General features: G+C 58.6%; 46 protein-coding genes and 1 tRNA gene (1 of these 47 cut by a window edge). 21 read left to right on the forward strand and 26 right to left on the reverse strand.

Annotation, left to right across the window (positions count from 1 at the left end; genetic code table 11):
- Positions 1-155 precede the first annotated feature (155 nt).
- Together ACP7AJ_RS12950 and ACP7AJ_RS12955 are read left to right on the forward strand one after the other, a co-directional pair.
- Positions 156-611 (forward strand): hypothetical protein, encoded by a 456-nt coding sequence (locus ACP7AJ_RS12950; protein WP_426060631.1) that lies wholly within the window; start codon positions 156-158, stop codon positions 609-611.
- Positions 598-1,524: a bestrophin family protein gene (locus ACP7AJ_RS12955; RefSeq protein ID WP_426060632.1), complete on the forward strand. Its 927-nt coding sequence runs from the start codon at positions 598-600 to the stop codon at positions 1,522-1,524. Before ACP7AJ_RS12950 ends, ACP7AJ_RS12955 begins: the two co-directional genes overlap by 14 nt.
- Before the next feature lie 23 nt (positions 1,525-1,547).
- On the opposite strand, the gene ACP7AJ_RS12960 is transcribed toward ACP7AJ_RS12955, so the two are convergent.
- Positions 1,548-2,474 carry an AraC family transcriptional regulator gene (locus ACP7AJ_RS12960; RefSeq protein WP_426060633.1) on the reverse strand — a complete coding sequence of 309 codons (927 nt, stop codon included), beginning with the start codon at positions 2,472-2,474 and terminating at the stop codon, positions 1,548-1,550.
- 208 nt (positions 2,475-2,682) lie between these two features.
- On the opposite strand from ACP7AJ_RS12960, the gene ACP7AJ_RS12965 reads away from it, so the two are divergent.
- Positions 2,683-4,212, forward strand: coding sequence for an aldehyde dehydrogenase family protein (locus ACP7AJ_RS12965; protein ID WP_426060634.1), 1,530 nt, complete (start codon positions 2,683-2,685; stop codon positions 4,210-4,212).
- 179 nt (positions 4,213-4,391) lie between these two features.
- On the forward strand, positions 4,392-4,787 hold the full coding sequence (locus tag ACP7AJ_RS12970) for a DUF779 domain-containing protein (protein WP_426060635.1): 396 nt from the start codon (positions 4,392-4,394) through the stop codon (positions 4,785-4,787).
- Positions 4,788-4,958: 171 nt separating this feature from the next.
- On the opposite strand, the gene ACP7AJ_RS12975 is transcribed toward ACP7AJ_RS12970, so the two are convergent.
- The 3 genes from ACP7AJ_RS12975 to ACP7AJ_RS12985 form a co-directional block, all read right to left on the reverse strand.
- On the reverse strand, positions 4,959-7,007 hold the full coding sequence (locus ACP7AJ_RS12975) for a S9 family peptidase (RefSeq protein WP_426060636.1): 2,049 nt from the start codon (positions 7,005-7,007) through the stop codon (positions 4,959-4,961).
- 121 nt (positions 7,008-7,128) lie between these two features.
- On the reverse strand, positions 7,129-7,596 hold the full coding sequence (locus tag ACP7AJ_RS12980) for a MaoC family dehydratase (protein WP_426060637.1): 468 nt from the start codon (positions 7,594-7,596) through the stop codon (positions 7,129-7,131).
- A gap of 148 nt (positions 7,597-7,744) precedes the next feature.
- Positions 7,745-8,509: a DUF4197 domain-containing protein gene (locus ACP7AJ_RS12985; RefSeq protein ID WP_426060638.1), complete on the reverse strand. Its 765-nt coding sequence runs from the start codon at positions 8,507-8,509 to the stop codon at positions 7,745-7,747.
- Between the two features lie 450 nt (positions 8,510-8,959).
- Here ACP7AJ_RS12985 and ACP7AJ_RS12990 point away from each other — a divergent pair, with 450 nt between their 5' ends.
- The gene (locus tag ACP7AJ_RS12990) at positions 8,960-10,129 is read left to right on the forward strand and encodes an aminopeptidase (RefSeq protein WP_426060639.1); all 1,170 of its coding nucleotides are present in this window, start codon (positions 8,960-8,962) and stop codon (positions 10,127-10,129) included.
- A gap of 147 nt (positions 10,130-10,276) precedes the next feature.
- On the opposite strand, the gene pbpC is transcribed toward ACP7AJ_RS12990, so the two are convergent.
- Complete coding sequence (gene pbpC, locus ACP7AJ_RS12995) at positions 10,277-12,496, reverse strand: penicillin-binding protein 1C (RefSeq protein ID WP_426060640.1); 2,220 nt, start codon at positions 12,494-12,496, stop codon at positions 10,277-10,279.
- Between the two features lie 623 nt (positions 12,497-13,119).
- On the opposite strand from pbpC, the gene ACP7AJ_RS13000 reads away from it, so the two are divergent.
- A complete protein-coding gene (locus ACP7AJ_RS13000) occupies positions 13,120-15,846 on the forward strand; it encodes a S8/S53 family peptidase (protein WP_426060641.1) in 2,727 nt (908 codons plus the stop codon).
- 180 nt (positions 15,847-16,026) lie between these two features.
- Here the strand turns inward: ACP7AJ_RS13000 and ACP7AJ_RS13005 are convergent, their stop codons facing one another.
- A complete protein-coding gene (locus ACP7AJ_RS13005) occupies positions 16,027-21,699 on the reverse strand; it encodes an alpha-2-macroglobulin family protein (RefSeq protein WP_426060642.1) in 5,673 nt (1,890 codons plus the stop codon).
- Between the two features lie 139 nt (positions 21,700-21,838).
- On the opposite strand from ACP7AJ_RS13005, the gene ACP7AJ_RS13010 reads away from it, so the two are divergent.
- Positions 21,839-22,702 (forward strand): M28 family peptidase, encoded by an 864-nt coding sequence (locus ACP7AJ_RS13010; RefSeq protein ID WP_426060643.1) that lies wholly within the window; start codon positions 21,839-21,841, stop codon positions 22,700-22,702.
- A gap of 53 nt (positions 22,703-22,755) precedes the next feature.
- Here the strand turns inward: ACP7AJ_RS13010 and ACP7AJ_RS13015 are convergent, their stop codons facing one another.
- Complete coding sequence (locus tag ACP7AJ_RS13015; RefSeq protein WP_426060644.1) at positions 22,756-24,159, reverse strand: M64 family metallopeptidase; 1,404 nt, start codon at positions 24,157-24,159, stop codon at positions 22,756-22,758.
- Positions 24,156-24,554, reverse strand: coding sequence for a hypothetical protein (locus tag ACP7AJ_RS13020; RefSeq protein WP_426060645.1), 399 nt, complete (start codon positions 24,552-24,554; stop codon positions 24,156-24,158). The genes ACP7AJ_RS13015 and ACP7AJ_RS13020 overlap by 4 nt, the downstream gene beginning before the upstream one ends.
- 183 nt (positions 24,555-24,737) lie before the next feature.
- On the opposite strand from ACP7AJ_RS13020, the gene ACP7AJ_RS13025 reads away from it, so the two are divergent.
- The 3 genes from ACP7AJ_RS13025 to ACP7AJ_RS13035 all read left to right on the forward strand — a co-directional run bounded on the left by ACP7AJ_RS13025 (position 24,738) and on the right by ACP7AJ_RS13035 (position 28,845).
- Positions 24,738-25,643, forward strand: coding sequence for a LysR family transcriptional regulator (locus tag ACP7AJ_RS13025; RefSeq protein ID WP_426060646.1), 906 nt, complete (start codon positions 24,738-24,740; stop codon positions 25,641-25,643).
- A gap of 63 nt (positions 25,644-25,706) precedes the next feature.
- Positions 25,707-26,909 (forward strand): threonine synthase, encoded by a 1,203-nt coding sequence (locus tag ACP7AJ_RS13030; protein WP_426060647.1) that lies wholly within the window; start codon positions 25,707-25,709, stop codon positions 26,907-26,909.
- Positions 26,910-27,009: 100 nt separating this feature from the next.
- Positions 27,010-28,845 (forward strand): polysaccharide deacetylase family protein, encoded by a 1,836-nt coding sequence (locus ACP7AJ_RS13035; RefSeq protein ID WP_426060648.1) that lies wholly within the window; start codon positions 27,010-27,012, stop codon positions 28,843-28,845.
- Between the two features lie 49 nt (positions 28,846-28,894).
- Here the strand turns inward: ACP7AJ_RS13035 and ACP7AJ_RS13040 are convergent, their stop codons facing one another.
- The 5 genes from ACP7AJ_RS13040 to ACP7AJ_RS13060 form a co-directional block, all read right to left on the reverse strand.
- Complete coding sequence (locus ACP7AJ_RS13040) at positions 28,895-29,164, reverse strand: DUF167 domain-containing protein (RefSeq protein WP_426060649.1); 270 nt, start codon at positions 29,162-29,164, stop codon at positions 28,895-28,897.
- Between the two features lie 109 nt (positions 29,165-29,273).
- Entirely contained in the window at positions 29,274-30,017 is a 744-nt protein-coding gene (locus ACP7AJ_RS13045) for an endonuclease III domain-containing protein (protein WP_426060650.1), read from the reverse strand.
- A gap of 233 nt (positions 30,018-30,250) precedes the next feature.
- Complete coding sequence (locus ACP7AJ_RS13050; RefSeq protein WP_426060651.1) at positions 30,251-31,243, reverse strand: hypothetical protein; 993 nt, start codon at positions 31,241-31,243, stop codon at positions 30,251-30,253.
- A gap of 454 nt (positions 31,244-31,697) precedes the next feature.
- Positions 31,698-32,108, reverse strand: a complete 411-nt coding sequence (locus tag ACP7AJ_RS13055) for a response regulator (RefSeq protein ID WP_426060652.1) — start codon at positions 32,106-32,108, stop codon at positions 31,698-31,700.
- A 98-nt stretch (positions 32,109-32,206) separates the two neighbouring features.
- The gene (locus ACP7AJ_RS13060; RefSeq protein ID WP_426060653.1) at positions 32,207-33,697 is read right to left on the reverse strand and encodes a sensor histidine kinase; all 1,491 of its coding nucleotides are present in this window, start codon (positions 33,695-33,697) and stop codon (positions 32,207-32,209) included.
- Positions 33,698-33,774: 77 nt separating this feature from the next.
- Between ACP7AJ_RS13060 and ACP7AJ_RS13065 the strand changes: the two genes are divergently transcribed.
- On the forward strand, positions 33,775-34,596 hold the full coding sequence (locus ACP7AJ_RS13065) for a TrmH family RNA methyltransferase (RefSeq protein WP_426060654.1): 822 nt from the start codon (positions 33,775-33,777) through the stop codon (positions 34,594-34,596).
- A 9-nt stretch (positions 34,597-34,605) separates the two neighbouring features.
- Here ACP7AJ_RS13065 and ACP7AJ_RS13070 read toward each other — a convergent pair whose 3' ends face one another.
- Positions 34,606-35,121 (reverse strand): DUF6630 family protein, encoded by a 516-nt coding sequence (locus ACP7AJ_RS13070; protein WP_426060655.1) that lies wholly within the window; start codon positions 35,119-35,121, stop codon positions 34,606-34,608.
- A gap of 100 nt (positions 35,122-35,221) precedes the next feature.
- On the reverse strand, positions 35,222-37,033 hold the full coding sequence (gene typA / locus ACP7AJ_RS13075) for a translational GTPase TypA (RefSeq protein ID WP_426060656.1): 1,812 nt from the start codon (positions 37,031-37,033) through the stop codon (positions 35,222-35,224).
- 239 nt (positions 37,034-37,272) lie between these two features.
- On the opposite strand from typA, the gene msrB reads away from it, so the two are divergent.
- The 3 genes from msrB to ACP7AJ_RS13090 all read left to right on the forward strand — a co-directional run bounded on the left by msrB (position 37,273) and on the right by ACP7AJ_RS13090 (position 39,272).
- Complete coding sequence (gene msrB, locus ACP7AJ_RS13080; RefSeq protein ID WP_426060657.1) at positions 37,273-37,824, forward strand: peptide-methionine (R)-S-oxide reductase MsrB; 552 nt, start codon at positions 37,273-37,275, stop codon at positions 37,822-37,824.
- A 183-nt stretch (positions 37,825-38,007) separates the two neighbouring features.
- Entirely contained in the window at positions 38,008-38,799 is a 792-nt protein-coding gene (locus ACP7AJ_RS13085) for a DUF3050 domain-containing protein (protein WP_426060658.1), read from the forward strand.
- Positions 38,800-38,885: 86 nt separating this feature from the next.
- Positions 38,886-39,272, forward strand: a complete 387-nt coding sequence (locus ACP7AJ_RS13090) for a hypothetical protein (RefSeq protein WP_426060659.1) — start codon at positions 38,886-38,888, stop codon at positions 39,270-39,272.
- Between the two features lie 127 nt (positions 39,273-39,399).
- Here ACP7AJ_RS13090 and ACP7AJ_RS13095 read toward each other — a convergent pair whose 3' ends face one another.
- On the reverse strand, positions 39,400-40,155 hold the full coding sequence (locus ACP7AJ_RS13095; RefSeq protein WP_426060660.1) for a hypothetical protein: 756 nt from the start codon (positions 40,153-40,155) through the stop codon (positions 39,400-39,402).
- A gap of 231 nt (positions 40,156-40,386) precedes the next feature.
- Between ACP7AJ_RS13095 and metG the strand changes: the two genes are divergently transcribed.
- Entirely contained in the window at positions 40,387-42,429 is a 2,043-nt protein-coding gene (gene metG, locus ACP7AJ_RS13100) for a methionine--tRNA ligase (RefSeq protein WP_426060661.1), read from the forward strand.
- Positions 42,430-42,506: 77 nt separating this feature from the next.
- Here the strand turns inward: metG and pth are convergent, their stop codons facing one another.
- The 5 genes from pth to ACP7AJ_RS13125 all read right to left on the reverse strand — a co-directional run bounded on the left by pth (position 42,507) and on the right by ACP7AJ_RS13125 (position 46,337).
- On the reverse strand, positions 42,507-43,073 hold the full coding sequence (gene pth, locus ACP7AJ_RS13105; protein ID WP_426060662.1) for an aminoacyl-tRNA hydrolase: 567 nt from the start codon (positions 43,071-43,073) through the stop codon (positions 42,507-42,509).
- 135 nt (positions 43,074-43,208) lie between these two features.
- Positions 43,209-43,781, reverse strand: a complete 573-nt coding sequence (locus ACP7AJ_RS13110; RefSeq protein ID WP_426060663.1) for a 50S ribosomal protein L25/general stress protein Ctc — start codon at positions 43,779-43,781, stop codon at positions 43,209-43,211.
- A 103-nt stretch (positions 43,782-43,884) separates the two neighbouring features.
- A complete protein-coding gene (locus ACP7AJ_RS13115; RefSeq protein ID WP_426060664.1) occupies positions 43,885-44,946 on the reverse strand; it encodes a DUF6340 family protein in 1,062 nt (353 codons plus the stop codon).
- A gap of 245 nt (positions 44,947-45,191) precedes the next feature.
- A complete protein-coding gene (locus ACP7AJ_RS13120; protein ID WP_426060665.1) occupies positions 45,192-46,118 on the reverse strand; it encodes a ribose-phosphate pyrophosphokinase in 927 nt (308 codons plus the stop codon).
- Between the two features lie 146 nt (positions 46,119-46,264).
- Positions 46,265-46,337: transfer RNA gene (locus ACP7AJ_RS13125), tRNA-Gln, on the reverse strand.
- Between the two features lie 276 nt (positions 46,338-46,613).
- Here ACP7AJ_RS13125 and atpD point away from each other — a divergent pair.
- From atpD to ACP7AJ_RS13150, 5 genes are all read left to right on the forward strand, one after another.
- Entirely contained in the window at positions 46,614-48,119 is a 1,506-nt protein-coding gene (gene atpD / locus ACP7AJ_RS13130; protein ID WP_426060666.1) for a F0F1 ATP synthase subunit beta, read from the forward strand.
- Between the two features lie 87 nt (positions 48,120-48,206).
- A complete protein-coding gene (gene atpC / locus ACP7AJ_RS13135) occupies positions 48,207-48,452 on the forward strand; it encodes an ATP synthase F1 subunit epsilon (protein ID WP_426060667.1) in 246 nt (81 codons plus the stop codon).
- Positions 48,453-48,600: 148 nt separating this feature from the next.
- Positions 48,601-49,662: an AI-2E family transporter gene (locus ACP7AJ_RS13140; protein ID WP_426060668.1), complete on the forward strand. Its 1,062-nt coding sequence runs from the start codon at positions 48,601-48,603 to the stop codon at positions 49,660-49,662.
- Positions 49,663-49,715: 53 nt separating this feature from the next.
- Positions 49,716-50,846, forward strand: coding sequence for a trans-sulfuration enzyme family protein (locus ACP7AJ_RS13145; RefSeq protein ID WP_426060669.1), 1,131 nt, complete (start codon positions 49,716-49,718; stop codon positions 50,844-50,846).
- A 310-nt stretch (positions 50,847-51,156) separates the two neighbouring features.
- Positions 51,157-52,260 (forward strand): DUF3616 domain-containing protein, encoded by a 1,104-nt coding sequence (locus tag ACP7AJ_RS13150; protein ID WP_426060670.1) that lies wholly within the window; start codon positions 51,157-51,159, stop codon positions 52,258-52,260.
- A gap of 8 nt (positions 52,261-52,268) precedes the next feature.
- Here the strand turns inward: ACP7AJ_RS13150 and ACP7AJ_RS13155 are convergent, their stop codons facing one another.
- The 3 genes from ACP7AJ_RS13155 to ACP7AJ_RS13165 are packed head-to-tail and all read right to left on the reverse strand — an operon-like array spanning position 52,269 to position 54,767.
- Positions 52,269-53,432: a DegT/DnrJ/EryC1/StrS family aminotransferase gene (locus tag ACP7AJ_RS13155; RefSeq protein WP_426060671.1), complete on the reverse strand. Its 1,164-nt coding sequence runs from the start codon at positions 53,430-53,432 to the stop codon at positions 52,269-52,271.
- Positions 53,425-54,117, reverse strand: coding sequence for an acetyltransferase (locus tag ACP7AJ_RS13160; protein ID WP_426060672.1), 693 nt, complete (start codon positions 54,115-54,117; stop codon positions 53,425-53,427). Before ACP7AJ_RS13160 ends, ACP7AJ_RS13155 begins: the two co-directional genes overlap by 8 nt.
- 8 nt (positions 54,118-54,125) lie before the next feature.
- Positions 54,126-54,767, reverse strand: a complete 642-nt coding sequence (locus tag ACP7AJ_RS13165) for a sugar transferase (RefSeq protein WP_426060673.1) — start codon at positions 54,765-54,767, stop codon at positions 54,126-54,128.
- 47 nt (positions 54,768-54,814) lie between these two features.
- On the opposite strand from ACP7AJ_RS13165, the gene ispE reads away from it, so the two are divergent.
- Positions 54,815-55,639 (forward strand): 4-(cytidine 5'-diphospho)-2-C-methyl-D-erythritol kinase, encoded by an 825-nt coding sequence (gene ispE, locus ACP7AJ_RS13170; protein WP_426060674.1) that lies wholly within the window; start codon positions 54,815-54,817, stop codon positions 55,637-55,639.
- On the opposite strand, the gene ACP7AJ_RS13175 is transcribed toward ispE, so the two are convergent.
- On the reverse strand, positions 55,636-56,583 hold the full coding sequence (locus ACP7AJ_RS13175; protein ID WP_426060675.1) for a DMT family transporter: 948 nt from the start codon (positions 56,581-56,583) through the stop codon (positions 55,636-55,638). The genes ispE and ACP7AJ_RS13175 overlap by 4 nt on opposite strands.
- 107 nt (positions 56,584-56,690) lie before the next feature.
- A protein-coding gene (locus ACP7AJ_RS13180) for an LptF/LptG family permease (protein ID WP_426060676.1) crosses the window boundary here: on the reverse strand, positions 56,691-57,151 show its 3' end. Its footprint extends 619 nt past the window's final position; only the last 461 of its 1,080 coding nucleotides appear in the window; its start codon lies off the right edge, out of view — the gene reads right to left on this strand; its stop codon occupies positions 56,691-56,693.

Here is a 57,151-nt window from a genome sequence, read left to right on the forward strand (position 1 = left end):
ACAGCCAGCAGCTTTTTAGGCATGCTCCATTTCGTCTCTGCCTTGCTTTGGCTCCGTTAATTGTCCGTACAACCTAGTCTATGCAGCTAACTTCTCCTACTTCTTTAGTTAACCTTACTTATCGTTTCGATTTACATGTTTTAGTCGTGCGTTGGATGGGCATTACCACCGACGATGAAACCCGAAGTGTTTATCGCCAACTCGAAGCCGCCGACGTGAACCAGTGTCGGTTCTGGCTGCTGGATGCCCGCCGCCGGCCTAGCTCGGGCCCGGCTGTGACCCGCTGGATGCTCGATGAGTTTGCCCCGCTGGTATCGGCCCACTTCGGCGGTTTGCTGTACTTCAGTTACTTAATTTCGCCGGCTCACCTCAGCGCCGCCGAAGACTTCCAGCAGCAGGTAGCAGCCGTGTCCAATCCCTCGCTGCCATATCGGCTGCATTATGCCAGCGAGGAAAGCACGGCCATCAACTGGCTGATTCTGGCCCAAGAAGCCGAAAAAAAGCCGGGCACCGGGATTCCTTGGCTCATCGGCCACTCAGCAGCTAAACGGGGCAGGGCTAACTTGCGGACACTGACGGTATGCCCGCAGTTTTGCTATGATTGTTTATAAATCGACTGACTGGTGGGAGGCCCTGCGCCACCTGCGCTCCTCGGGCGTCATTCGCCTGCTGCTAAGAAGGGTGCTGTTTGTGGGCCTCTACGCCACGGCCATTACAGCCACGGAAGTGCTTTATGCGCACATCGACCTTTCCGTGGATAAGGAATTTTTCACCTTTCTGGGCATAATGCTCAGCCTGTTGCTGGTGTTCCGCACCAATACGGCCTACGACCGTTTTTACGAAGGGCGCCGCCTCTGGGGACACCTCGTAAACAACTGCCGCAACCTGGCCAGCCTGCTCCACGCCCGGTTGCCCGCCCACGACCACGCCAACCGCGCCTACCTGGCCGGCCTGCTGTCCAACTTTCCCATTGCTCTGGATGGCCACCTGCGTAAAGGCGTGGAATTCCACAAGCTCACGGAGGTGGAAGACGGCTTCATTTCGCACCTGCAGCGACTCGACCATGTGCCCTCGGGCATTGCCACGCAGCTGCAGGAGTTTTATGAGCGCCTACTGGACCAAGAACTGATTCTGCCCATGCACCTGCTCACCATTCAGCGCCACCACGAGGCCTTGCTCGACGTGGCCGGGGCCTGTGAGCGCATCAAGGCCACGCCCATTCCATTTTCCTACAGCTACTTCATCAAGGGGTTCATCACGGTTTTCATCGTCATCATGCCCTTCAACCTGCTCGATACCTACCAATACCTGACCATTCCGGTCACCATGTTCGGTGCCTACGCCTTGCTGGGGGTCGAAATGATTGGCGACGAAATAGAGGACCCTTTCGGCAAGGACAGCAACGACTTGCCCCTAACGCAGATATCGAACCGCATCCGGGCCAACGTGCACGAAATCCTGGGGGTTGACCTGCACGAGGATATTCGTGCCTTGGCCGATGCCCCTTATACGGTGGTGTTTTAGACTGAACCCGCCAAGGCGCGTTTTTACGCCACCATTTGCTTCTTGTAGGCCCCAGGCGTCACGCCCTCGTGTTTCTTAAATAGCGACTGGAAGTACGACAAGTTGTTGAACCCCGCCCGCAAGCACACCTCGGCCACGCTGGCCAGTGGGTGGCGCAGCAGCCGCTTCGCCTCACTCAGCCGCTCGCGGATGATGAACTCCACCGGCGTAATCCCAAACTCGCGCTTGAACACCCGGAAGAACGTGGCCTTGCTCATACAGGCCAGGGCGCTGAGCTTGTCGATGCTCAGGTTTTCGGATAAGTTCTGTTTGATGTAGTCGACCACAGCCGCGAAGCGGTGGGTGGTGAGGTAGCGGGCATAGTCGTGGAAAATGAGCTGGCGGGCCTGCGTCTGCATCAGGCGCACCAGTAATTCCTGAAGTGTGAAGCCCGCCAGCACGTCCTTGTTGGCGTCGGTGGCGCGCGACACGGCCACGAGGCGGCCCAGCGTGTCAGTGAGCTCGGGGGTGTTGGTGAGGTGGGCGTAGTCGGGCGCGCTGATACCCCAGGGCTGGTGCGCCTCGGCGCGGGGGTAGCGCTCGTTCAGCAGGTCCACGGTGTGGCGAATGGTATCGGGCGCGATGGCCACGGCCAGGCACTGCGTGGGCTGGCAGAGGCAGGCCTCGGGAAAGTCGATTTCCATCAGCTCGTCCTTGTCTACCACCACCGACTCGCCGGGTAGGTAGTCGAAGGCATCGCGTCCGGGCAGGTGCATTACTTTTTTGCCGTGCAGCATGGTGGTCAGGGCCAGTCCGTCGAGGCGTAGCGGCACGCGGTGCGCGGCCTGGTGGGTTTCGAATACGTTCAACTCAAAGCCATCGAGGGCATACACGGTGCGGTTTTCAACGAGGCTGTGCAGGCGCTCAACGGCGAGTGGAGCAACGGCGGGTAGGTGAACGCGCGTAGGCATGGGTGGGATTGAGTTAGCTCCGGCGCTCAGGACGCCAGCGGAGTGGACGGAGTAGCAAGAAGCAACCGTAGCCAATACTGGAAGTGGTTGCGCTGGCAAGTTGCGATTATTCCCGCACACTTTAAGACAATACCACAACCCGACAAAAGGTTATTCAAAGACCTTTACCATCTGTCTAACCCACTCAACCTTTACTTATTACAACGTCATGGCTGAAACCCTCGAAGCAACATCCACCGTGGTGGAACGTCCCAAGTTCAAGTCTCATTACGACAATTTTATCGGCGGAAAATGGGTAGCCCCGGTCAAAGGCCAGTACTTCGACAACCCGTCGCCCATCGATGGCAAGGCCTTCTGTAAGGTAGCTCGCTCCACCAAGGAAGACATTGAGCTGGCCCTCGACGCCGCGCACGAAGCCTTCGCCACCTGGAAGCACGCCTCGGCCACCACGCGCAGCAACATGCTGCTCAAAATTGCCGACATCATGGAAGCCAACCTGGCCCACCTCGCCGCCGTGGAATGCGTCGAGAACGGCAAGGCCATCCGTGAAACCATGGCCGCCGACCTACCCCTGGCCATCGACCACTTCCGCTATTTCGCCGGCGTCATTCGGGCCGAAGAAGGCTCCGCCACCGAGTTGAACCAGGACACTCTATCGCTAGTGATTCACGAGCCGCTGGGCGTAATCGGCCAGATTATTCCCTGGAACTTCCCGCTGCTGATGGCCACCTGGAAAATTGCCCCGGCCCTGGCCGCCGGCAACTGCGTGGTGGTGAAGCCTGCTGAGCAAACCCCCGCCAGCATCATGGTGCTCATGGAGCTGATTCAGGACGTGGTGCCCGCCGGCGTACTCAACGTGGTGAACGGCTTTGGCCTGGAAGCCGGCAAGCCCCTGGCCAGCAACAAGCGCGTGCAGAAAGTGGCCTTCACGGGCGAAACCACCACCGGCCGCCTCATCCTGCAGTACGCCGCCGAGAACATCATTCCCGTGACCATGGAACTGGGCGGCAAGTCGCCGAATATCTTCACCAAGTCGGTGATGGACCACGACGACGACTTCCTCGACAAAGCCATCGAAGGCGCCGTGATGTTTTGCCTCAACCAGGGCGAAATCTGCACCTGCCCCTCACGAATGCTGGTGCACGAAGACATTTACGACGAATTTATTGCCCGCGTGATTGAGCGCGTGAAGGCCGTGAAGCTCGGCAACCCCATGGACCCCAGCACCATGATGGGCGCCCAGGCCTCGAACGACCAGTTTGAAAAAATTCTTAGCTACCTCGAAATTGGCAAGGCCGAAGGAGCCGAAGTACTGGTGGGCGGCGATGCGTACCAGCAGGAAGACGGCGCGCTGGCAGAGGGCTACTACATCCAGCCCACCATCTTCCGCGGCCACAATAAAATGCGGATTTTCCAGGAGGAAATCTTCGGCCCGGTGTTGTCCGTGACTACCTTCAAGGACAACGACGAAGCTATTGAAATTGCGAACGACACCCTCTACGGCCTCGGCGCTGGCCTCTGGAGCCGCGATGCCCACGAGCTGTACCAGATGCCCCGCGCCATTCAGGCCGGCCGCGTGTGGGTGAACTGCTACCACGACTACCCGGCCGGTGCGCCCTTCGGCGGCTACAAGGCCTCGGGCTTCGGCCGCGAGAATCACAAGATGATGCTCAACCACTACCGCCAGAGCAAGAATATGCTCATCAACTACAGCCAGCAGAAACTGGGCTTCTTTTAGGCTAAGCGGAATTAAATAAGTCCGCTAACATAGAATGTCATGCTGAGCTTGCCGAAGCATCTCTACCGCGCAGCTAATTAGAGTTAGTGTTGCGATAGAGATGCTTCGGCAAGCTCAGCATGACGTTCTTTAAAAGAAGGGATGCTTGTCCAATTGATTCCCGCTTCATCTTACACGCCATGCCAACCCCTCGCGTCCTTGTTACCCCAGCTGCCGAAGCCACCATCGACCTCCTGCGCGACGAGCACGGCCCGCTCATGTTCCATCAAAGCGGTGGCTGCTGCGACGGCTCCTCGCCCATGTGCTTTGCCAAGGGCGAATTCCGCATCGGCGGCAACGACGTGTGGTTGGGCCAAATTCACGGGTGCGACTTTTTTATGAGTACCAGCCAGTTTGAGTACTGGCAGCATACCCAGCTCACCGTGGACGTAACCAAAGGCCGCGGCGCCAGCTTCTCGCTGGAAATCCCGATGGGGGTTCGTTTTCTGATTCGCTCGCGGCTGTTTACGGAGGAAGAATCCAAGGACATGGTGCCCGTGCAAGTAGGGGAGGAGTACCTCGAGCAACAAGCCTAAAACGGTGTAGAGACGCGACACTTGGCGTCTCGTCGTTGAACGATGACGTCGAATCGCTTCGAACGGCGCGGCCGCCGAGACGCGAAGTGTCGCGTCTCTACACCTTTCCGATAGCTAATAAAAAAGCCCTGCTTCATAGTAGGGCTTTTTTATTAGCATGAAGCCAGAGAATTACTTCACTGCCGTTTCCTTCACCAGCGTTACCGTTTTGGGGTCTACTGTGATTTCCTGCAGGCGCTTGGCCACGGCCGGAGTCATACTTTCCTGAAAGCGACCACCCAAGTGCGTAGAGAGAAATTTCTCGGAGGCCGCCAGCATGGCCATGTTGTTCACGGGGCGGGCAAAGCCGTGGCCCTCGTCGGGAGCCAGCAGGTACTGCACGGGGTAGTTGCGGTCGCGCAGGGCCACCACTATCTGGTCGGCTTCGGCCTTGTTCACGCGCGGGTCGTTGGCGCCCTGCACCACCAGCAGCGGCGTTTTTATTTTATCGGCGGCCGTGAGCGGCGACATGCGGGCCAACTCGGCCCGGCCGGCTTCGGTGCCGGGGTCGGCCATGCGGGCGTACATCTGCTTGCGGCCCGCTTCCCAGTAGGGCGGTATGGCGTTCAGCAGGGTCATCAGGTTGGAAGGCGCCACAATGGCCACACCCGCTGAGTACACATCAGGAGTGAAGGCCACACCCGCCAGCGTAGCGTAGCCGCCGTAGGAGCCGCCCATGATGCCCACCTTCTTAGGGTCGGCAATGCCTTCTTTAATCAGATATTTCACGCCCCAGGTCAGGTCGTCCTGCATTTTGCGGCCCCACTCTCCATTACCGGAATTGAGGAATTTCTTACCGTAGCCAGTGCTGGCGCGGAAGTTGGGCGAAAGCACCGCATAGCCCCGGTTGGCCAAGAACTGGTGCTGTGGGTTGAAGCCATAAGAGCTGCGGGCCCACGGACCGCCGTGCGGCATGATGATGACGGGCAGGTTCTTAGCCGGCACGCCCTTGGGCAGAGTCAGGTACGCTGGAATCTCCAGCCCGTCCGACGACTTGTAACGTACCACTTTCATCTCGGCCAGGTCAGCGGGTTTCAGCTGGGGGCGCAGCTCATATTGCTTGGTCAGCTGCTTGGTTTGGCGGTCGAACAAGTACACCACGCCGGGCTGGGTGGCCGAGTTGGCCGAGAGCAGCCACAGCCGCTCGTCGGTGGTGTTGGACACGGGGTACACGTCGAGGCCGGTGAGCTTGGCGCTGGCCGTTTTGAAATCCTTTTCGAACGCCTTGTCTTTCCATTCGCGGCGCATGCGGTCGTCTTCAAAGCTCACGTAGACGGGTTCGTGGGTTTTCTCCGACATGGCCAGGCTGCCTACATCCACACGCTTCAGGGGGTCGGCCTGGAAAGGCTCCTCCTTGCCGGTGGCAGGGTCGAGGAGAACGATTTCCGACAGGTTGCGACCGTCTCCTTTGTTGGTCAGCATGTACACCCGCTTGTTGTCCTTGGCAAAGGAAAAGACGTTGCTCTGCTCGTCAATCGAGGTTTTGTAGAATGGGGTCATCTTGTCGCCCTCCACGCGGAGCCACTCGGTGCTGCCGTCCGGATTGGAGCGCGAGGCCACCCGCAGCTGGTCGTTCCAGTCGAACTCCCACGCGCCGAGGCGGTCGGTGTTCTGGCGCACCAGGGTTTTTTCGCCATTGGTCAGGTTCAGCTTGTAAAGGTCGTGCCAGGCCTTGTCGCGGTCGTTGAGACCGATGAACAGCGTGTTGGGGTCGGTGAGGGGCACGTTGTAAATCTGCACCCGCACGCCCTTGAGGCCGGTGAGGTCGCGGGCGGTGGGCACGGCCTGGCCGGCGGGCAGGGTTTCGGCCGGGTTCACGGCGTAGATGTTGAAGTTTTCATCGCCGCCTTTGTCCTGGCTATAAAGCAGGTACTTGCCGTCGCGGCTCCAGAAGTAGCCGCGCACTGGCCGGGCCTGGTCGTTGGTCATGGGACGGGCCTTATCGAAGGGCTCATTCAGGCCCTTTACCCAGATGTTGCGGGTGCCGTTGTAGGGCTTGATAAAGGAGAGAAACTTGCCGTCAGGCGAGAGCTGGGCGCCCGAAATTTCGGGGTCACCAAACAGCAGTTCGCGGTCGATGAGCGGCGGCAGCTGGCTCGCTTTGGCAGCGGCTTGTGCGAAGCCGGATTGAGGGGTTGCCAGGGTCAGTAACAGCCCCAGGCACAGCAACAAATGTTTCATAATGAAGCAGAAAAAAAGTTGAACTATGGGGCTAATGTAAACAAAAAAATGACCGAGCAACCTAAGCGGCCCGGTCATTTTTTGGCAATACTGATTTAAGCTCAGGCGTTATATAATTATATTATTCCTGAAAATGATATAAAAACGTAACTACGCCAGTGTAAGCCGGTTTTTTGGAACCTTCAATCTCTAAAGTTACCCCAACCCGGGCTTTGGCAATGCCGCGCAAGTTGGCCACCGACAGCAGGCTGGCGCGGAGTTGTACGCGGCTGTTTACCGTTACGGCTTGGTTGAATCGCAGGCTCTCAACTTCGTAGTTGACCTGCATTTTCAGGTTCTCAATCACCACGATTTGTTGCCACAAGTAGGGCAGCAGCGACACCGTGAGGTAGCCGTGCGCAATGGTGGCCTTGAAGGGGGACTCGGTCTGCGCCCGCTCCGCATCCACGTGTATCCACTGGAAATCGAGGGTAGCAGCGGCAAATTGGTTGATTTGTTCCTGCGTGACGGTGTGAAGCTCGGAAACGCCCAGTTCCTGGCCCACGCAGCCTTCTAGCTCGGCAAGGCTGCGGATAGTTAGTTTACTCATGTACGGGAATTGGCATGCGGAGAAAGAGGCTCAAACATACGCTGCCAAAGCGCCACCGTTGCTGTTATTTGTTTCTTTAGGTATCCGTTGCCCGTTGCCGGGGATGAATCTAAGTAAGTGCAACAACCAATCAACCACTCAATAGCCGCTAGCTGTTGCGGCCAAACACCCGGCGCAGCAACTCGGTGGTGCGCGCCACGGGGTTTTCGCGGATGTTGGCCTCTTCCTGGGCAATGAGCGTGAACAGGCCATCCACGGCTTTGCCGGTAGCATACTGGTTGAGGTCGGTTTGCACGGGCGTCACCAGTGGAATCTGGTTGTACTGGGTGGCTAGGCTGGCGTAGTAGCGCGTGGCGCCCACTTTATCCAGACTCTGCTGCATGATGGGAGCAAAAGCAGTGGTGAGCTGCGTGCTGGTAGTGCGCTTCAGGTACTGCGTGGCGGCGTCTTTCTGGCCGGTCAGGATATTCCAGACGTCGGAAAAGGTGAGGCTTTTAATGGCGCTCAGGAAGATGGGCTTGGCGCTGCGAGCGGCATCCTCGGCCCCACGGTTCAGCGACAGCTCAAACTTATCGACCTGGCTGCCCATGCCGATGCTGCGCAAGGTGTTGGCCACCCGCTGGGCGTCGGGCGGAAAAGGGATGCGAATGAGGCGGTTGAGGTAGAAGCCATCCGTTTGCGAAGCCTGGTCGGCACCCTTGCCAATGCCCTGCATCAGGGCTTCCTTGAGGCCATTGGCAGCTTCCGTGTTGCTGATGCTGCCTTTGTTGCTGCTGCCTGAACTGCCCGAGGGTGCTTTCAGGATATTTGGCAGATTGATGCCTTTGATAGGAGGCAGTCTGAACACCTGCGCCGAAGCGCTGAATGAAATAGCCAGAAATAGGAAGGCAAGAGCAAGGGTGTGGTTTTTCATAAGAGATAGAGCCAAGCGAAATGTGCCAGCTATTGAAGCATTGCAACGCCCATGCCGAATTCTTGGGCGGTGCTGTCGGGAATGCTTGCTTGCGTGTTCGTCGCTTTCAGTATGCGCGCGAGTCAGCCGATGCGCACCATCTGTTTGAAGGCCTAATGGGCTTGATGAGCAAGCAAATACATGCCTGATAAGAGGTGTTGCCGATTTCTGCCCTATGTGTTGGCTGAAGGGTGCCTTAAAACCAGAAGCGCTTTTGGCTTGCGTAATGAGATTTATTTTTATTTTACAAATAAATATTTATTTAATGTAAAAAAATGGCATACCTTGGGTTATTGATAGGCGCTTCCACTGGTTTAGCAGCTTCGAAGCGTTGGTGCAGTTTTTAACCACTTAATCTTTGTTCCGATGTTGAAATAATGTTTACCAGTGGCTTGTATTTCAGGCCTGCTTTTGTTCACTGGCTCCGCCTTCGGCCAGAACTATGAACAGATTGCCAAACAGATTGTGAACACCTCAGCCGGAGTTAAGCCCGGCGATGCTGTCGTAATTACGGGCGGCCAGCACACGATGCCCCTCATGGAGGCCGTGGCAGTGGAAGTGGCCCGCGCTGGCGGGCAGCCCAATATGTGGGTGACAACCGACAAGGTGGTGCGCGCAGTCAACGTGGAAACACCAGAAGCGGCCATTCAGGCTAGCAAAGCCAATAACATGCTGCTGCTGGCGGACGTGCTTATTACCCTGCCTAGCGTTGAGGACAGCCGGGCGGTACTTGCTGACGTTAGTGCAGCCCGTCGAACTAAATTTGGGCAGGTAGCTGCCGCCTCCAACATGAATCAGCAGCTTGATGCCAGCAAGCTGCGGGGCGTGTTCGTGAGCTACCCGAGCAAGAGTTATGCGGCATCACAAGAACTCAACTATGCTGACTACGAAAAAATGATGTGGGGTGGCATAGGGGCCGACTATGCGGCCATTGCCGACCAGGCCGAGCAGCTAAAGAAGATGCTGGCTACTGGCAAAAAGATGCACATCACTTCGCCATCGGGCACCGACCTGACCCTGGACCTGGCGGGCCGCCCCGTATTCGCCGACGACGGGGTGTTGTCGGCCACTGACCAGCAGGATAAGCTCATCTACAACCGCACGGCGCGCTTGCCCGGCGGCCTTCTCTACGGCACCTGCCAGGAAACATCGGCCACGGGCCGTCTGGCAGTAGCCAACGATGCCATATCCGCAGGTAAGCCGTTGAAAGGCTTTAAAGCGGACTTGAAAAATGGCCAGGTTGAAAACGTGCGTGCCGACGTCGGGGCCGATGCTTTTCAACAGCAGATGGCCCCTTATGGGCCCTCGGGGCTTAAGGTAGGCCGCTTTTCCATTGGCCTGAACCCGGTAATGAAACAAGAGGAGGGCAAGGCGTACTACCCTAGCACCGCAGCCGGCATGGTGTACGTGGCTTCCGGCAACAATGCGCTGTATGGCGGCGAAAACAAAGAGCCGGGCAGCTATAGCTTCCCCATTGCCAACGCCACGGTAGACATAGACGGCAAGGTGGTGATACGTAACGGCCAACTTGTGTCGACGACTGCCAGCACAATGGCCGCACCAAAGAAACGTCGGAGGTAAGTGAAGCCGCACAAGTCGTTGTAATCGAAAGGCCAGCCAATTAATAATTGGCTGGCCTTAGTTTTTACATCTCTACAGACTAGGTGGCGGGGCACCATCTCCGAAATCGCTCTAGATAACGCGGGTTGTGGCATCCATCCGTGCCCCTCACATATCTGCCACCTGCAGCTGAATATCCACGTTGCGGCCGTGGTCGTCGGCGCAGGAGATTTTCACGCTTCCACTTGGGGGCTGGAAAAACACCCGCTCCGTGGCCGCAGCTGCCCGCAGAAACTGGTCGTTTACGTACCAAAACACCTGGCGCACCTCGCTGCCCGCCGCGCAGCTTAGCAGCAGTTGTTGCTTTTCGGAGCGGTTGAGTAGGTATTCGGCATTGGCTAGGGGCGAGGTGATGGCTAGGGCCGTACCGGTTTCGTCGGAATTGCGCACAAGGCGGCAGTCGCTGTTGTGGGCAGGCAGGCGGGTGGCGGGCAGGCCCTCCGATTCGCGAAATGCCAGCACCTCGGGCAAGGGGTTGGGAAACAGCTGGCGCCGAAAGCCAGTAGCCGGCACGCACGCCCGGCAGTACGATACTGCCCCATCGGCCGAAACCAGAGCCTCACGTTGGTGCTCGCAGCGCCGGGCGCTGGAGGTGCCGGGCAGGTAGTAGTCTATGAGCTGGTTGGGGCAATGCTCGCCGGGCACCAGCCCGCTTTCGGCACACACCAGCCGGAAATCGAGGCTGGCGGGGGTCATGGCCCAGTTATTCGGTGAGTTGTAAGCCAGGGCGTTGAACAGGTCGAAGAGCAGAGGAGTGGCAATGTCGGTGCCGGTGAGGGCCGGGCTGCCTGCGCCGCTGAAGTTGCCTACCCACACGCCCACGGTGTAGTCTTGGTTGTAGCCGATGCTCCAGGCATCGCGGCGGCCGTAGCTGGTGCCGGTTTTCCAGGCGATTTTGGGCAGGCGCGTGCTGCCCTGGTAGCCCAGAGGCAGGTCGGGGCGGGTGTGCTGGGCGAGGATGTCGGTGATGAGGAAGGCGGCGGCGGGGGAGATGAGTGAGACGCCTGCCGCACGAACCTCACCCCCTGACCCCTGCCGGGTAAAGGGGTAAGTCAATTGCACCGCCCGGTACTGCCCCTTATCCGCTAGGGCCGCATAGAGTGCCGTAAGCTCCTCCAGCGTGGCTCCGCAACCGCCCAGAGTGGTGCTTAGTCCCAGCCGGGGCGCATCGTGCGCCACTCTCTTGAAGCCAGCATCGTGCAGCTTCTCGGTGAACGTGCCCACGCCCATCTCACTCAGCACGCGCACTGCTGGGATATTGAGCGAATAAGTAAGCGCCCGCTCTACTGTCACTTCGCCGCTGAAGTTCTTATCGAAGTTCTCGGGCCGGAAGCCGCTGAAGTTTGAAGGCACGTCGGGCAGCTTGAGCTTCGGCGTGACGATGCCGCGGTCCAGCGCCAGGGCGTAGAGAAAGGGCTTAAGCGTGCTGCCCGGTGAGCGAATGGCCCGCACACCATCCACCTGCCCGGCACTGGCCGCATCTTGGAAATCGGCAGAGCCCACGTAGGCTTCCACGGTGCGGGTGCGGTTGTTTACTACCAGCACCGCGGCTTGGGTGATGCCGAGCTCGTGCAGGCGGCGCACGTAGTTCCTGGTGAGGTCTTCGGCCTTGGCCTGCGGGCCCCGCAGCAGCGTGGAATGAATAATGGCCTGGCCGGGCTGCTGCGAAACGAGCCGCCGCGCCAGGTGCGGGGCCAGCGTCGGGGCGGCGTGGCGCTGCACGTCCAGCGGCTCGGCCAGGGCATCGGCGATGTCTTGGTCAGGAAACAGGTGTTGCTGCTGGAATTGCCGCAGCCAGCGGTTGCGCTCGGCCAGAATCTGTGCGTTGTTCTTGCCCAGCACCAGCACACGGGGCTGGTTGGGGATGATGGCCAATGTCACCGTCTGGGCCAGCGACAAATAGTCGGGCGGCTGCTGGAAATAAAGCATGGCCGCTGATTTCACTCCTTCTATGTTGCCGCCATAAGGCACTAGGTTGAGGTAAAGCTGCAGAATCTCGGCTTTGCTATAGTGGGCTTCCAACTGCATGGCGCGCAGCATCTCAAGCAGCTTGTTGCCAAGGGTGCGCTCCTTGGGCTCCAGCAGGCGGGCTACCTGCATGGTGATGGTGCTGGCGCCTGTAGTGCGGCCCGTGCGGAAAGCATTCCGGCCCGCGGCCTGCACAATAGAAAGCGGATTCACCCCGAAGTGGTACCGGAAATACCGGTCTTCCTTATTAATGATGGCCTGCTGCAGCGCCGGAGTTATCTCCGTCAGCTCGGTTTTCATGCGCCACTTCTGAGTGGGGTTCAGGTAAGCGTGGAGCACGCTGCCATCGGCCGCCAACACAAGCGGGGAGTAGAGCGGAGCGTGCGGTAGCGGAAAAGCCAGATTAAGGCCAAAAAGCCCAGGCGGGAGCAAAAGCGCCGCAACCGCAAATCGAAATGCCTGCCGCCGATTCATAGCCAAAGATATCCGCTCGCTGCTTGTGAAAAGGAACGATTGTGGCCCCTTTCGCGGCAGGCTTTTATACCGTTCAGGCGATTGGCTGCAAAACGGGGCAACGGCTGAAATAGCAAGTAATAACAGTAAGTAAAGAAGCTAATAAATCTGATAAACTGATGGCTATTTAAAATGTGATAATTAGCCCTATGTCTAAGTCATAAAATATGAAAATTACAATACTAATGGTTTAGGAAAGCGTCCATAAAGTTTAAACAATTTTCAAGAATTTACCAAAAATGCCAAAATTTTGTAATGAAAAAGGAGATTTCTGAAAAATTTCCATCGAATAGGTAAATCCGGCTGCTAATCTCATTCCGTAAGTTTGTTCAAGCTGATAGGGTAGACCATTCGGTTATTTCGATGCCAGCTTGGTTCCCTTTTTTGAGTAGCCCCGCACTACACAATTGGAGTTGCTCAAACAGCCATATTTTTTTTACAAACACTTTCTCTTATTTCTCAACAACTACATGAAAAAAACTTTCCTAGTGACCCTCCTTTTGGTGGGTTTCAAAGCCAGCGTTTCGTTTGGCCAGGCCGTAGTGGACCCCGAGCTGCAAGCCGCGTTTGCTACCAGCCCCACGGCCGAAGTGGTGGTTACGTTTAATGGGAGTGGCGCACCGCAGGCCTCGCAGCTGAGTGTGTTGCAGCAATTGGGCATCACCAAGGGAATCACGTTTCGGGCAGTGCCGGTAGCCGGTATCCAGGCTACGGCAGCGCAGGTAGCCGCATTGGCCCAGAACCCGGCCGTGCGCTCGCTGTACATCAACAAACAGCTTGAGCTATATAACTTCGAAGACACCAACCTGACGGGTGTGAAGCGCCTGCGCACCGACCGCGAAACCATTGCCCGCAACAACGGCATTCCGGTTTCGGGTAAAGGCGTTGGCGTTCTCGTGAACGACAGCGGCGTCGACGGTACCCACGACGACATCAAGTTTGGTCCTCACCTTGTGCAGAACGCCTTGGGTTCGACCAACCTCAACGCCTACGATACCATGCTTCCCGTGACCTTTGTGGAAGATGTACCCAACACCGATACGAACTCGGGCCACGGTACCCACTGCGCAGGCACGGTGGGCGGCACCGGTGCAAAATCGGGTGGTAAGTACGAAGGTGTGGCGCCTGGTGCTTCGCTGGTGGGCTACGGCTCGGGCGGCGCACTGTTTGTGCTCGATGCCATCGGCGGCTTCGACTATGCTCTGACGCACCAGTTTCAGTACAACATCCGGGTTATCAGCAACTCGTTTGGCAGCAGCGGCCGCTTCAACCCCAACCACCCCATTAACGTGGTGACGAAGAAGTGCTACGACCGCGGCATGACAGTAGTGTTTGCCGCCGGCAACTCCGGCCCCGGCGCCGACACCCACAACCCTTACGCCATTGCGCCCTGGACCATTTCGGTGGGTGCCGGTGACCGCAACGGTCTGCTGGCCGGCTTCTCCTCCCGCGGGGTGAAGGGCGAGCAAGGCACCATTGTAGTAGATGGCGAAACCTGGACGTTCAAGAACGAGCCCGTGATTGTAGGCCCCGGCGTGGACGTGGTATCGACCCGGGCCATTGCCCCGGTAGCTGCCCTAGGCACGCCCACCGACGTGGCTGTGCTCACGCCTGGTCAGGTTCCTTTCTACACCCACAGCAGCGGCACGTCCATGTCGACGCCCCACGTAGCCGGCATCGTCGCCTTGCTGCTGGAGGCCAAGCCTTCGCTGACGCCTGCTCAGATTAAAGACCTGCTCACGAAAACAGCCACCAACATGCCTGGCCGCGAGGCTTGGGAGGTAGGCGCTGGCTACGTGAATGCTTTCGCTGCCGTCGACAACGCTTTCCGTTCGTCCAACTTCGGTTCGACGGTGAACGCCGCTCGTCGCTTCAACAGCAGCGTAAACGCACAGGCTACCAACATCCCCTTCACGATAAACTTCGACCCGATTCTGACGGCCGGCAACCAGATTACTTTCCCCGTAAGCGCGGGCACCAACAGCATTGCGGCGAAAATTTCTTCGCCCGGCCTGCTCGGCGAAACCGGCAACCTGACCAACCTCGTGTTGCTCGACCCCAATGGCGTACGGTATAGCTCGGGCACGCCCGTCACCTTTACCCTCTCGACCGACCGCAGCGTGGCCGTGGCCTCGCCCAAGGCCGGCACCTGGACCCTGCGCGTGGAAGGCGTACGCGGCGTGGCTGCTCCCGAAACCGTGAACGGCAAAGTAGTATTGCTAAGCCCCAGCGGCACCACCAACCTGATCGACATTGTGGGCCATCCGGCCGAAGCAGCCATCAAGATGGCCGTAACCAACCGCCTTGTTGACGGCCTGAGCACCGGCTTCCTGCCCGATGCCAACCTGACCCGCCTGCAACTGGCCGACTACCTGCTCATGGGCCAGGGCATCCGCCAGTTCCTGCCCACCACCGGGGTGCGGTCCTTCACCGACGTCTCCACCATCAACGACATCTTGCTCACGGAATCGGTAGCGGCCCGCGGTGCGGCCCAGCGCGACCGTCTGCATGTTAGCAACGGCGTGATGTTGCCCACTGCCACTGGCACGTTCTCGCCCACTGGCACCGTGAGCCGCGCTTCGTTGGCTTACTCGCTGGTGCAGGGACTTGGCTTCCAGCAGCAGGCCCTGGCCCGCAACGGCAAAGCCGTGACGGTAACGGTGAACGGTCAAACCATTCCCGTTGACGACGCCGATAAAATTCCGGCCGGCCTCGAAGGCTACGTAAGCATTGCCTTAGAACTTAACCTCATCAATGCCTTCTATACCCTGACTCAGGGCACTTTCGACCTGCAGCCGGTGCTGCACGCCACGTTCAAGCCCACGCAGAACGTTACCCGGGCCGAGTTCGCCGTTATCGTAACGCGCACCTTCCCGCAGTACAACGCCCAGACCCAGCCCGCTACTCAGGCAGCCCGCACGGGCGACGGCACTACGGCCACCAGCCAGCAGGTTTCGGCTTACCCGAACCCGTTCACCGGCAGCACCACCATCAGCTATGCGCTGGCCCAGGACGGCCCCGTGAGCGTGGAAGTATTCAACACCTTGGGTGCCAAAGTGCAGACCCTGGTGCTGGGCACCGAAGCCGCTGGCGTGCACCACGTAAAGTTCGACGCCGCCAAATTGGCCCGTGGTACTTACCTCTTCAAAGTGAAAACCGGCGAGACGGTAACGACCAAGCGCATGGTAGTGCAATAAGCATTGCTTATGTAGTTTGATTGAAAAAGGCCTGCTCCCCGGAGCAGGCCTTTCTATTGGGCAAAATTGGCTGAACGGGGTAGAGACGCATACTTGCGTCTTGTCGTCTGCGCCGATAGGGGCCGGCTGGCTAATTTGTCGTTCGTGCATCGTTCAACGACGAGACGCAAACATGCGTCTCTACCGCACGCGCACCACTCCGGCGCCATTGTAGGAATGATACTCGGCGTTATACATGGCATCGGCACTCACGGGCCCAAGCTTAAAAGTGCCTTTGCTCACAGCCCGCGCCAAATAATAAAACGTCTTCGGCTGGCCCGTAGCGGTGGTGAAGAAATTAATCCGGTCGTCGCGCACATCAAGGTAATCCGGGGTGGCGGCATCCTTGGCCCAGTCCAGCTCGCGCACTGCGCCGAGGCGGGCGTTTTCGATTTCCAAGCCTGCGGGCAGCAGGTCGGTGATGGCCACGTTCTTCACGATGCCGGCTGCATCACCGGCTTCGATGGTGATTTTGACCACCACCAAATCGTTTTGACGGAAGGTGGGCGCGCCTAAGGGCTGGCCGGCGCGGTTCAGGAACTGGCGGCGCACTTTCAGGTAGCTGTCTTCTTCCTTGACCTGGCCGCTGGCCGAAATGCCTTCGATTTCCCAGAAGTAGTAGAGGTTGCCGCTACCGGCCGTGCGCAGGCTGAGTGCGCGGTTGGCCACGTTGGGTATCGTCAAATCCTTGCCGGTGAAGCTGCCGAGGGCTTTGCCATTGGCCGAAACCGTGGCGGTAGCGGTACTGCGGAGGTCACGCTTAGCAATTTTGCCCAAAGCTAGCAGCGCAAAGGCACGCTCCTGGGTGCTGAGCCAGCCGGCGGTGCGCAGCTGGCGGCTGAGCTGCCGGGCCAGGGCCAGCACCTGCGGGTTGTTGGGGTCTGTCTCGAGCAGGGCGTTTAGCACAAGGCCTTGGTCGCGGATGGGGGAGTAGAACGAGCCGTCCAGCGCGCGCTTGGCGGCCGTTTCGCCGCCGAACTTGGTGGGCAGCAGGGCCCGGAACTGGCGCTGGTTGCCGAGCAGGGCGTGGGTGCAGGCCAGCAGGAATTTGGAGTCTTCGGCCAGCAGCTGGCGGTTGGCTTTGTAGTAGTTCAGGGCGACGGCATCCTGGCGGCCGGCCAGGGCCAGCACGTAGAGCGAGTAGGCAATTTCTTTGCTGGCTATGGTTTTTTCGCGGGCCAGGTTGTTGGCGTCGAAGTACTGATAGGGCTCGGTTTCGCGCTTTTTGAGGCGGTACTGCAGGTAGCGCAGGGTTTTGTCGAGCACGGACTTGTTCACGGCGAAGCCGGCGCGCTGGGCTTCCTGCAGGAAGTGGGCGGCGTAGGCCGTGGCCCACCAGTTGTCGTAGTCGCCGCCGGGCCAGTAGCTCAGGCTGCCGTTGTAGAGCTGCATCGCCTCAATCTTGCGGATGGCCTCCTGCACATGGTAGTTGGGGTTGTAGCGCTGGTTTTTGGCCGCGGCGCCGGTCTTCTGCTGCAAAGTGGCCGCCAAATCAGCATAGTACAGCTGCGGGAAAGCGGCCGACACGGTTTGCTCCAGGCAGCCGTAGGGGTATTGCAGCAGGTAGCGCAGGTCCTTGCTGAACTCCGTGAGCGATGAGCGGCTGATGACCAGCCGGCTGGTGAGCGAGGCGGGCAGGAAATCGGTTTTCAGGTTGAGCGGGAGCGAGGCGCCCCCGGCCAGCACGCCGCTGCCAGTGCGCTTTTCGAGCGAGGAAGCGGGGCGAATGGGGAGTTCAATGGTTTCACTGAAAAGCCCATTTAATTCGGTGCGTTCTACTGCTAATTTTCTTCCTGAATTCGGAGGAGTGATGCTGTTCTCAAATAGGATGCTGGCGTCGATTAATATAGCGCTAATCTTTATGGTTGCATTACCAATTGACTTTGCATAAACGTTGGTGATTACTACGCTATGCTCCTTATTTGGGGGAAGTGTTACCTCGTTAAATTCAGTGTCCTCTGCATAATTAGGGGATTTCACGGCAACTGTTTTGGATATCTTACCTGTCTTACCGTATGGGAATGTGACGTTGAATTTCGAAATAGACACGGGTTTCCTTTCTATTCCTTTGGATTTGAAGAGTATCCTAACTCTAAGAGTTTTACTCGTAGTATTCGTCAGCGTCACCGGCACATCAATGGTGTCGCCCGGACTCATAAACCGCGGCAGCGCGGTCGAAATAACCACCGGGTCGGCCACCTTCATCGTGTGCTCGGCGTTGCCGAAAGCATCGTCCTTATACGCCACAGCCATGATGCGCAGTGCGCCCGAAAACTGCGGCACGCGCACCCTGTAGCGGACTTTGCCGTCGCCATCGGCGGTGAGGACACCGCTCCATTTGGCCACCAGTTTCACGCGGCGATTGGGGATGGGGTTGGTGCGGCGGCGCAGGTCGGCGGCATCGCCCCCGCTGCTGCTGGTGCCCAGCTCGGGCAGCAGGAAAGGGTACATGTCGAAGGCCGACACTTCCAGGGCGCGCTTCTGGTAGAAGTAGCCGTAGGGGTCGGGCGTGACGTAGTTTTTGATTTGCAGAATGCCCTCGTCCACCACGGCCAGCGTGACCTGGGCGCGGGGCGCGGTGGTGATTTCCACCGTTTGGAACATCTGCGAGCGGCTGGCGGCGGGCGCGGCAATGGCCACCGCCAGGCGGGCGCCCGGCTTCTCCACCGTGAGCGGCACGAAGCCGCGGGCCACGGTGAGCGGCAGGCGGTTATCGGTAATGGCGCGGATGGCCGTGGCCGTCACGTACACGTTGGGCACGTGCTCGGCCTTGATGGGGATTTTGACCTGGGCCGATTTCTGGTCGGTGGTCACGTAGAAGTGGTCGAGCACGCGGCCGCGCTCCACGGTCACGAGCACGCGGCCGGCGAAGGGCGTTTTCAGGAGCAAGTTTGCGGTTTCGCCGGGCTCGTACTTGGCTTTGTCGGCCTCGATGGTCACCTCGCCCTCGTTGTTCACCTCGAAGGAATTGGCCTGCGTGTCGCCGTAGCCATAGGCGTAGAAGCGCTGCGCCACGTAGCTCACGGCACCGGGCCGACTGATGCGCACTTCGTATTCGCCCGAGTTCAGGGGCGTGAAGCTGAACGGCGTGCCGTTGCCCACTGCCTGCGTGCGCGTCACCATCGTTTGCTCGCGCTGCTGCGAATTGTAGACGTAGCGGCCGCCCTGGCGCTCGAGCACGGTTTCCCAGAGCAGGCGCACCAGTTTCACCTGGGCCGGGGCGCTGGTGGGCTGGCCCTGCGGCGTGAGGGCCAGCAGGCGCACGGTGGCGGCCTGGCGCGTGCTCAGCAGCTCGGGCATTTTCTGGATGCCGAACATGGTTGCCTGGGTTTGCACGTCGAAGGTGGCGAGGCGGTTCACGGGCCGGCCGGTTTCGTCGAACACTGTGGCGAAGGCCACGCCTTCCAGCGTGCCCAGGTCGCGCACTTCGGGCACGTCGAAGGTGGCGGTGGCCTGGGCGGCGGCGTCGGTCACGTCCTCGCGCATGGTCTTTTCGAAGCGTGAGGTGGACGTGGTGGTCGTTTCGCCGTCGTTGCGGGAAGTGGTTTTGCGCCGCTCGCCGCTGTTGATTTCGAAGGAATAGTCGGGGAATTTCTTGGGCTGGAAGGTTTTCTCTTTCAGTGAAAATTCGACTTCAAATTTCCGGTCGGCGGCGGGCGGGCCGAACAGGTTTTGGGCGTTGATGGTGGCCGTTACCGTTTGGCCGGGTTTCAGCACGGTGGGCGCGGCGCTCACGCTCACTTTCAGGCGGTCGGGAATAAAATCTTCCACGCTGATTTGGCGCGAGGTCAGCAGCACGTCGTTGCCGGTCAGCACTTCCATGGTGTAGCGGCCGGTCATCACCGAAGGCGGCAGAATGAAGCTGCTTTCGAAGGAGCCGGCGGCCGTCAGGGCTTTGCGCAGGCTGCTATATTCCTTGCCCGTGGGCAGCAGTAGGCGGATTTTCACGGGCAGGTTGGCGGGCGGCGTTTGCCAGTCTTCGGTGCGCACTACGGTGTTGGTGCGTACGGTGTCGCCGGGGCGGTAGAGGTTGCGGTCACCATAAAGGAAGGCCTGGTAACGGGCGGCGTTGCTGGTGAGGCCGCCTACTTCGAAGCGGGAGGTTTCAACGCGGCTTTTGCTCAGGTTGAGGAAGGTGAAATCGGCATCTTTCACGGCCGTCACCATGCCCAGCTTGAAACGTTTCATGCTGGCGGCCGAGTCGAACGCGGCCACGCCGGCTCCGTCGGTGGTCACTGTGCCGATTACCTGGTTGTTGCTGCTCACCAGGTTCACCGTCACGCCGCTCAGCGGCTGCGCCGTGCGAATGGAATTGGCGAACACCAGCGTGCCGCCCGTGGCACCCTGCTTCACAATCAGGCCCACATCGGTCACGGCCACCAGCTTGCTCACTTGCAGCCACTGACGCTCGGTGTCTTGCACGCGCACTACGTACAGTCCCTTCATTGCGCCCTGAAATTCGAGGTCTTTCAAGTCCAGATTCAGCAGGCGCAGGCCGCCCGCTTTGGGCAGGCCAGCTACCGAAATGGTGCGTTCCGAGATGACATTGCCAATACTCTCTGTGTCGTAGTAGCGGTAGCTGCGGTCAATGTACTCGCCGTCTTCGCCAGCTTCTTCCGTTACATCGCCGCTTTCTTCGTTGTAGCCCGGGTAGCCGTAATCAGGCTCGCCGCGCAGCAATTGCTGGATGTTGTTGGCGTAGACCTTGGCAATGGTCACTTTCACCTTCTGTACCTCGTTGATGCGCAAGCCTAGGTTGCGCGTGCCCAGCGCGTCGAGGTACATGGCCTTGTCGCCGCTGGCGAAGCTGATGCTGGGCCGCTCGGCCGCGAAGGAAACCGACTGGCTATAGGCATCAAACAACTGCCCGCCGAGCATGCCGCGGGCACCGGCCGCCAGGGTCACTTGGTAGGTTTTGCCCACCACAAAATTACCTTTCAGCGCAAACCCACTTTCCAGGGCCTCGATGGAAAATGGCGCACTGGGCGACACTTTCAGCGCGGTTTGTATCTCATTCACGGCCACCGGCTGGTTGGTGAGCACCGTCACCACGGCCTCGCCGTTCACTAGCGTGCCTACTAGCTCGCGCACTTCCAGTACTTGCGGCTCGGGCACTTCCAGCTGGGCCGTGAGGGGCTTGGTGGTGCCCGAGCCGCCCACTGCGGGCACGAGACCGGGCGCCACTTCCACCGTCAGGGCCGCGCCGGGCTTCACATCCTGCGCAAAGCTCAGGCCCAGAATCTTGTCCGGCTCGGCAGTAATGAGCTGCACGGCTACCGGCTTGCCGTCCTGGGTCACGCGTAGCAGCGGGCGTAAATCTGCTGGCCGCACGGGGTAGTTGAACACCAGGTTGGCGCGCAGCTCGGCGGTGCCCGCAGCCTTGGTTGAGCGGCCGTAGAACACCTGAGGTGTCGCCATGCCCAGGTAGGGCGTGTGGAAGCGTTTGCGGGTTAGCGCCAGCTGCTGCTTGCCGCTGGGCATGTTTTCGGTCTGCAGCGCGGCATCAAACACGGTGCTGGGGCGGAAGGGCTCCAGCGGCGAGAAGGTCAGCTCCCGGTCACTGGTCCACTTGAACTTGCCACGCACAGCCGGGGTGAACCGCACGTACTGCGTGGTGTCCCAACGGTTGAGCTGGGCATCGGCCACCACGGCTTCATCGAAGGTGAAAACCAGGTTGGAGTAAGGGTCAATTTCCTCGCCATCGGTTTGCTCGGTGACTTGGTCCTGGCCCGATTTTTTGGAGCAGGAAGTGGTAGCCAGCAGCGTCAGAAACAGCAGCAGAAGGGGTAGGCGATGCAGAAAAGGGTGGTGCATAAAAGCAGGAGGATAAAGGCTTGGTAAGGTAGATATATTCCGGATTTTGTGGAAGCTCCACCCTACTTTATAAGCTCGACCAACCTACTCCTCTTCTCCCAAACCGTATAGTTTTTCTACCCCACCAACTAGCTTCATCATGCCCGCTGACCAAAGCCGCCTCCACGCCGACGTCACCTTCCTCACCAACTTGCACCCGGCCCGCAACTGCCACAACCTGCAGTCGCTCAACAAAGCCGCCGACTACATCAAAGGCTGCTTCGAGAAGCTGCGCGGGAAGGTGTCGGAGCAGGCGTTCACCGCCGACGGCCGGCGCTACCGCAACATCATTGCCTCCTTCGGCCCACCCGAGGCTGAGCGCATCATTGTGGGCGCGCACTACGACGTGTGCGGCGACCAGCCGGGCGCCGACGACAACGCCAGCGCCGTGGCCGGGCTGCTCGAAACTGCGCGCCTGCTGCATCTAAAAAACCCTGTGCTCAAGCATCGCATCGATTTTGTGGCCTACCCCAATGAGGAACCACCTTATTTCGCCACCGAGCACATGGGCAGCGCCGTGCACGCCAAAGCCCTGCACGCCAACAAGGTGAAAGTGCGCGCCATGCTCTGCTACGAAATGATAGGCTACTTCAGCGACGAGCCCGGCTCGCAGCATTTTCCAAACGATGCCCTGGCTAAGCTTTACCCCAGCACCGGCAATTTTATCATCGTAGTGGGCAAATCCGGTCAGGAAGCTTTTACGCAACGAGTGCAGCAGCTCATGAAGCCTCACGCCGGCACCCTCGACGTGCAGCGCATCAACCTGCCCGAGAGCATGGGCCTCGCCGGCCTGTCGGACCACCGCAACTATTGGCGCTACGGCTACGATGCCGTGATGATAAACGACACGTCCTTCCTGCGCAATCCCCACTATCACCAAAAAACCGATACCATTGACACGCTGGATTTTCCGCGTATGGCCCGCGTGGTGAATGGCGTATTCGGCGCGCTGCTGGACTTGTAAATAATTGCTGACGCCCTGTTTCGGACAGGCATGAGTCCGGGGCCGGTGTGAGGCTACTCCCGTACCAGTTGCCGCTTCATCAGCACGCCATCTACGTTCACTATCAGGGTGTAAGTGCCAGCGCTACGCAAGCCGAGCTGGGCGGCCTCCAACTGGTACTCATACCGGCCGGCGGCTTGGCGAGGGTAGCGAATGGTCTTCACCGTGCGCCCCGCGGCGTCGAGCACGGTCAGGGCTACTGGCGCGGCGCGGGGAAGCACGTAGTTGAGGTTTAGCACGTCGCCCACGGGGTTGGGGTAGGTCTCCACGTTGTATTGAGCCGTGGCCGAGGCCATACTTACGCTGGTAGCTTTACGGCTAATGGTCCAGTTTACCGTGTAGGCGTGCTGGGTGAGGTGGCTAGTGCTACGGGTCAGGGCTGTGGTGTCCACTACCTCGGCGCGCACCACGTGGCTACCCAGCGGCAGCTGCGCCAGAGGCACTGTGGTAGAAGTGTGGTTGCGGGCAAAAATAGTCCCGTCCAGCGTCCAAGTTACGCGCAGCGTGTTGGGTGAAGGCGGCAGCAGCGTGAGGGCAAAAGGTAGGTCCTGAGTCGGGTTATTAATGTTCAGGGCAGCTGGCGAATAGCCTTGCATAGGCCGTGCCAGGGTATGAATTCGTTCCACAATGGTTTCCTTGCACACCGCGCAAAACGGCGCGCCCAAGACTTGCATTTTGCAGTTTTGGTGGGGCTTTTGCCACGTGGGATTATTAATGTGCGGGTAAATGCCCACGTTGCTGGTGCCCATCCAGGGGGCCCAGCGCACGGCAGTGGGGTTGGTGGTCTGGGTCATGTTGGGCGATTCGCGCGCATACTGAGGCCCGGCCCAGTATTCATCAGACAGCCCCGCAAACGAATGCCCAATCTCGTGCACCATAATTTCCGTTGCGTTGGCATTGGCCGAAGCCGTAGCAAACTGCCCACCCGAGCCGCCGTACTCGGTGGAGTTTACGAGCACAAATACTTGGTCGTAGCGCGGAAAATTGTGGGCCAGCACCGCGCCCATGGCGCTGGTTTGCTGCACCACCAGCAGGCGATGAATGCTCCCGTAATCGAAGGTGCTGTTGAAATAAGTGGTGGCCGCAAAAGCCGGGGTCACGCCACACTCGGTAGTGGTGCGCGGGTGGGTCGAGCCGCTCTGCGTCGAGGATACTTTAATGGCAAACACATTGAAGTACGACTGGTATTCCAGAAACGGACTTTGGGTAAACAGGCTGTTGAGGGTCTGGTGCACCCGGGCAATGAACAGTGGCATTTCGGCTGTCTGGTAGCCCTCGGGCACAAACACCAGGTTGATGCGTTGCGTCAAGGGGCCGGTTTTAACCAGCGTATCCACGGGAAAGGTTTGGGCAGTGGCAGGCGTGGCCAGCCCGCAGCACAGCAAGAGCAGTAGAAAAAAGGTAGAGGTTTTCATCATGATTTGGGCGGAATGGGTAGGTCAGTAAGCAGGGCCGTTTTGCCCCCGGTACTTTCTTCGATGCGAATCGTCACGGCGTCGGGCCGCAGCGCCAAGCGCACAAAAAACTCGGCCGTGGGCAACACCAGCTCGCTGCGCTGGAACGTGCGGTGGTCGTCGCCCACGTGCTCCACACTGCGGCGTAGCGGGTGGGGAAGCATGGCCTGAGCCAAGGATTTGCCCTGCCGATTGAGTTGCGACACGCGCACAAAATCGGGCGTGTCAGCATCGGCGGGTGCAGTTCTTAATTCGCCGGCCACTGCTTCCATTTGCAGCACTTCCACGCGCGTACCCAAAGCCTCGGCCGACAGGCGGCAGCTCAGAAAAAGCAGTTGCGCCGGGGCAGGAGTGGCCATGGCCACAGGCTGGTAGCGCGCCACTGGCCGGGAGGCACAGCTCCATAAGCTGCTTACTAGCACTAAGAATAGGAGTTGGCCCGCTTTCATCATGCTAATGTAATAATGAGAAGAACATATTGAATCTTTCTAGTAGTATTTCCTTCATAAACATGTAGCCCCAAAGCAGGTGCATCTTTACCTATGCTTTCTCATCCGCACGAAGTATTTCTCGAAGTAGCGCAGCGCCTTAGCTTCACCAAGGCCAGTCAGGCGTTGTTCATCAGCCAATCGGCGGTGAGCAAGCAGGTGAAAGCCCTGGAGGAGCACTACAAAACCGGTTTATTTGAGCGCTTGGGCAGCAGCATTCAACTCACGCCTGCAGGCCTGAAGCTTTACCAAAAGCTGCTCGAAGCCAAGCAACTGCAGCAGGAGCTGCACCAGGAAATGAGCGCGCTGAGCACGGCCTTTGAGCCCGCCATGCACCTGCTGATCGGGGCCAGCACCACCATCTCGCTCTATGTGCTGCCGCCTGTGGTTTCGGCCTACCTGCGCCGCCACCCCAACCGCCAACTAAGCCTTAAAAACCGTAACTCCGACAACATTCTGCGCGCCCTGCTCGACCATGAAATTGAGTTGGGCATTATCGAAGGCATTCACAAGGTGAGCAACGTGACCTACACGCCCCTGCTCACCGACGACGTGGTGGCCGTGTGCGGCGCCAACAACCCCCTCGAAGCCCGCACCCTCGAAGTTCGGGACTTGCTTTCCACGCCGCTGGCCCTGCGGGAAGCTGGCTCCGGCACCTTGGCCGTGCTGGAAGAAGCCCTGGCCCGCCACCGCATCAAGCTGGCTGCCCTGCCGGTGCGCGTGCGCATGGGCGGCACCGAAGCCCTCAAGAACTTCGTGCGCGTCGACAACTGTCTGGCGTTCTTGCCCCGTCAGGCCGTGATAAAGGAGTTGGCCTCAGGAGAATTTTCAGAAGTGAAAATCAAAAATTTCCCCCTGAAACGCGAATTCAACTTCATTCAACGCAAGGGCACTGAGAACAACGCGCCCTACAAAGATTTCCTGCTTTTTACGAAGCGATACTATTCCCCGAAGGAATAGGCTATTCCAAAACCCCATGCTCATAAGGCATACTACGGTTGAGCCATTCCCGTACTTTGCCCTATGAAACTGGTAGCAACTGAAACCCCTTCGCGCTTGGCCGCCCTGCATTGCTCGGCCTGTGGCACCAAGTACTCCGCCTTCGACCTGCAGCGTACCTCTACTTGCTGCAGCCTGCCCCTGGTGGCCGACTACGACCTGCACGAGCCCCTGAGCCGCGACGTTATCGACCAGGCCGATTCCTCGATGTGGCGCTACGGTGCGCTGCTGCCCCTGCTCCACGACGAAAACAAAGTGACCCTGGGCGAGGGCATGACCCCCATATTAAGCCTGCCGCGCTTGGCCGCGCGCTACGAGCTGTCCTCCCTTCGGCTGAAGGACGAAGGCCAAAATCCCACCGGCTCGTTTAAAGCGCGCGGCCTTAGCATGGCCATCTCCAAAGCCAAAGAGCTCGGCGTCGATGGCTGCATCATCCCCACAGCGGGCAACGCCGGCGTGGCCATGGCCGCTTATTGCGCCCGCGCCGGCCTCAAAGCCGTGGTGGTGATGCCCCGCCACACGCCCCAGGCCTTCAAGGAAGAGTGCTACTGGTACGGCGCCGAGGTGGAACTGGTCGATGGCCTCATCAGCGACTGCGGCGCTCGCGTGCGCCAGCGCAACGCCAACGGCGCCCTGCTCGACATCTCGACCCTGAAAGAGCCCTACCGCCTCGAGGGCAAGAAAACCATGGGCTACGAAATTGCCGAGCAGCTCAACTGGCAGCTGCCCGATGTGCTGCTTTACCCCGCGGGCGGCGGCACGGGCCTCATCGGCATCTGGAAAGCTTTCCAGGAAATGAAGGCTCTTGGCTGGTTGGCGCCGCATCAGGCCCTGCCGCGCATGGTGGCGGTGCAGGCTGAAAATTGCTGCCCTCTGCTCGAAACCTTCGCCGGTCGCCAGCCCAACTGCCACAGCTACCAGGGCAGCCCCACGCTCGCCAACGGCCTGGCCGTGCCGCACCCCTTGGGCGAAGCCATGATGCTGCGCGTGCTGCGCGAGTCGCGCGGCACCGTAGTGAGTGTGAGCGAAGAAGACATGCTAGCCGGCATGCGCGACCTCGGCCAGCAGGAAGGCCTGTTCGTGGCCCCCGAAGGCGCGGCCGTTTGGATGGCGGCCCGCCAGCTGCTGGCCAACGGCTGGCTGCACCGCAACGAAAGCGTGCTGCTCCTGAACACTGGCAGCGGTCAGAAGTACATGGATAACGTAGCCGGCCGCGCCATGCGCTAGTGTAAGCTTGCTGTTAATTCCAATCAATACTTAGCAACGGTAGGCCACTGCTCAGTTTCAGAACGGGGCATGACGTAGCGGGCAGCAATACCTTTGCCCCATGCGCATCCTTCACGTTCTCTCGGCTGAGTTTTTTGCGGGCTCTGTTGCATATGCTGTGCAGCTGGCCGAGGCCCACCGGGCCAAGGGGCACCACGTGTGGCTGCTGTCGGAGTCCGACCAGCTTCCCACCGGGGCCACGCAACTCGTGGCGGCTATCAGCAACCGTCGCTACGGGCAGCGGCTGCGCAACGTCCAGCGCATTCGGCAGGTGGTGCAGGCCGAGCGAATTGACGTGGTACATGCCCACTCCCGGGCGGCCAGTTGGGTTAGTTACGTTGCGCTGCGCGGCCTGAAGGTGCCTTTGGTGAGCACCGTGCACGGCCGCCAGCACTTGCACACGTCCACCTCGCTGTTTGATATCTACGGCGACAAAGTCGTTGCCATTTGCGGCAACCTGCGCGAGCACCTGATAACCGAGGTGAAGATGGCCGCGCCCAAAATTGTGGAAATTCCGAACGGCGTACGCTTCCCGCAAGCTGCCCCCGAGGCTGCCCCAAGCGAGCCACTGCGGCTGGCCTTCATCGGCCGTTTCAATGGGGGGAAAGGCGAGCGGGCCGCGGCCTTGCTTCAGGAGGTGTTTCCAGCGCTGCTTCGCGAGTTCCGGCAGCTTCGGGTGGCCCTCATCGGCGGTGAGCTGGAGCATTTACCTACCGTTGGCAAAGCTGCCCTCGAACGACTACAGGCCGCGTTTGGCGAGCGAGTCGAAGTAATCGGCTTCACCGACGACGTGCCCGGCTGGTTGGCCCGCACGGCCCTGGTAATAGGGGCGGGGCGGGTGGCCATCGAGGCCCTGGGCGCGGGCCGCCCGTTACTGGCGCTGGGCGAGGCCAGCTACGAAGGCCTCGTGACCACTGCCTCCTTCCCAGCTGCGGCCGCTTCCAACTTCGGCGACATTTCGGCACTCCTCGCCTCTTCAGCCGTCGACTTTGGGGCTGTGCTGGCCGAGGCGCGTGCTTTCCTACAGGCCCCGCAGCCTGTAGCCGTAGCCCTGCAGCAGCGGGTGCGGATGCACTATAGCCTAGCTGCGGTAGCCGCGCGCGTGCTGGAGACCTATCAGGCGGCACGCATGCGCAAAGCGGCGCCTGCTTTTATTCCGGTGCTGATGTACCACAAAATCCCCGACGCGCCACTGGCTACCAAGCACCAGATTTATGTCACAAAAGAGAATTTTGAGAAACACTTGGCGTATTTCAAAAAGCAGAAATTATCGCCGATAACCTTTGCCGATTATCTGAAATTTGCCAGCGGCGAATGGCCCTTGGAAAACTTCCCAGCCCGCCCCATCATTCTGACCTTCGACGATGGCTACACCGATAATTACACCAACCTGCTGCCGCTAATGCAGCAATATGGCTACCGCGGCGTAATGTATTTGCTCGGCGATTTCAACATTCGCCACAACAAGTGGGACGTAGAAACTGACCCCGCCGAGCCGCGTTCTGAAATAATGAACCTAGCCCAAAAACAGGCTTTTGTGGCCGCTGGCTGGGAAATCGGGGCACACACCATGTCGCACCCCCGGCTAACTACCTTGCCACTGCCCGACGCAGCCAGCGAAATTCAACGCAGCAAAAACGAGTTGGAGGCCGCGCTGCAAACCGAGATTGTCAGCTTCGCTTACCCGTTTGGCGACCTCAACGATGCAGTAAAAAAGGCCGTGTACGAAGCCGGGTTTGCCCTAGGCGTTTCGACCGACACCGGGGGCATGCACATCGAAGACGACCGCATGCAAGTGTTCCGGATAAATATGTTTCCGAATGAAAGTACCGGCAGCTTATTCAAAAAAACCTCGTCGTGGTACCGGAAATATTATCGGTGGAAGCGGGGCAAATAAGGTGCTGTTCCTGGCCCAGCCATGCCACGTTTTGGTTTTCAGCCCTGACTCAGCTCACGCGATGCCGGGCCAGCACCGCGGCCAACTGGCTTTCGTCCACGTCGGGCAACGACACCTTCTTGAACGGAGCCGTGTGGCCGCTGAGCAGCTCCACGCGGCTTTTGCTGGTGACGAATACCTCCGCCAAGTAGCCCAGCAGCACCGTGTTGGCCTGGCCATCCTGAGGTGGCGCTTTTAAGCGAACGGTTACAGTGCCATCGGCTGCTACCAGCAACTGGTTGGCCCGGGCATTGGGCTTTGCCCGAAGATGGAGAATCATAGTGGTTGCTTTCTTTCTATAAATCTTACTTCCAGGCAATAGGAGAATGGCTGTGGGCGGCCATGGCGAAAGGTGAAAATATCTTTTTGCACGCCAGCCCCAGGAGGCCTTACCCGAGGCGACCCTGCCCAAACGGGCACTGGTCGAGCACTACGCAGCGGCGGCAGGCCGGGCTGCTAAAGTAGCAGCATTTCTGCCCATGAAACATGAGCGCCTCGTGGTGGTCATATACCTGCTGCGCATCCCAGCTGGGTGGGAGCAGGGCTTCTAACAGCTTATGCGCCGGCCCTTCGCCCACTTTGGGACCAATAAGGCCGAGGCGTTGGGCCACCCGGTGGTGGTGGCTGTCGACGGGCATGGCCGGGATGCGCAGCGAGCTGAACAGCAGCGTGGCAGCGCTGGTCTTCGGCCCCACACCGCTGATGCTCTCAAGCCAGGCGCGTGCTTCAGGAATTGGCATCTCCGCCAGAAAGTCAAGTGAGCAGGGGGCATCGGTGCCGCAGCGCTCACTAATCTCCCGCAGCACGGCTTGAATGCGCGGAGCCTTTTGCTCGGGCCAGGTACAGGCCCGCAGGGCGTGCTGCACGGCTTCGGTAGGCGCATCGCGCACTTCTTCCCAGGTTGGAAACGTGGCCCGCAGCTCCTGGTAGGCCCGGTGCGAATCGGCGTTTTTGGTGCGGTGAGAGAGCAGGGCACTCACCAGTTCGCTAAGCGGGTCTTTGGTGCTGAAAAACCGAAACGGCGCTCCGTATTCGGCGCATAGCCGCGCATGAACCAGCAAAGCCTTGGCCTGACGGGCGGCAAAGTCGGCAGTCAGGGCTTCAGCAGAAGTAGTCGCGGCAGTAAGTTTCATTTCCGGCCTACGCAAGTGACCGGGTACGAGGTTGCTTGCAGAGGGGCTGAACAACGCATCCGGAACGCCGCAAATTAGTCCACGGCCGACTAGAGAACTAGGCGGCAGCTTACCTGCCCCCACAACCCCCACAAAAGCAAAGCCCCAATGAAAGAGCCCCGCGCAGGCGGGCCTTTCATTGGGGCAAATGCAGAGAGTAGTTTTTAACGCTGTCCTCTCACCGGGCGCGGGCGCTAGCGGGTGGAGTTGTACAGCGCAATGGCTTGCCGCTGGTTGCTCACTTGCTTGCTCTGCAGCACAATGGGAACGATGAGCACCGGAATGGCCGCGTAAATCAGCGGCGAGATAGCCCGGCCGCTTTCCGTGGGCCGTAGTGTTTGCAGCATGCCCGCTACCAAAAGGCCACCGCCCACTACATAGCTGGCCACTGTGGCCTGGTGGAAGCGCCGTGACTCGGCCAGCAGTTGCTGGGCGCCGGCGTTGTCCCGGGTAGCCAGCATTAGGTTGCGGCTGTTGAGGCTCTGGATGGGGCCGTTGTCCTTGGAAAAGTATTCGGTTTTCACGGTGCGGTATCCGCCGTAGGGATAGCCGCCGAAGCCACCCATGCCATACCCGCCCATGCCCATGCCGCCCATTCCATAGCCGGGGTAGCCAAACCCGCCGGGGCCGGAGTTGTACTGCGCCGAGGTGATGGAATAGAGGCTGATGCGGCCGGTTTTGTCACGCCGCAGGGTGGTCTCGCGCGCGGAGCCCGGCAGCATGGTGCGCACATAGTGGCCGGACTCGTCCTCATAAAAACCAACCTCGTTGAGGTCAAACCGACGCTGCCCGTCCAGCAGCAGGTACGAACGGCCAAACAGCGGGGTCTTCATTTCCACATCGTAGGCATTATACATCATGCCGTTTTTCAGCCCCACCTGAAAGCGGGTGGGCCGGGAGTTATTGCCGGGTAGCTGGCCCGCCGGGGTAGGCGCATACACGGGCTCCGACGACGGGGCCGCCATGGGCGCGGGCAGGGGCGCTGTCACAGTCGCACGCCGGGTGCTGTCGGGTGGCGCTACAGGTACGCTCTCCAGCTGGCGTGGAGCTGGGGCGGTGCGGGTCCGCGAGGGTGGGGGCATGGAGGGGGGCGCGCCCAACTGGCGTGGGCCTTCGTCCTGTGCCCGGGCAACTTGCCCAGTCAGCATCACCATCGCCAGCACCGGAAATAGAAGGGGACTTCTCATAAAAAGAAATGGAAGAAGGACAGTAGGGCTAAGCAAGGTACCAGCACTCGCCAAATATCTCAGGCCCGCTATGCAAAAAGCGTGCAATTGAGCGTCTGTGCTGCTGAGCCGCAAACGAAAGGCAGGGGGGCTTAATTCCGTTTGCGCAGCGCAAGTTTACGCAATGCCCTGCCTAGTACATCCATTCCTGTCCTGTTCCACCTTTCTCACGCCAAGGCCCGGAGTTCTCGCTTAGTGTACTGGCGCCCCTGGCCCGGCAGTATGCGGCTGCTTAGAAGCGGATTGAGTTAGTTGCTTGAGTGCCCCCCAGCAGTGCTTTGGTCACGTTAGGGCTTTGCAACGCACCGTTCCTACGGGCCGAAGCACCGCTGCGGGCTATTCGTTCAGCCACTTCAAGGCGAGTTTCTGCTTACGAAAACAGCCGTTTAGCCAATAGGCATCTTCTGCCCGCAGGCTAGTTCAGCAGCTTTTCCAGCAGGCTCAGGCTGTCAGATAAGTCGCTGCTGGTTTCAAAGTCCAGCGGCTTCATAATGTAGCCGCTCACGCCCAACTCCTCAGCGTTGAGGCGGTCCACATCCATGCCGGAGGTTGTGGTAATGAAAACCGGAATGTCGTGAAAGTCGGGGTGGGCCCGCAGCTCTGTTAGAAACTCAATGCCATTCATCCGGGGCATGTTCAGGTCGAGCAAAATGACTTCTGGCAAAGGACGGAGGGGCTCCGCCCCGTTGCGCCCCAGCAGCAGGTCCAAGGCTTCCTCGCCGTTGAAGGCCGTGAGCAGTTGGTGCGGTACGTTGAATTTTGCGAAGGACTTCTCCGCCGTCATCGTATCAAAAATATCGTCTTCAACTAATAGAACCGAGCGCATAAATTTCAAAATAGAAGGTGTCCCGTACAGGGTTAGTCCCAGAAATAGTAGTTTCAGGTAGGTAGAATCCGTGCCAAAGGCTCTCCCCAGGCCAGGGTTTACTTTGGCCATGTAAAGATAAACGCGGCTCCTTGCCCCGGGGCCGATTCGATGCGAATCTTGCCCTGGTGTTCATTGACTAGTTTTTGCACAATGCTCAAGCCGATGCCCGTGCTCTCGGCCGTGTTGCGGTCGCGCAGGGTCTGAAACAGCAGAAAAACCTTTTGGTGATATTCCGGGGCGATGCCTGGCCCGTCGTCCTGCACCCGAAACTCGTAGCAGCGGCCCGCGTCGGCGCAGGTCACCTCTAGGTGCCCGGCGCCCCTGTGGTGGTACTTTACGGCGTTGCTGAGCAGGTTGGTGAACACCTGCTGCAGGCCCAGGCGGTTGGTGGGGAACACGGGCAGGTTTGGCCCGAGGTGCAAAGTGAAATCGGGCGGCACCACCAGCTCGGCTACTTCGCTCAGCAGTTGGCTCACGTCGACGGTGCTCACCGAGTGGGCCGTGCGCCCCACCCGGGCATAGGCCAGCAAGCCGTTTATCAGGTCTTCGAGGCGGCTGAGGCGCCCTTTCATCTGGGCGAGGTAGGTGCGGAGCTGGGGCGACAGCTCGGCGGATAGTTCCTCCTCAATCCACTTCACGATGGTGGTTACCCCGCGCAGGGGCGCCTTCAAGTCGTGCGACGCCACGTAGGCAAATTGGTCAAGTTCCTGGTTGCGCTTTTCCAGGGCGCTGAAGCTGGACTCCAGGGTTTGGGTCATGCGGTTGAGCGAGATGGCCAGACCGCCCAGGTTGTCGTCGGCCTCGTCGCTAATCTTTACGGTGTAGTCGCCCTGCACCACCTGCTCGGCCAGCGAACGAATTTGGGCAATGCGCCGGCTGATTTGCTGGTTCACCTCAGCCAGCTCGTCTTGCAGGCGGCGGTTGTCGGCCAGCTCTTTTACAATTTTTATTATCAGCCACACCACAATAAGGACCGCCAGCACCGCCGATACCAGCACCACGATGGGGGTGGCTTTTTCAAACACATCCTGCACGGCACTGCGCTGGGCTAATAAGGCCATTTCCTCCTGCTGGATGCGGTCGTACAGCAGTCGGACTTGGCGCAGGGTCTGTCGGTCGGTATCGAGCAGGGTTTGCATGGCGGCCTTGTTCATCGACTTGTTCATGTCGGTGAGCGGGCGCAGAATGCGAAATTCCTGCTCCACCAGCGCCCGCAGCGAGTCTAGGCGAGCCTGCTGGGTGGTGTTGTCAGCTGTTAGCTTGTCGAGGTGCTCCAGGCTGGCGGGCAGCATGCCGCTGGCCAGGCTGAAGGGGCGTAGGTACAGCGTGTCGCCGGTGAGGAGGTAGCCACGCACGCCTGCCTGCGCGTCTTTGAGCACAGCCGTCACGTTGGTCACCTGTTGCATCACCTGGTAGGTGTGCTCCACGCGCTTGGTTTGAATGCTCAACCCCCGGATGCTCCAGAAAGAGGCCGCCGCGGTAAGCAGCAGAATGCCTACCGCCAGCCCCAGGCCCGCGATAATTTTCCCGTCAATTTTTGATTTCATTGGGTACGAAGGTAATGGCCCGCCCTACGCTTGCGCCAGGCCCAGGGTTGGGCTCGGGCGCGCGTATCTTCGCGGCCATGCCATTTGCCCCTGCCGACCGCCTCAGTAGCCCCCAAAACCCACGCATCAAGCAGCTGCTGCGTCTCCAGCAAAAGTCGGCCGAGCGCCGGGCGCTGGGACTCACTCTGGTGGAAGGACTGCGCGAACTCACCATTGCCGTAGAGGCCGGGGTGGCCGTCGTCGCCGTTTATTCCTGCCCCGAGCTGGCGGGTCAAGAGGGCCTGCAGGCGCTCCAAGGTCTGTTTAGTAGCAATGCTGCAGGCCCGGAATGGTTCGAAGTCACCCGGCCAGTGTTTGAAAAGGTAGCCTACCGCGAAGGCTCCGACGGGATTTTAGCCGTGCTGCGCACCCCCGCCCGCACCCTGGCCGACCTGCGCCTCCCGGCCAATCCGCTCGTCATTGTGCTGGAGGCCGTAGAAAAACCCGGCAACCTCGGCGCCGTGCTCCGCACCGCCGATGCCGCCCCCGTCGACGCCGTGCTCATCGGCGACCCGCGTACCGATTTGTTTAACCCCAACGTCATTCGGGCCAGTATTGGCTGCGTTTTCACGGTGCCCACCGTGGCAGCGCCAGTAGCCGAAATCCTGGCGTTTTTGCGCGAAAAAGGCATCCGCAGCTACGCTGCAGCCCTTGCCCCGGAAGCCCGTACTTATACCGAATGCGACTTCCGCCGCCCCACCGCTCTGGTAATGGGCACCGAAGCCGACGGCCTCACGCCTCAAATGCGCGAAGCCTGCGACGAAACCATCATTGTGCCCATGCGTGGCCGCATCGACTCGCTCAACGTGAGCGTAGCCACGGCTGTGCTCACGTTTGAGGCCGTGCGGCAGCGGCAGTAGTATTAGGGTTTAATAAACTACCACCTCAAAGCCCAGTTCCTTCGCCAGGCTGCGCGCTTGCTCCACCTGTTCCTCGGCCACTATTCCCAGCGGGTAGGAGTCGCTGTCGAGTGTAAAAAGCACTAAAGCCAACCCCAGCTTTTCCAAGGCATCCTGCACCGTGTCGAGTTGTTCGGGTCCGGGCTCACGCCGCCCAATCAGGGCAGCGGGCTGTAGTTTCAAGTCGCGGTGCTGCCGCTCCAATACATCGTTCAAGTTTTCGGCAATGGTGGGGGCGGTGTCGTTCCAGTCACTTTCCCAGGCCAAGTCTTCGCTTAGCAGCGCATCGATGAGCGCAATGTCGCGGAGCTCTTGTGGAGGCAAAGGAGCTACAATCCCGCGTTCTTCCAGCTCTTCCTCAAACTTTTCCCGGTAGGCTTCCGGGTCGCGGAGCACCAAGGCAAGCCGTTCGCTCACGCGCTGGGTAGCCGGGCCGTCGTCCAAGGTAAACAGTTTTACAAACGTGGTTATCGAATCCTGTTTCATAGCAACTATAGAATTGGGCAGCTAACACTTCTGCCAAAATTAACCATTAAAAAAGGCGCGACTAATGCCGCGCCTTTTTTACACAATTGCTGTCAGCAAACTATTCCGCCGTCTTGGCGTAGCGCAGACGCTCGTTTTCGTCGAGCAGAATCTTGCGCATGCGCACCGACTTCGGCGTTACTTCCAGGTACTCATCCTTCTGGATGTATTCCATGGCTTCTTCCAGCGAGAACTGACGCTTGGGAACAATCTTGGCGTTGTCATCCGTACCCGAGGCACGCATGTTGGTCAGCTTCTTGCCCTTCTGGATGTTGATGGTCAAGTCGTTCGGGCGGGTGTGCTCGCCGATAACCTGGCCAGCGTACACTTCCTCGCCTGGGTCCACGAAGAACGAGCCGCGGTCCTGCATTTTGTCGATGGTGTAAGCCGTGCCGGGGCCGGTTTCCAGCGAAATCAGCGAACCCGCGATGCGGCCGGGAATTACACCTTTGTGCTCTTCGAAGTCGATGAAGCGGTGGTTCATGATGGCTTCACCACCGGTAGCCGTCAGCACGTTGTTACGCAGTCCGATAAGACCACGCGACGGAATGCGGAATTCCAAGTGCTGCAGGTCGCCTTTGGGCTCCATGATGGTCATTTCGCCCTTGCGCATGCTCACCAGCTCAATCACCTTGCCGGCGGTTTCCTCGGGCACGTCCACCACGAGCAATTCCATCGGCTCAAGGCGCTTGCCGTTGTCGTCTTCCTTGAAAATAACCTGGGGCTGGCCCACTTGCAGCTCGTAGCCCTCGCGACGCATGGTCTCGATGAGTACCGACAAGTGAAGAATGCCGCGGCCGAACACGAGGAAAGTGTCCTCTTTGTCGGTGGCTTCCACACGCAGGGCGAGGTTCTTCTCAGTCTCCTTGAACAGACGGTCACGCAGGTGACGCGAGGTCACGAACTTGCCTTCTTTGCCGAAGAACGGCGAGTTGTTGATGGTGAACAGCATGTTCATCGTCGGCTCGTCGATGCTGATGCGCTCGAGTGCCTCGGGGTTTTCGGCATCGGCCAGCGTGTCACCAATGTCAAAGCCTTCGATGCCCGACACGGCGCAGATTTCACCGCTTTCCACTTGGTCTACCTTCACCCGGCCGAGGCCTTCGAAGATGTGCAACTCGCGGATTTTAACTTTCTTGATGCTGCCATCAGCCTTCATCAGGCTCATGTTGGCACCCTCTTTCAAGGTGCCGCGGTGCACCCGGCCAATGGCGATACGGCCCACGAACGACGAGTAGTCGAGCGAGGTAATCTGCATCTGGGGCGTGCCTTCCAATACCGGAGCCGGAGGAATAGAAGCCACAACGGCGTCGAGCAGCGGAATCAGGTCTTCGGTTTTCTCTTTCCAGTCGGTGCTCATCCAGCCCTGCTTCGAGGAGCCGTACAGCGTCACGAAGTCGAGTTGGTCTTCCGAAGCGCCCAGGTTGAACATCAGGTCGAATACCTGCTCGTGCACCTCGTCGGGACGGCAGTTCTCTTTGTCTACTTTGTTTACCACCACGATAGGCTTCAAGCCCAAGTCGATGGCTTTGCCGAGCACGAAACGGGTCTGCGGCATGGCGCCTTCAAAGGCGTCCACGAGCAGCAGTACGCCGTCGGCCAGCTTCAACACGCGCTCTACCTCGCCGCCGAAATCGGCGTGACCAGGGGTGTCGATGATGTTGATTTTTACGTCTTTGTAGCGAACCGATACGTTCTTGGAAACGATGGTAATGCCGCGCTCCCGCTCCAGGGGGTTGTCGTCGAGGATGAGGTCGTCGAACTGCTGGTGAGCGTCGAAAATCTTAGATGCGTGGATAATTTTATCCACAAGGGTAGTCTTGCCATGGTCAACGTGAGCGATGATGGCAATATTCCGAATGTTCTGGGCCATGTGTTGTGTTTTTGCGGGTGCAAAGGTACGGATAAAAAGGCGCAATGCCTTTGCTTACTCAACTCTTAATCAGCACCCAGCCGAAGCCAGGGCCGCGCCGGCCGTCGCGCGGCCAAGCTTGTCGCCCTAAATCAATTAGCCGGTGCGTAAGGTTCCCGGTGGTTTCTCGTCTGATAAGAAGACCGAACCGCAGGCCTGCCTCGTATGTTGGACACTTGTACCTCAACCCGTCCCTGCACATGCGTTTTCCCCTCTTGTTAGTAGTAATTTCCACGCTCACGCTGAATTCGGCTTGCTCGCAAAAGCGCGACATGGCAGCAAATAATGCCGCTCCGGCCCGCACTGTAGCCGGCAAAACCTATTTCCAGCCCCAGGTCGTGACCGGCAAGCCCGACGAGTTTCCCGTGCGCAAAACCGAAGCCGAATGGAAGAAAGCCCTAACCCCCGACCAGTATTTTATTCTGCGCGAAAAAGGCACCGAGCGGCCTTTCACCGGCAAATACCACGATAACCACGCCGCCGGCAGCTACTACTGTGCCGCCGATGGCAACCTGCTTTTTTATTCCGACACCAAGTTTGAGTCGGGCACAGGCTGGCCCAGTTTCTTTGCCCCAGCTACCGCTAACAGCGTCAAAGTGGCGTCGGACGACACCTTTGGCATGAGCCGCGATGAAATTGTGTGCGCCAAGTGTGGCGGGCACCTCGGTCACGTCTTCAACGACGGCCCCAAGCCCACCGGCCAACGTTACTGCATGGATGGCAATGCGTTGGTATTCGAGAAGAAAAAATAGAAAAGCTGGTGATTTTCTAAGAAAATTCACAAATATCGGCCCTCTGGCAATCCATGTCAGGGGGCTTTCCGTTTATGCCTGATAGGCTTTGAAATGGCCTTCTATTAAGTATCTCAATAGCTCTAGAGAATTTGAGCAAGAAAAGTATTTATTGAAAGTATTTCATTTCAATTGCATCAATTTATGAATACTGTTTCAGACCCCATCGAATTTCTACAGCAGGAGGTGGCACAATGCCGCCACCTGTTGCTCAATAATAATCTCTATTACCGCCTTCAGACCCTGTCTGACTTGCGGCAATTTATGGAGCACCACGTGTTTGCCGTTTGGGACTTTATGTCGCTGCTCAAGGCTTTGCAGCGCGAACTGACCTGCGTGCGGGTTCCGTGGGTGCCAACGCCCAATCCGGCCACGCGGCGCTTGGTCAACGAGATAGTGCTCGAAGAAGAATCCGATGTCGACCCAGAAGGGAATCCAATCAGTCACTTCGAGCTTTATCTGAGGGCCATGAAGGAATGCGGCGCCGATACGGAGCCCATTGAGCGGCTGATTGCCGCCCTGCAAGCTGGCCATACCCTGACACAGGCCCTGGATGCCGCCCGTGTCCCCGATTCGGTGCGTCAGTTTGTCGAAACCACATTTGCCATCATTCGTTCGGGGCAGCCGCACGCTGTGGCGGCTGCCTTCACCTTTGGCCGCGAAGACCTGATTCCGGCCATGTTTCGTCAACTGGTAGGAGAGCTGCGCGACCGGTTTCCCGGCCAGCTAGATACGTTTACTTATTACCTCGACCGGCACATTCAGCTCGACGAGGAGGTGCACGCGCCCTTGGCCCAGCAAATGGTGCGGGAATTGTGTGCCGACGACCCCGACCGCTGGATTGATTGCCAGCAAGTGACGGTGCAATGCCTGGAAGCCCGAATGGTTCTCTGGGACGGCATTAGAACCGACCAACCCCAGCATGTCTTGGCTTAGCGGAGGCCCGTGGCGCGAACCACATGGCGCTTACCCGCGTTTGAAGAAAAGCAGCTTGTTCTAGCAGCTTTTCTTCCTTACTCGTCATGATACGTTCTCGCTTTTCCCCCAGCTCTGTGGCGCTGGCTATTGGCCTGCTGCTGTCTGGCTGCACCACTTCAGAGCAATCGGGCGAAAGGGCGACTCCCGCGGCTGCGTCCAGCAGAGTAGGTGCCCCCGCCCCGAGCGATGTGCCCACCGAAGTGCGTACCGACGCCGACCGCCGGGCCATTTACAACAGCAGCGGTACCAATTCTTCGGTGCCCGATGCCACCCTCAATCGGGTGAGGCTAGGCAACCAAGCTTCCGATATCAATCGGCAAAAGCGCATCGAAAACCTCAATACTGACCTACCGAATAATACCCCGCCCGCAGTTCGGATCGAAAGGCTCAGCTACGACCCGCCGGTAGAAGCCCCCGTTCGTCGCCCGTAGCAGAGCCGGCTTCTTGGCTCAGAAGCCGTCCGCAAGCCTGTGAAAAATCTAAACGGGTATTCAAGTAAAAGCCCGCCCTCGAGTGAACGGGGGCGGGCTTTTATTTGGGTAATGCTTATGCGAAAGCTTAGACGCTTACTTCGCCGGTGCTAGGGCTGTCGGCCGAGTTCATGACGTCGGTTGCTTCGGGCGCTGGGGCAGCCTGTACCCGGGGCTTAGGGCCGCGGCGGGCACCGGTAGCGGGTGTGCCAGGCTTCGGGCCACGCCGTGCAGCCGGGGCCGCGCCTCCATCAGCGGTGGCCGTGGGCTTGCGGCCACGGCGGGCACCTGTGGTGGCAGTGCCGGGCTTGCGGCCGCGGGTGGTAGGGGCCGGTGCATCATCGGCGTCGTCGGAGTCAGCCCCGGTGGCGCGGGACTTGCGGGGAGTGCCGTCTTTGTTCAGCGTTAGGCCTTTCTTGCGGCCGCGGGTAGAAGCTGCAGCGTCTGCCCCATTTTCGCTGCTCTCCGTTGTATTCTCGGTGCTGGCCGCGCTGCCCGCTACCGAGTCGTAATGACGGACGATGGTTTGCAGGGCTTGCTCAAACATACGCTCCGTGTCGCCGTCGAGGCGGCGCGTAGCCTCTTTCACCACTTCCTTCAACTTCGCTTTCGTTTCTTTGCGGATGCGAGTCACCACTTCGTTCATGCGGTTGTTTAGCTCCTTTTGTAGTTGCTTCGCAGCCGTTTTAAGCGTCTTCTTTTGGCTAGCCTTATTATCGGCGCGGTCATCGTTGAGAACGGCTGCAGCGCGACCAGCTTTTTTGGCTGATTTACGAGCTGACTTTTCTTCCGGCGTGCGTTTCGCGCGTTTTTCCGACTGTTTTTGAGAAGCAGGTTTTTTCATTTGAGAAAATGGTTGAGGGAGAGGATAAGGCGGAATAATATTGCCTTTTGCGCAGCCCAATTAATTAAGCACGGTCAAATATAAAATGAATTAAGTATCAAACGGTTTGCTCTGTTTTTTTGTTGATTAATTTCTGTCTTTTTTCTGTCGTTTCTTTGCGTCGAACCGTAACATTATTGACTTCTTGTAAAGAAACAAGGTAGTGTCTACGGCTTTTTCTTCTTGTAAATTATGTCGCATTTTCCTAAGCGTTACACTGTTACCGCTGCTTTGCCTTACGCTAATGGCCCCGTACATATTGGCCATTTGGCGGGAGTTTATTTGCCTGCTGATATTTATGTTCGTTACCTGCGTTCTGCGGGGCGTGATGTAAAATTTATTTGTGGTTCAGATGAACACGGCGTACCAATTACTATTCGGGCCCAAAAAGAGGGCGTAACGCCGCAGCAGGTAGTTGATAAATACCACGCGCTTATTCGTGATTCTTTTCACGATTTTAACGTCTCGTTTGATGTGTATTCCCGCACATCGTCTGCTACCCACGCTGAGGTTTCCAGCGAATTTTTTACAAAGCTTAATAACGCCGGGCAATTCATAGAGCAAACCACGCAACAATACTTCGACGAGCAAGCCCAGCAATTTCTCGCCGACCGCTACATCGTAGGCACCTGCCCAAATTGCGGCAATGAAAATGCCTACGGCGACCAATGCGAGCGTTGCGGCACGTCCCTTAGCCCCACAGAATTAATAAACCCGCGTAGCATGCTCAGCGGTGCGCAGCCTATTTTACGCGATACCAAGCACTGGTTTTTGCCCCTCGACCAATACGAGCCCTGGCTGCGCGAATGGATAATTGAAGGCCACAAAAACGATTGGAAAACCAACGTGTATGGCCAGTGCAAATCGTGGATAGACCAGGGCCTGCACCCGCGTGCGGTCACGCGTGACCTCGATTGGGGCGTGCCCGTGCCCGTGGCCGGCGCCGAAGGTAAAGTGCTTTACGTCTGGTTTGATGCGCCCATTGGTTATATCTCCGCTACAAAAGAAGCTTTCCCCGATGAATGGGAGTTGTACTGGAAAGACGCCGATTCCAAATTGGTGCATTTTATTGGCAAAGACAACATCGTATTTCACTGCATTATTTTTCCAGTAATGCTGAAAGCGCACGGCGAATTTGTGCTGCCAGATAATGTGCCCGCCAATGAGTTTTTAAACCTGGAAGGCGATAAAATCAGCACCTCGCGCAACTGGGCCGTGTGGCTGCACGAATACCTCGCCGAATTTCCCGGCCAAGCCGATGTGCTACGCTACGTGCTGTGCGCCAACGCGCCCGAAACCAAGGATAATGACTTTACCTGGAAGGATTTCCAGGCGCGCAACAACAATGAATTAGTTGCCACGCTCGGTAATTTTGTAAACCGCGCCGCCGTGCTCACGCACAAATTCTTTGAAGGCAAAGTGCCGGCCTTAGGCGAAGTAACAACCATTGACCAAGACGCTTTTACCCAGCTAGCAGAATTTCCGGCCAAAATCGGAGAGTTAATTGAGAATTACCGCTTTCGCGATGCGTTGGCGGAAGTGCTGAATTTGGCGCGGTTGGGTAATAAATACCTAGCCGAGACCCAGCCCTGGCACCTTATCAAAACCGACGTGGCCCGCACCGGCACCGTGTTGCACGTAGCGCTGCAAATAGCCGCCGCGCTCGCGCCCGTACTGGAGCCTTTCCTGCCCGAGTCGGCGCAAAAGCTGGCCACCATGCTCAATTTGGATTTAGGCAATTGGGCCAGTGCCGGCCGGGCCGATGCGCTTCCCGAGGGCCACGAGTTGCGCGAAGCTGCCTTGCTTTTCGCCAAAATTGAAGACGCTACCGTGGAAGCACAAGTACAAAAGCTTCTCGACACCAAAAAGGAAAATCAGCTCGCCAGCACACCCGTAACGCCTGCCAAAGCCGACGTATCATTCGACGAATTTGGGCAGATGGATTTGCGCATCGGCACTATTGTAGCAGCTGAGAAAGTGGCAAAAACCAAAAAGCTCCTGAAGCTGACCATTGACCTGGGCCTCGAGCATCGCACTATTGTGAGCGGTATTGCTGAGCATTTTATTCCCGAGGCACTAATTGGGCAGCAGGTGCAGGTACTGCTTAATCTTGCCCCTCGCGAAATCAAAGGCATTCAAAGCCAAGGCATGTTGCTGATGGCGGAAAACGCGGATGGGAGCTTGGCGCTAATGCAGCCCAGCACAACTGTACGCAACGGCAGCGGCGTTGTCTAAACATGAACAGTTGCATAAAAAAAAGCCCAGCCGCACAATGCGGCCGGGCTTTTTTTTATGCAACTGTTCATGAGTAATTACTTCACGTTTACCACGTTCATCGCCCGTTCCAATCCCATCGCACCAAATGCTAAAACCGCATCTGCTGCTTTTTCAATTCGGGTTGGCAACTCAATTAATTCATTTGCGGAAAACGGATTTAGTACATAATCTACCTGCCGGCCTTTTGGGAAATTAGCATCCACGCCAAACCGCAGGCGGGCATACACATCAGTTCCCAGCGTGGCTTGAATGTCCTTTAAGCCATTATGCCCGCCGGCCGAGCCCTGGCCTTTTAGCCGCAGCTTGCCGAAGGGCAGAGCCAGGTCGTCGGTAACCACAATCATGTTTTCCACGGGGATTTTCAGCGTGGCCAGCCAGTGGGCGGCAGCTTTGCCACTCAGATTCATGTAGGTGGTGGGCTTCACCAGCGAATACGTGTGGCCTTTGCTTTTAATCTCTGTCACAAACGCGTGGCGGCTTATTTCGAAACGCGGCGCATCGAATTTAGCAGCCAAGAAATCCGCCACCATGAAGCCAATGTTGTGGCGGGTATCGGCGTATTCGGGGCCAATGTTGCCCAGGCAAAGAACCAGAAACTTCATACTATCAAAAAGAAATGTCGGGCGGATGCCCGAAGCAATTTGGGGTAACTAAAAAGCCGCCCCAAAATTGGAGCGGCTTTTTGGTATTTGCCTGAATTAGTCTCGGAATGCGAGAATGATTCGACCAAGTACTAATTACTTGTTGGCAGCCAGTTCGCCTTTCAGCGCACGTGGGATGGTGATGGTGGCGATAGGGGCCTCCTTGCTGGTCAGGATGGTGTAGCCCTTGGGCTCCACGGCACCTACCTTGATGGATTTACCGAGCTCCATGGTGCCGATGTTCACTTCCACGTAGTCGGGGAGGTTGTCCATGGTAGCGCGCACGCGCACTTTGCGCAGCTTGCTCACCAGTTTGCCGCCAGCCAATACGCCGGGCGATACGCCTACGTATTTAACGGGGATGTCCATCTTAACCTCTTTGCCGGCTTCCAACTCGAGGAAGTCAACGTGGAGGAGCATTTCATTTACGGGGTGAAACTGGGCGTCCTGTACAATGGCCTTGTACAAAGTGCCTTCCACGTTCAGGTCCACAATGTGTGCCTCAGGCGTGTACAACAACTCGCGGAACAGGATAGCGGGCACAGAGAAGTGCACGGTGTCCTTGCCGCCATACAACACGCACGGTACCTGGGCGTCTAGGCGCAATGCCTTGGCCTCAGTTTTACCGAGATTCGCTCTTTTAAACCCTACAATCTCGAGGCTTTTCATAAAGAAGTGGTTTGGGAATGATGTTTCCGTCTTGGCAACCCTTGCCAAAACGGGCCGCAAAGGTACGTAGCCTTGCCTGGAATAACAATCGTCAGGCTAACAATCAGTTGTTGACGGGCAGGCTTTGCAACTGTTCGGCAATCAGGAACTGCTCTTGCTGGCGGCGCTGCAGCTGGCGCAGGTATGCCCGGGCCGCCCGGTTGTTGCAGGAGTATGCCGATTTCTTGGCCCAGGCAATGGCCTCGTTCAGGTCGCCATCGAATTCGCTGGCCACGGCCATGTTGTAGAACGCGCGGCCGGCAATTTTGGGGTGCCGGCTAGTGGCGGCCTGCTGCCACAACGCCGTGGCACCGGCCCAGTCTTCCGACGTAGCCCGGATGGCCGCCTGCCGCATAGCCGCGTCCTTTTTGGCCCGGGTAAAATACTCGCGGCTCAGGGTAAAGTAGGAGGGAGCAATGCGGCGGGCATACTTATCGCCCGCCAGCCTAGCCACCTGCCGAATGCAGATATCTGGAGCCGGCAGGTGTCGCAAGGCCTGCTGATAAGTATCGCCCTCGCCCGAAAACGCTAGGTGGTCTTCCAACTTGGCTTGGTCGATGATAAATCCCTTGGCGCCGCCGTAGGTGCGGAAGCCGGATACAACTTTCATCACCATGTCAACGTGCACAAAAGGCACTTTGCGCTCTAAGTTGTCTTTGTCTTTTACCACCCGCACCCCATCATTGCGCTTGAGCTCCATGTCCGAATCGAAGGCTTCGAGCACTACCAGACCATCGACGCCTGTTTGGCGGCACAGGTTCTGCACGTAGTACGGCGGCAGCGGCTCTAGGAAAAACTCGCGGCTGCGGCCTTGCAGCTGCAACTGCGCCTGCGTCACCTTGAAGCGGGGGCTGTTTTCGGCTAGGGCTTGGCCCAGCACCATCACGCTCTCTTGTGCTCCAGCATTATCTACTCCAATGCCTTCGCCCGTGAAGGCTCCTTCGAGCACATCGAAAAATTTATCGCGGCCCGAAGCTGGCACAATGCGGTTGGCGGTAGCGATGCGCTGCAGCTCATCGGGCATGCGCACGGCGGCCGGGGCCAGGGCCTGCATGTGGATGGTGGAGGTGCAAGCGGAAAGGAAAACTGCCGCCACAATACCAGCGAAGCGTAGAAAGGGCTTCATAACTTTTTGCAGAGGTTAAAAGGTTCAAAACGCATAAGAAAATGCGTGCCAAACTTTTTTCATATTTGCAAAAGGTTATTCTATTTACTACTTTATTGCCTGTCCAGTTGAAGCACCTTTTAAACAAAATCGTCTGTCATGCTGAGCTTGCGAAGCATCTTATCACGTGAGAATAATTAGCTCATGCGTAGTAAGATGCTTCGCAAGCTCAGCATGACAGACGATTTTGGGCAATGCAACTAAGCCTACACAAACAGCGAGCTGATGCTCTCGTGCGTTACCACGTTGCGGATAGCCTGGGCAAAGAGCGGCGCCAGCGAAATCACGCGGACTTTCTCATTTTCCTGGCGCTGGGGGATGGTGTCGGTCGTAATCAATTCGGTAAGGCAGGAAGCGCGGATGCGGTCGTGAGCCGGGCCGCTCAGCAGCGGGTGGGTTACCACGGCGCGCACCGATAGGGCACCCCGCTCCATTACCAACTCAGCAGCTTTGCAAATAGTACCAGCGGTGTCTATCATGTCATCCACGAACACTACGTTCATGCCCTTCACATCGCCGATTACTTGCATGGAGGCGATTTCGTTGGCCCGCACGCGCATCTTATCGCAGACCACAATCTCGGCCCCAAACTTTTTGGCGAAGGCGCGGGTGCGCACTACGCCGCCCACGTCGGGCGAAGCGAAAATCAGGTTCTCCAGGTTGAGCGACCTGATGTAGGGGGCCAGCACGGTGGCGCCGTCGAGGTGGTCAACGGGAATGTCGAAGAAGCCCTGAATCTGACCAGCGTGCAGGTCGCAGGTCATCAGGCGGTCGGTGCCCACGCTTTGGATGATGTTGGCCACCACCTTGGCCCCGATGCTAACGCGGGGCTTGTCTTTGCGGTCCTGGCGGGCATAGCCCATGTACGGCATCACAATGACCACCTTGTGAGCTGAAGCCCGCTTGGCGGCATCCACCATCAGCATCAGTTCCATGAGGTGCTCGGCGGGGGGGAAGGTGCTTTGCACCAGAAATACCTCGCAGCCGCGCACACTTTCGTCGAAGCTTGGACCCATTTCATTGTCGGCGAAGCGCTGAAGAGTTAAGTCGCCGAGCGTGGTTCCGTAAGCGGCTGCAATGCTTTCGGCGAGGGCACCGGAGGCGCTACCAGCGAATATTTTTACCTGTTTCATTGGGGAAGGTGCTGAATAATGAGTTGATGCGGTGGAAGCTTGGTACGGCCAGGGCAAGCAAACTAGTTAAGTGGAAAAAGCGAAAGGCGCTGACCACTCCGAAAGTTTGGAGAAGCCAGCGCCTTGCGTTTACTAGAGCTTTGTCGTTGTCCGACCAGGGCTCGAACCTGGACTTTCTTGAATCAAAATCAAGCGTGTTGCCAGTTACACCATCGGACAATTTCCCAGCCGGCTACGTGCCGTTTGGGAGTGCAAATGTACTACCGGAAAAATTCGAGGCAAGTATTTATCGAAAAATTTTTGCGAGAAAATTGTGGCAGCAGGGAAAATAAACCGGCTAAATCATCTTTTCTTGCTGACTTTCACGGCGTAATGTGGCTCAGCGCCGTTGAAAGCCAAGCGACCGGACTTCTAGCCAATAGGTTGGAAAAGCCGCGCTTCTGCCGTAATTTTGCGGCCTGAAAAACGCATCATCTTTCTTATAAATACACCTCAATGGCGAATACCGGCAAAATCACCCAGGTCATCGGCCCCGTAGTGGACGTGAGCTTCGCGGGTGAAAACACGAAGCTGCCTAACATCCTCGACGCGCTCGAAGTCACGAAAGACAACGGCCAAGTGGTAGTACTGGAGTGCCAGCAGCATTTGGGCGAGGACCGGGTTCGGACCATCGCCATGGACTCGACCGAAGGCCTGACCCGTGGCGCCATTGTGCGCGACCTAGGGGCTCCCATGTCGATGCCCACTGGCGAAGGCGTAAAGGGCCGCCTGTTCAACGTTATTGGCCAGGCCATCGACGGCATTCCCCAGCCGAAGTCCGACGGCCCCCTGCCCATTCACCGCCTGCCCCCGGCCTTCGAGGACCTGGCAACGTCGTCGGAAATTCTCTACACTGGCATCAAGGTAATTGACTTGCTGGCTCCCTATGTAAAGGGCGGTAAAATTGGTCTGTTCGGCGGTGCCGGCGTGGGCAAAACCGTACTCATCATGGAACTGGTGAACAACGTGGCCAAGGCCTACGAAGGTCTTTCGGTGTTTGCCGGCGTGGGCGAGCGTACCCGCGAGGGCAATGACTTGCTGCGCGAATTCATTGAATCCAACATCATTCTCTACGGCGAGGAGTTCAAGCACTCGATGGAATCGGGTGGCTGGGACTTGTCGAAAGTTGACGAGACCGAACTGCTCAAGTCGCAGGCTACCCTGGTGTTTGGCCAGATGAACGAGCCCCCCGGAGCCCGCGCTCGCGTGGCCCTGTCGGGTTTGACCATCGCCGAAAGCTTCCGCGACGGCGACGGCACCGGTGCCGGCCGCGACATTTTGTTCTTTATTGATAACATCTTCCGCTTTACGCAGGCGGGTTCGGAAGTATCGGCTCTGTTGGGTCGTATGCCTTCGGCCGTAGGTTACCAGCCCACGCTGGCTACTGAGATGGGTGCCATGCAGGAGCGCATCACCTCGACCAAGCGCGGTTCCATCACCTCTGTACAGGCCGTGTATGTGCCTGCCGATGACTTGACTGACCCGGCTCCGGCTAACACCTTTGCCCACTTGGACGCCACGACGGTACTGAGCCGCAAAATTGCCGAGCTGGGCATCTACCCCGCTGTGGACCCGCTGGACTCGACTTCGCGCATTCTGTCGGCCGATGTAATTGGCAACGAGCACTACAACACCGCCCAGCGCGTGAAGGAGATTCTACAGCGCTACAAGGAACTGCAGGACATCATCGCCATTCTGGGTATGGACGAACTCTCCGAGGAGGACAAGCAGGTTGTAAACCGCGCCCGCCGCGTGCAGCGTTTCCTGTCGCAGCCCTTCTTCGTGGCCGAGCAGTTCACCGGCCTCGCCGGCGTGTTGGTTGACATCAAGGACACCATCCGTGGCTTCAACGAAATCATCGATGGCAAGTACGACCACCTGCCTGAGGCTGCTTTCAACCTCGTGGGCACCATTGAAGATGCCGTAACGAAGGGCGAGAGGCTGATTGCCGAAGCCAAGTAAGTAAGAAGGTCAAGCGGAACGTCATGCTTGGCAAGCTCAGCCTCAGCATGACGTTCTTCTTTCGGCTGCCTATTATAATAAATAAAAATGCACCTAGAAATCATCACCCCCGACCGCAAGGTATTCGAAGGCGAAGTGACCTCGGCCCAGTTTCCAGGTTCCGATGGCTTGTTTGAGGTACTAAACAACCATGCCCCGCTGATTGCTGCCCTGAAGGCTGGTCAGGTGGTGCTGACTGGCGCTGCTGGCCGCGAAGCCATTCGCATCGAAGGCGGCGTGGTGGAAGTACTGCGCAACAACGTGATAGTGCTGGCCGAAGGCGCTGTATTGTAAGCGTGCTGCTGCCATAGCAGACTGCTATTGCTGCTGTTATTTGAAAGCCGTTCCTGCTGCGCAGGAACGGCTTTTTTTGTGTCTCAAGCGGACAAAATTATGCCACCTGCGTACGTCACAGACTGTGTGCTGATTCAATAATATTCCGATGCAAAAATCTTCCGACCCTTTTGCTGCTGTCGAGAACATTTACACCCCGCGCCAGCGGTATCTGCTTTTGGTTTTTTCGCTCGCTGGCTTGTTGAGCCTGATGGTGATGGGCCTGGCGCAGTACTTAACGGCCTTTCTGGCGGCGGGTATTCTGTTTGTGGTGTTTCGGCCGGTGTGGGTGGCGCTGGTGCACCGGCGCCGCTGGAATCAGCGGATGGTGACCATTGGCATCCTGCTTGTAACGGTAGTGGTGCTGGTGGTGCCGTTTTATGCCCTTAGCTCGCTGCTGCTGGACCGCCTGGTGAACTTTGCCAAGCACCCCGAGCGGATATTGGACGTAGTCCACAAGTTCGAAAATGCTACCGGTTTCAACCTTACCGGGCAGTTGAACGTGCGAGAATTGTTGTTGCAAGGTGCCAACCGGGTGAGTAGTTGGTTGCCAACGCTGGCCAGTAGCGCGCTCAACTTTCTGGTCGTGGTCGGCCTCATGCTGTTCACCATGTACTACTTGTTTATGCAGGAAACGTACTTTTTGCTGGGCCTGCACCGCTACCTGCCCTTCCGCAACGAGACGCTGCAAGACTTGGGCGAGGCACTAAAGAACAACGTGAACGCCAACGTGCTGGGGCAAGTGCTGGTGGCGCTGGTGCAGGGTATTCTTACAGGCATCACGCTAAAGATTTTTGCGGTGCCCGACCCGGCATTTTGGGGGGTAGTGGCCTTCTTTATGGCGTTTTTGCCCGTGCTGGGCACGCCTCTGGTTTGGGGGCCGGCCGCGCTGTACCAGTTTTCGGTAGGCGCAAACACGCAGGCCATCGGCATTCTTCTGGTGGGCTTCATCGTTATTGTGAACGTAGATAACCTGCTACGCATCATGCTGGCCAAACGCATGGGCGACATACACCCCTTGGTTACTCTGGTGGGACTGGTGTTGGGCGTGGAAATATTTGGGCTGATTGGGCTGGTGGTGGGCCCGCTGCTGGTGTCCTATTTTTTGGTGCTGATGGAGGTTTTTCGCCGCGAGAACCGGCTCCGACGCGAAAGTGAGGTGCCGCGGTAAACCCAGGCGCCGTTGCCGACCTTTGTCGGACTTATTCCTCCCAAGCGGCCCTCATGAATCCTTCGGCTATCCATCCCAAAATTACCCCAATCTACCAAACCTCTGTCTTCAAGTTTGAGGACCTGGATGCCATCCAGCAGTACTTTGATGAGCCGGGCAGCCGGTACATGTACTCCCGCAATGGCAACCCGAACAGCGACGAACTGGCTCAGGCCGTGAACCGTTGGGAATCTGGGGCCGGCGCAGTAGCCACGGGCTCGGGCATGGCCGCCATCTTCGCAGCGCTGATGACCTACTGCCAAGCCGGCGACCACGTGCTGTGCGCGGCCGATATCTACGGCGGCTCGGCAGCGCTGCTGAATCTGGAGCTGTCGCGGCTGGGCATCACGGTGAGCTACGTGCCCTTTGAGGAGTTGTACGACCTGAAAAGTCATGTGCAAGCCAGCACCAAGCTGCTGCTTTGCGAAACCATGAGCAACCCGCTGTTGCGCGTGGTGGACCTGCGGGCCCTGGCCGCCGAATGCCAGCAACACGGCCTGAAGCTGGTGGTAGACAATACCTTCGCCACGCCCGTGCTCACCAAGCCGCTGGCCTATGGGGCTGACCTGGTGCTGCACAGCGTGACCAAATACTTGGCCGGTCACTCCGATGTGACGGCTGGCGCCGTGGTGGCTCGCACGCCGGAAGATGCGGCCCGTCTGCGCCAGATTGGGATGGTGTTTGGCCTTACCCTGAGCCCAATGGAAAGCTGGCTGAGCGTGCGGGGCATGAAAACCATGCGCCTGCGGGTGGCTGCGCACAGCTACAATGCCCAGCAGGTAGCCGAGTTTCTGGAAGTGCACCCGGCCGTGAAGGCGGTGTACTACCCCGGCTTGCTGACCCACCCCCAACACCTGCTGGCGGCTTCGCAGGGCCATGGCCTGTTCAGCGGCATGCTGTCGTTGCGTTTGCCTGACGATGCCGCCTTGGTTAACCGTTTCATGCAGCGGTCAGAGCGGTTTCCCTTTGCGCCTTCGTTGGCGGGCGTGGACTCGTCGTGCTCGCACCCGCTTTATACCTCGCACCGGGCCCTGACCGATGAGCAGCGCGCTGAGCTGGGCATCACCGTGGGGCTGGTGCGGCTGAGCGTGGGGATCGAGCCCGTGGAGGAACTGCTGGCTGATTTGGCGCAGGCGCTGGAGTAGAGCCTGGGACACGAGTTGTGCACCAATAAAGACAGTCTCATCTGGCTCGCTAAGCCATGTTTTTACTTAAATAGCCTCCTGTGCCAGACCGACACAGGCGTAGCAGTAGCATTGGGTGTGGCAGCGTTTCTAACTAGAGCCATGGTGATGCAGGAGTACAACGTTGGTGATGCGTGCTGGCAAGGTAGTAGTTGCCTGTGACCAACGGATTGTAAGACAATTCGCTGGTCGGAAAGGGGGAGCAGAAACAGAACCTATCGGCGGTGCGCCCGTTTCGCGTTTACCCTCGTAATCGATTCCATACTGCATTATGCGACACTTACCCTACACGCTGCATTTCGACCCTAAGCTTAGCTTGAATGCTGATGATAAGCATGTGCGCGATGGCCTATCAACAACCCTGCTGATAGGGGAAAACCTGTGGGTGTGCTGCGACGAGCGCACCACCGTGGAACGCCTGCGACGGACGGGGCCCCACGAGTTTGGCCAGCACTGCTCTTACCAACTCACTGAACTGCTCGACCTGCCCGCTGGGGAGGGCATTGAAATTGACATTGAGGGCATGGCCGAAGATGGGCATTACCTCTGGTTGGTGGGCTCGCACGGCCTCAAACGCAAGAAGCCCGATGATAAAGACGCCGATGTAGCCAAGCAAATCAAAAGGTTGGCGAAAATCGAAGCAGACGGCAACCGCTATCTGCTGGCCCGCATTCCATTGGTGTTGAATGAGAAAACCGGAGACTACGAGTTGCACAAAACAGCTCCGCACCCCTCCAAAACCGGCCAAACCCTGCGCGCGGCACAGCTCCGCGGCAACGATAAGAGCAGCGAGCTACTCGACCTCCTGGCCGAAGACTGCCACATAAAACCCTTTCTGCAGATTCCCGGCAAAGACAATGGCTTCGACATCGAAGGCCTGGCTGTGACTAAAGAAGGGCAGGTGTTCGTGGGGCTGCGTGGGCCCGTGCTCCGCGGCTGGGCCATTGTACTGGAACTGGCGCTTGAGGAAGGCAAGCACGGCCGCTTGCACCTGGGCAAAGTGGAAGGTGCCACCGAGACCTACTACAAAAAGCACTTTCTCGACCTAGGCGGCATGGGCTTGCGTGAGCTTCGCCGGCGGGGCCACGACATGCTACTACTGGCCGGCCCTACCATGGACCTCGATGGTAGCATTGCCGTGTACTTCTGGCCTAACGCCACGCGCCAACCCACCGACAGCCTGATAGGGGATGAGAAAATCCAGCGTCTCTTTGATGTACCCCACGGCCACGGTCCCACTGCTGGCAAAGACAAGGCCGAAGGCATGGCCCTCCTCGATGATAGGCACGTGCTCATCGTGTTCGATAGCCCTACCGCCACCCGCAAAACCGGCGCTAACCAGATAGTGGCCGATTCATTTCTCCTGCCTGGCTAATTCAGCCTTTAAAAGCACTCTGCAAGTGCCTCTGCCACGCGCCGTAGTTCCACATCGGTCATGGCGGTGCCACTAGGCAAGCAAAGGCCGCGGGCAAACAAATCAGCGCATACCTCGCCGCCGTACATGGGGGCTGTTTGAAAAAGCGGCTGCAGGTGCAGCGGCTTCCAGAGCGGCCGGCTCTCAATATTATGGGTTTCCAGCTGCCGGCGCACCGTTTCGGGCGTAGCGAGAGCTTGGCCGGGGGCAGCTTCTAGATCAGCAGGTTTTAGCAGGATGGTAGTGAGCCAGCGGTTCGAGCGGCTGCCAGCGGGCTCGGGGGCCAGGGCCACGGTGAGGCCAGGCAGGCGGGCCAAGTGCTCCTGGTACCAGGCAAATATTTCGCGGCGCTTTTTTACCCGGTCCTCCAATAGCTCCATTTGGCCGCGCCCGATACCAGCCAGGATGTTGCTGAGGCGGTAGTTATAGCCAAGCTGCGAGTGCTGGTAGTACGGCGCATCGTCCTTGGCCTGAGTAGCCAGGAAGCGAGTTTTCTTGGCCAGTTCCGCATCGTTGGTGACCAGGGCGCCACCACCGCTGGTGGTCAGTATTTTGTTGCCGTTGAAAGAGAACACCCCAATCGTACCAAAACTGCCCAGCGGCTGCTTGTTAAAACGTGAGCCCAGTGCTTCGGCCGCGTCTTCCAGTATCGGCAGCTCGTATTGGGCCGCCAGCGCCAGTATCTCCGGTAGGCGGGCGGGCATGCCATACAGATGTACCAGGATGAGGGCTTTGGGCTTTTTTCCTTTGGCAATGCGGTCGACAATAGCTTCGCGCAGGCGCTCCGGGCAAATGTTCCAAGTGTCGGCTTCGCTATCGACGAAGACGGGCGTAGCGCCCAAGTATAGAATCGGGTTGGCGGTAGCCACGAAGGTGAACGAAGGGCACAGCACTTCATCACCGGGGCCCACTCCCAATAATATCAGCCCGAGGTGAATGGCCGCTGTGCCCGACGATAGCGCCACGCAGTGCGCCATGCCGGTTGCTTCGCAAATGTCGGCTTCGAAGCCGGTCAGGTTTGGTCCGGCCGGAGCCACCCAGTTGTCCTCAATCGCCTTGTGCACATAGTTCATCTCGTGCCGGCCCAGGTGGGGCGGGGAGAGAAATAGGCGGTCGTGGTCTTGGCTACGCATTTGCTTTTTTGATGGACTTAGCCGGTACGCCCACGGCCGTGATATTGGCGGGGAGGTCGCGCACGGCAACGGCGCCGGCCCCTAAAATCGTGTTTTCCCCGATGCGCACTCCCTGAATGACGGTGGCATTGGTGCCGAGGTAGCAGCCAGCGCCCAGGTGCGCGCTGCCGCTCACGTTGGCGTGTGGCATTAGCGAGGCAAAATCTTCCAGCACGGCGTCGTGGCCAATGGTGCAGCCCAAGTTCAGGAGCACAAACCGGCCCAGCGTGATGTCGCACGTCAGGAGGCAGCCTTGCTGCACAATACTGCCTTGGCCCAGCGTAATGCGCTGTTGGGAGCCCAGCGCCACCGCGGGATGCACCAACACCGGAAACGAGAGCTGCGGCGACGTTAGGCGGCTCACCACCGCGGCCCGGCCAACGGGGCTGCCCACGGCCACGGCCACGGCCAGGGGCTCGGGGGTGGCATTGAGGTCGGCGCTGCTGCCCAGGTAGGGGAGGCCCGCCACGGTGGGCGTGGCCGGTGCCTGGTCGTCGTAGAAGCCGCGCACGTCCCAGCTCGGATGCACGCCGTTGAGCTGCTGAATTAAAAGCAGCACTTCGCGGCCCAAGCCCCCCGCGCCGAAAATCACAAGGGGCATGCCGGGTTCGGTTTCTTCGTATTCGGAGAAAAACAACTTGGTCATAAGGCAATCTACGGGGAAACAGAAGGAGGGGCACTACCGCGGAAAGCGACCGTGGTGGCCTGCCCGGGAGCCGTTATGCCGCTGCCGCGCAGCACCCGCCCGGCAGTGCGCCACAAGATGTTCATATCCAGCTGCCACGACATATTATCGACGTACCAGACGTCATAGGCAAATTTTTCTTCCCAAGAAATGGCATTGCGGCCGTTTACCTGCGCCCAGCCCGTGAGGCCGGGGCGAACCTCGTGCCGACGGGCCTGGGTGGGCGAATACAGCGGCAGGTATTCGGGCAGTAGAGGGCGCGGGCCCACCAGGCTCAGGTCGCCGCGCAGAATGTTCCAGAGCTGGGGCAACTCGTCGAGGGAAGTAGCGCGCAGCCAGCGGCCCAGGGCGGGCAGGCGTTCGGCGTCGGGCAGTAAGTGGCCGGCGACGTTGCGTGTGTCGGTCATGGTTTGAATCTTGTAGAGCGTGAACAGCCGCCCGTGCCAGCCCGGCCGCGGCTGGCGAAACAGCACCCGGCCCCGGTTCTGGGCTGCCGCCAGTGCTGCCGCGCCGGCCAGCAATGGCAGAGCCAGCACCAGCAGGGGCAGGGCAATAGCCACGTCGAGAAGGCGCTTGCCGTGACGGACATAAAAAGAATCGGGGGCGGACACGGTGCAAAAGTAACTTTGTAGCGCAGGCTTTGGCCTGCCTCCTGCCCATGCTCGTTTTTCCCAACGCCAAACTCAACCTCGGCCTTTACGTCACGGAGCGCCGCCCCGATGGCTTCCACAACGTAGAATCAGTGTTTCTGCCGCTGCCCTGGACCGATGCGCTGGAGATACTGCCCGCCGCAGCCGACCAGCCAACGAGCATCACGCTTACCGGGCGCCCCATTCCCGGCAACCCTGCCACCAACCTCTGTGTGCGCGCCTACGAGCTGCTGCAAGCCGACTTTCCGCAGCTGCCACCCGTTCAAATTTACCTGCACAAAATAGTGCCCATTGGGGCTGGCCTGGGCGGCGGCTCGGCCGATGCCGCGTTTGCCCTGAAGGCGACAAACGAGCTGTTTGGCCTAGATATCTCTGTTGAATTCCTTGAACAGTACGCCCGTCGGTTGGGCTCGGACTGTGCTTTTTTCATCCAAAATAAGCCCGTGCTGGCTGTGGAGCGGGGCGACGTGTTTCAGGAAATTAACTTGAGTCTGACAGGCACCGGCTGCTTGGTAGTTTACCCAAACCTGCACATCAGCACCCCCGAAGCTTTTGCGCGCATCACGCCACAGGCGCCGGCCTACGCGTTGCGCGCTGCCTTGGCCCAGCCCTTGGAAACGTGGCGCGACACGGTGAGCAACGACTTTGAAAAGTCGCTGGCGCCAGCCTATCCGGTGCTGGCCGAAATCAAGCAGCAGCTCTACGCCGCCGGGGCCGCTTATGCCAGCCTGTCGGGCTCCGGCTCGGCTGTGTACGGGCTATGGCCGGCCTCGGCGACTGTGCCGCAATTGGAGTGGCCGGCTGCATACACCGTGTGGCAAGGGGTGCTTTAAACCGGGATAACTGGCACATGCTCGGGCTCTTTGTCTTTTACCAGCCGTGCCACTAATGGATGAATAAGCACGCTGAACACGATGAGCAGCGTGCCCAAGTAAAAACCGGTAGACATGCGTTCGTGGTTGAACTGCGGCGCGTGCAGCAGGCCCTTTGTGTGTAGCCAATAAATGGCTACTGCCATGGCAATGCCGTAAACCGGCTCCAGGTTGGTGGTCAGGTTTACGGCGAAGGCCGAGAGGCGCTTCATCAGCTCAACCGAAGCAGAAAATGCGTACACTGTGCACACGCCGGCCAGTATTGCCAGCCACAGCCAGTCGTAGCCGTGCCAGGCTAGTTGTAGCCCCTGGCCCTGCGTGAAGAAGTAGCTATAAATTGGGAAGAAAAGGGTTATGCTCAAACACGCCCCCAGCATCTCATAAAAAGTAAGCCGCAGCGGCGGGTGGGCCTTCACCAGCTTGGCATTGAGCACACTGAACAACGCCGAAAGACCTGCCGAAACTACTGCCACGCCCAGGCCCAGCAGCTGGTCAAGCTCGGCTTGGCTCACCAGGTACAGGCCGACCATGGTGATGAGGCCCAGGCCCACCTCGTACCCCCGCACGCGCCGCCACAGTAGCAGCGGCTCGAGCAGCGACGTCCACAGAGCCAGCGTGGCCAGGCCCGCCAGGCAGACACTTACTGACGACAGCCGCGCCGCCAGAAAGAAGGTAATCCAATGCGCGGCCACCAGCGAGCCCACCGCCAGTAGCCGCAGCACCTGCCCCGGTGGAATGCGCCACGCCACCCGGCGGCCCAGCAGCAGCAGCCCCAGTCCGGCCGAAGCCAGCAGCGTGCGCCAAAACACCAGCTCCACCGGCGGCACCGTCAGCAGCTTGCCCAGGATGGCCGTGAAGCCCCACAGGAGCACAATGAAATGAAGCTTGAGGTAGTCTTTAAGCAATGTGGAAATGGGTTGGATGTGGAAATGTGGAAATTGAAGTGAATGGGTTCATTCAGCAAGCTTTTTTTGTGCTGGCTTTCCCACTTTTAACATTATCACAAAAAAAATTATTTCGGCACGAAGCGGTACAGCGCCAGCCCAATTCCAGTAAAGACCATGCTAGGCACCCAAGCGGCAATAAACGGGTCGAGGCTGCCGACTTGCGCTAGGTTGCGGCTCAGCATCACAAAAATGATAAACACGAAGGCTAGCACGAAGCCCAAGGCAATTTGCCCGCCCACGCCGGCCCGCGATTTTCGGGCACTGAGGATGACGCCAATCAGTGTGAGGATAACAATGGCGAAAGGGTAGGAGTACCGCTCGTACTTCTCGCTTAGGTAAAGCTGCGTATCATCGGCGCCGCGCTCAATTTTGGTGTTGATGTAGGTGTTCAACTCGGGGAGGGTAAGGGTTTCGGCCAGGCGGTAGGTACTGGCAAAATCTTTGGGAAACAGGTTCAGCGTGGTGTCGCGGGCCGGCACGGTTTCAAGTCTTTCGTCTTGCGGCCCGTGGAAAGAGCGAATCAGCT

Origin of the sequence: Hymenobacter sp. B1770 (assembly GCF_049896385.1) — a bacterium.
Lineage (GTDB): Bacteria > Bacteroidota > Bacteroidia > Cytophagales > Hymenobacteraceae > Hymenobacter.

What these genes read in the sequence shown, in the direction of transcription:
- ACP7AJ_RS12950 (WP_426060631.1), top strand. Translation starts at nt 156, where the DNA reads ATGGGCATTACCACCGACGATGAAACCCGAAGTGTTTATCGCCAACTC.
- ACP7AJ_RS12955 (WP_426060632.1), top strand. Translation starts at nt 598, where the DNA reads ATGATTGTTTATAAATCGACTGACTGGTGGGAGGCCCTGCGCCACCTG.
- ACP7AJ_RS12960 (WP_426060633.1), bottom strand. Translation starts at nt 2,474, where the DNA reads ATGCCTACGCGCGTTCACCTACCCGCCGTTGCTCCACTCGCCGTTGAG.
- ACP7AJ_RS12965 (WP_426060634.1), top strand. Translation starts at nt 2,683, where the DNA reads ATGGCTGAAACCCTCGAAGCAACATCCACCGTGGTGGAACGTCCCAAG.
- ACP7AJ_RS12970 (WP_426060635.1), top strand. Translation starts at nt 4,392, where the DNA reads ATGCCAACCCCTCGCGTCCTTGTTACCCCAGCTGCCGAAGCCACCATC.
- ACP7AJ_RS12975 (WP_426060636.1), bottom strand. Translation starts at nt 7,007, where the DNA reads ATGAAACATTTGTTGCTGTGCCTGGGGCTGTTACTGACCCTGGCAACC.
- ACP7AJ_RS12980 (WP_426060637.1), bottom strand. Translation starts at nt 7,596, where the DNA reads ATGAGTAAACTAACTATCCGCAGCCTTGCCGAGCTAGAAGGCTGCGTG.
- ACP7AJ_RS12985 (WP_426060638.1), bottom strand. Translation starts at nt 8,509, where the DNA reads ATGAAAAACCACACCCTTGCTCTTGCCTTCCTATTTCTGGCTATTTCA.
- ACP7AJ_RS13000 (WP_426060641.1), top strand. Translation starts at nt 13,120, where the DNA reads ATGAAAAAAACTTTCCTAGTGACCCTCCTTTTGGTGGGTTTCAAAGCC.
- ACP7AJ_RS13005 (WP_426060642.1), bottom strand. Translation starts at nt 21,699, where the DNA reads ATGCACCACCCTTTTCTGCATCGCCTACCCCTTCTGCTGCTGTTTCTG.
- ACP7AJ_RS13010 (WP_426060643.1), top strand. Translation starts at nt 21,839, where the DNA reads ATGCCCGCTGACCAAAGCCGCCTCCACGCCGACGTCACCTTCCTCACC.
- ACP7AJ_RS13015 (WP_426060644.1), bottom strand. Translation starts at nt 24,159, where the DNA reads ATGATGAAAACCTCTACCTTTTTTCTACTGCTCTTGCTGTGCTGCGGG.
- ACP7AJ_RS13020 (WP_426060645.1), bottom strand. Translation starts at nt 24,554, where the DNA reads ATGGCCACTCCTGCCCCGGCGCAACTGCTTTTTCTGAGCTGCCGCCTG.
- ACP7AJ_RS13025 (WP_426060646.1), top strand. Translation starts at nt 24,738, where the DNA reads ATGCTTTCTCATCCGCACGAAGTATTTCTCGAAGTAGCGCAGCGCCTT.
- ACP7AJ_RS13030 (WP_426060647.1), top strand. Translation starts at nt 25,707, where the DNA reads ATGAAACTGGTAGCAACTGAAACCCCTTCGCGCTTGGCCGCCCTGCAT.
- ACP7AJ_RS13035 (WP_426060648.1), top strand. Translation starts at nt 27,010, where the DNA reads ATGCGCATCCTTCACGTTCTCTCGGCTGAGTTTTTTGCGGGCTCTGTT.
- ACP7AJ_RS13040 (WP_426060649.1), bottom strand. Translation starts at nt 29,164, where the DNA reads ATGATTCTCCATCTTCGGGCAAAGCCCAATGCCCGGGCCAACCAGTTG.
- ACP7AJ_RS13045 (WP_426060650.1), bottom strand. Translation starts at nt 30,017, where the DNA reads ATGAAACTTACTGCCGCGACTACTTCTGCTGAAGCCCTGACTGCCGAC.
- ACP7AJ_RS13050 (WP_426060651.1), bottom strand. Translation starts at nt 31,243, where the DNA reads ATGAGAAGTCCCCTTCTATTTCCGGTGCTGGCGATGGTGATGCTGACT.
- ACP7AJ_RS13055 (WP_426060652.1), bottom strand. Translation starts at nt 32,108, where the DNA reads ATGCGCTCGGTTCTATTAGTTGAAGACGATATTTTTGATACGATGACG.
- ACP7AJ_RS13060 (WP_426060653.1), bottom strand. Translation starts at nt 33,697, where the DNA reads ATGAAATCAAAAATTGACGGGAAAATTATCGCGGGCCTGGGGCTGGCG.
- ACP7AJ_RS13065 (WP_426060654.1), top strand. Translation starts at nt 33,775, where the DNA reads ATGCCATTTGCCCCTGCCGACCGCCTCAGTAGCCCCCAAAACCCACGC.
- ACP7AJ_RS13070 (WP_426060655.1), bottom strand. Translation starts at nt 35,121, where the DNA reads ATGAAACAGGATTCGATAACCACGTTTGTAAAACTGTTTACCTTGGAC.
- typA (WP_426060656.1), bottom strand. Translation starts at nt 37,033, where the DNA reads ATGGCCCAGAACATTCGGAATATTGCCATCATCGCTCACGTTGACCAT.
- msrB (WP_426060657.1), top strand. Translation starts at nt 37,273, where the DNA reads ATGCGTTTTCCCCTCTTGTTAGTAGTAATTTCCACGCTCACGCTGAAT.
- ACP7AJ_RS13085 (WP_426060658.1), top strand. Translation starts at nt 38,008, where the DNA reads ATGAATACTGTTTCAGACCCCATCGAATTTCTACAGCAGGAGGTGGCA.
- ACP7AJ_RS13090 (WP_426060659.1), top strand. Translation starts at nt 38,886, where the DNA reads ATGATACGTTCTCGCTTTTCCCCCAGCTCTGTGGCGCTGGCTATTGGC.
- ACP7AJ_RS13095 (WP_426060660.1), bottom strand. Translation starts at nt 40,155, where the DNA reads ATGAAAAAACCTGCTTCTCAAAAACAGTCGGAAAAACGCGCGAAACGC.
- metG (WP_426060661.1), top strand. Translation starts at nt 40,387, where the DNA reads ATGTCGCATTTTCCTAAGCGTTACACTGTTACCGCTGCTTTGCCTTAC.
- pth (WP_426060662.1), bottom strand. Translation starts at nt 43,073, where the DNA reads ATGAAGTTTCTGGTTCTTTGCCTGGGCAACATTGGCCCCGAATACGCC.
- ACP7AJ_RS13110 (WP_426060663.1), bottom strand. Translation starts at nt 43,781, where the DNA reads ATGAAAAGCCTCGAGATTGTAGGGTTTAAAAGAGCGAATCTCGGTAAA.
- ACP7AJ_RS13115 (WP_426060664.1), bottom strand. Translation starts at nt 44,946, where the DNA reads ATGAAGCCCTTTCTACGCTTCGCTGGTATTGTGGCGGCAGTTTTCCTT.
- ACP7AJ_RS13120 (WP_426060665.1), bottom strand. Translation starts at nt 46,118, where the DNA reads ATGAAACAGGTAAAAATATTCGCTGGTAGCGCCTCCGGTGCCCTCGCC.
- atpD (WP_426060666.1), top strand. Translation starts at nt 46,614, where the DNA reads ATGGCGAATACCGGCAAAATCACCCAGGTCATCGGCCCCGTAGTGGAC.
- atpC (WP_426060667.1), top strand. Translation starts at nt 48,207, where the DNA reads ATGCACCTAGAAATCATCACCCCCGACCGCAAGGTATTCGAAGGCGAA.
- ACP7AJ_RS13140 (WP_426060668.1), top strand. Translation starts at nt 48,601, where the DNA reads ATGCAAAAATCTTCCGACCCTTTTGCTGCTGTCGAGAACATTTACACC.
- ACP7AJ_RS13145 (WP_426060669.1), top strand. Translation starts at nt 49,716, where the DNA reads ATGAATCCTTCGGCTATCCATCCCAAAATTACCCCAATCTACCAAACC.
- ACP7AJ_RS13150 (WP_426060670.1), top strand. Translation starts at nt 51,157, where the DNA reads ATGCGACACTTACCCTACACGCTGCATTTCGACCCTAAGCTTAGCTTG.
- ACP7AJ_RS13155 (WP_426060671.1), bottom strand. Translation starts at nt 53,432, where the DNA reads ATGCGTAGCCAAGACCACGACCGCCTATTTCTCTCCCCGCCCCACCTG.
- ACP7AJ_RS13160 (WP_426060672.1), bottom strand. Translation starts at nt 54,117, where the DNA reads ATGACCAAGTTGTTTTTCTCCGAATACGAAGAAACCGAACCCGGCATG.
- ispE (WP_426060674.1), top strand. Translation starts at nt 54,815, where the DNA reads ATGCTCGTTTTTCCCAACGCCAAACTCAACCTCGGCCTTTACGTCACG.